This window comes from Gordonia sp. w5E2 (genome assembly GCF_036540975.1).
Classification (GTDB): Bacteria; Actinomycetota; Actinomycetes; order Mycobacteriales; family Mycobacteriaceae; genus Gordonia; species Gordonia jacobaea.
The window spans coordinates 5,012,683-5,070,353 of record NZ_CP144213.1; the positions used below are offsets into that span (position 1 = coordinate 5,012,683).

Genomic DNA, 57,671 nt, shown 5'->3' on the forward strand with positions numbered 1-57,671 from the left:
TGCAGCCCATGGGCCGCTCGCACGTACCGGTACGTGCGGAGGCCCCGAGGGGTGCGGTTTTCTGCGGCCCGTCGGTGCAGGCCGCGCTGCGTTGCTGCGGGCGCCCCGGTGACTGCGCGCCACGCTTCTGCGGGCCGGTTGCCCGCAGTCCGCAGAAAGTTGCAGCCCATGGGCCGCTCGCATGTACCGGTACGTGCGGATGACCTGAGGGGTGCGGTTTTCTGCGAGCGCTCGGATACGGCGCCCGGTTACTGCGCGCCCCTACGCCGACTTCCGCCCGAAGCCCAGGTACGCGATCGGGCCGATGTAGTTGATGAAACTCGCTGCGGCCCAGGCCTTCTTGGGGCCGCGGACCTGCTCGGCGGGGCGCTTCTTGAGGTCGCGTAGGGCGTAGCCCTGCAGGGCGAACTGTGCGACGGCGGCGACGCTGATCAGTGCGCGCTTCGCAGGGGTGAGCTTCTTCTTCGTGTCACGAGTCACAGCGACACACTACCGTTTGGCCTTTTATTTCATAAGCCTAAGTATTAGAGTTACTAAACGTGACCGAGAACAGTGCAGACATCGCCCGAGCGCTTCGCCCCTCCGTGACGCGGCTCTACCTGGCGTTGCGTCGGCACACCCCGATTCCCGAGTACACAGCTGCTCAGGCGTCGGCGCTGGCCACGATCGTCGACCACGAGCCGATGCGGATGGGCGAACTCGCCGAGCGCGAGTCCATCCGGATGCCAACGGCAACAGCCTTGGTCGACGGCCTGTGCAAGAGCGGACTGGTGGTTCGCTCGCCCGATCCCGATGACCGACGCGCCGTGCTGGTGCGACTCACCGACCACGGGCACGAGGTTCTCGAGCGGGTTCGCGGGCAACGCGAGGACGCGCTTGCCGCGGCACTCGAACGACTTTCCGACGACGACCGAGCGCGGCTCGCCGCTGCGGCACCCGCATTTCGAGCACTGCACGCAGAGCTCGAGGGGACGCCGTCCCCGACACCGGCGAAGTAAAAGCAGCGGCGAAGTAGCAGTCCCCAAAGGCTGCCGCCCCAAAGACTTTAGTAAGCAACAACTTTCGACAATGAACACGAGGTAGATGTGACAACCACGACGGAGAAGCCGACGCAGTCGGCGCCAGAGGAGCACTCCCATTCACTGATCGAGACCTTCAAGGGTCAGCCCCGAGCCGTGTGGGTGACCGCGTTCGCTGCGGTCATCGCCTTCATGGGCATCGGCCTCGTCGACCCGATCCTGAATACGATCCGCGAGGAGTTGAACGCGCCGCCGTCGAAGCTGACGCTGCTCTTCGCCGTCTACCTCGGTGTGCAGGTGATCGCCATGCTGATCACCGGTTGGGCCGCGTTCCGCTACGGACCCAAGCGCACGCTGACGGTCGGCCTCGCGCTGATCGTCATCGCAGCGGGCGTCTCGACGTTCGCGGGCAACATCGACCACCTCATCGCGATGCGCGTGCTCTGGGGTCTCGGCAACGCGCTGTTCATGGCGACGGCGCTGGCGTTCATCGTCGGCGCGGCCAAGGGCGGTCAGCACGGCGCGATCCTGCTGTACGAGGCCGCGCTCGGCGTCGGCCTGGCCGTTGGTCCGCTGCTCGGAGCACTGCTCGGAGCGTGGACGTGGCGTGCACCGTTCGCGGGTACCGCCGTCCTCATGCTGATCGGTGCTGTGCTGTGTGCGTTCATGCTGCCGGCCGACGGTCCGCGCTCCGAACGTGTCGCGGTCAGCATTGTCGACCCCCTCAAGGCGCTGCGTAACCGCACCCTGCTGCTGACGTCGATCGGCTCTGCGTTCTACACCGGTGCACTGTTCACCGTCATCGCGTATGCCCCACTTGCCATGGGACTCAAGCCGATTCCGGCAGGCATGGTGTTCTTCGGTTGGGGTCTGTTGACCGCACTCTCGGGTGTCTTCGTCGGGCCGCGGCTCGCCGAGTGGATCGGACAGCGCGGCGGCGTGATGACCGCGATCGTCGGCTACGGCGTCGTCATGGCGCTCGCAGCGGTCGGTGTCGCCACCGACCAGGTGTGGCTGACCGGACTCGCGATCGTGCTCTCGGGTCTCCCGTCGGGCATCCTCAACACGCTGTTCACCGGCGTCGCTATGTCGTCGGCTGATCCCAACAAGCCGCGCTCGGTTGCCAGTGCGGGCTACAGCTTCCTGCGTTGGATGGGCGGCGCGGCGTCGGCCGTGTTGGTCGCCTACCTCGCGGAGTGGTTCGCACCGGCGGCCCCGTTCTGGTTCGCAGTCGGCTACTGTGCCGTCGCCGTGATCGCGGTCGGGTTCGTGCAGTCGAAGAAGGCGGAGTCGCACCACGTCGACGAGGACGCCGCGCTGGTCGGTGCGGAAGAGTTCTAAGTCTCGCCTGATACGAAAGTTGTTGCCCCGCGGTCCACTCCGGACCGCGGGGCAACCTTTTGACCTATGGCACGTCGACTCATGCGGAGCGTCGACCTGTACGGAGCCGCCGTCAGTCGAGCCAGTCGAGCACCGACGCCGCGGTCCAGCTCTGCTGCATGCTGCCGAGCGCCTCGCCGGTGAAGGGCTCGTAGTACTCGGCGAACGCGCCGTCGGTTGCCTGCCGTAGGCCCTCTTCACGGAGTCGGGCGGAGCGTTCGGTCCACCCGCGGCGTGCAAATGCCCAGCTGAACAGCCACGTCATCACGGGCCAGACCGGGCCGCGCCAATACTCGCGTGGGCGGAAGTCGGCCGAGATCGGCGACGTCGACGGCGGGACGCTGAACCTCAGGTCGGGGTGTCCGCAGAAGCGCGGGCCGTCGAAGAGTCGTAGGAGTGCTCGTTCCCGATCACGGGACAGCCCCCCGCACAGCAGTGGCGCGAACACCGCGATGGTCTCGGAGTTGATCCACTGCCCCGCGCGCAGATCGAAATCACGCGCGGCACCGTTGCGGTCGTTCGCGGCGGCCACCACGCCGGCCTTGAACCGATCCGACCACGCCCGCAGGTCTCGCACGTCAGCGCGCGGCTTGGAGTAGTCCTCTCCGATCGTCGCGAGAACATCGCACGCGACGGCGAAGATCGCACTGACGAAGACGTCCTCGACCATGAAACTCATGACCTTGGGCAGGACCTCATCGTCGTAGTGCGCTCGCTTCATCTCTTCGACGAGCCAGATGTAGCGGTCGTATTCGAGATCGGTCGGGCGCATCGAGAGGTCGGTGACGTGCTCGAGGTCGGCGCGGGTGTAGGGCGGCAGATCCTCGCCGGGGACGACACGCGAGTACGGACCGTCCCAGCGCGGGGAGTTGTCCATTCCCGATTCCCAGCCGTGGTAGATCGTGACGCGACCGCGCCCGAGCGGATCGCGCGCGTGGGCGAGCCAACGATGCCAGCGCATCAGCGCGCCCCACCGGCGGTCGATGAATTCGTTCGCGACGGCCCGCGTCGAACGGCCGTGTCGTCGTGAGTGATCAAGGATGCGCTGCACCGCGATCGCGTGCACCGGCGGCTGCGTGATGCCAGACGTCTCCGGATAATCGGGGGCGGCGTCGGCCAGGCGCGAGCACTCCCATCGACCAGGGCCGGGGAAATACCCGTCACGCCCGTTGGCGAAAACGATGTGCGGAATCATGCCGTTCGACCACTGCGCCGAGAGCAATGTGTCCATCTCGATGACGGCACGCTCGACGCTCAGCGGTGCGAGACCGACCGTCACGAACGCCGCGTCCCAGCTCCACATGTGCGGGTAGAGGCGGGGTGCCGCGCTGGTCATCGTGCCCAGATCGTTTCCGCGGAGCAGATACGCGGCTCGTGCCGACAACTGCGTTGGGGTGAATCCATACCTGGCCACGCGTTGATTCTGCACTGCCTCGACTGTCCTCGCCGCTCGAGGTCGTCGGTCGTGACCGCCGGTACGGTTGGACGCGTGCCAACCGCATTGATCACCGGAGCAAGCCGCGGACTCGGCGAGCAGATCGCCCGACAACTCGCACCGACCCACACGTTGATTCTCGGCGGCAGACCGTCGACAGCACTCGACGCGCTCGCCGCGGAGCTGGGTGCCACGACATTCGCCGTCGAACTCACCGACCACGATTCGGTTGCCGCAGCCGCGGAGTCGATACCGTCGCTCGACGTACTGGTCCATAGCGCGGGAGTCGGTTCGACGCTGCGCACCGTCGCCGAGACACCCGCCGACGAATGGCGGCACGTGCTCGAGGTGAATCTCGTTGCCGCGGCCGAGGTGACGCGTGTGCTGCTCCCCGCGCTGCGGGCGGCGCGGGGTCACGTCGTGTTCATCAACTCGGGCGCGGGGATTCGCGCCAACCCCGGTTGGGGCGCGTACGCCGCGAGCAAGTTCGGGCTGCGCGCGCTGGCCGACGCCCTGCGCGGCGAGGAGACCGCGCTGCGCGTGACGTCGGTGTTCCCCGGGCGAATCGACACCGACATGCAGCGCGAGCTGGTCGCGATCGAGGGCGACGACTACGACGCGTCGAAGTTCCTGAAGCCCTCGACGGTCGCGGGCGCGGTGGTCGCCGCGATCCACACCCCCGCCGACGCGCACCCCACGGAGATCGTGCTGCGGCCAACGGGGCGTGGGTGATCTCGACAAGCTCCTTCCCGCTGGTCGAGCGGGCGCGAGCGCAGCGAGCACCCTGGTCGAGACCACTCCCCCGGGCGGGTGATCTCGACAAGCTCGATCAGCGGGAACAGCGTTCGATCAGCGGGGAGAACGCTCGATCGGCGGGGTCCCCACCGCTGGTCGAGCGGGCGCGAGCGCAGCGAGCACCCTGGTCGAGACCACTCTCCGCCGCGAGTGATCTCGACAAGCTCGATCAGCGGAGAGGCCCCCTATAGCTGCTTGAGGTCGCTCGGCTCCCAGACGGCGCGCATCGAGGAGATCTTGCCGTCGGCGTCGAAGACCATGATGTCGATCGGAGTGATCTCGAACCGCATGTCGGACGTGCCGGTGACGAGCGTGAACTCGAAGACCGCGGTGTCGCCCGCGATCTTCTTCCAGTTCAGGGTGGCGACGTGCTCGTCCATGCCGGTGATGATCGAGTAGAACTCGACGAGCTGCTCGCGGGTGTTGCGGATGTCGGCGCCGATCGGGTCCTCGACGGTCGCGTCTGCGGCGAAGAGATCCGCGATCTGCTCGGCGGTGCCGTTGGTGAGCAGATCGATGTACGCACCTACAGCGGCGTCGATCTTGCTCGACAGCTCGGTCTGTTCTTGTTCGACGGTCATACTTTGTCTCCAAATCTAGAACGTGTTCTACTTTGGAGACAAAGTATCAGTCGAGGCGCTCGTAGATGGTGGCGTTCGCGATTCCGCCCGCCTCGCACATGGTCTGCAGCACGAAGCGCCCGCCTCGCTGTTCGAGCGCGTTGATGGCGGTCGCGGCGATACGTGCACCGCTCGCGCCGAGCGGATGCCCGATCGCGATCGCGCCACCGTTGACGTTCACGCGGTCCAGGTCGACGTCGAGTTCCTTTGCCCAGGCGAGCACCACGGACGCGAACGCTTCGTTGACCTCGAACAGGTCGATGTCGTCGAGGCTCAGTCCCGCGCGGGCCAGCACCTTGCGGGTCGCGGGGATGATCGCGGTGAGCATGAGTAGCGGGTCGTCGCCGACCACGGCGAACGAGTGCACGCGCGCCCGAGGTCGCAGTCCGAGCTGACGCGCCCGCTCCTCGTTCATCACCAGGACCGCTGCCGACCCGTCGTTGATCTGGCTCGCGTTGGCCGCTGTCACGTTCCAGCCGATCTGCGGGAATCGTTGCGCGATCGCCTCGTCGTAGTAGGCGGGACGAAGGCCTGCGAGTGTGTCGAGCGTCGAGCCGACGCGGATCCCCTCGTCTGTGGTCAGCCCCGCAAGCGGGACGATCTCGTTGTCGAAGAGTCCGTTCTTGGTCGCTGCTGCAGCCAATTCGTGTGAGCGCAGGGCGAACTCGTCCATCTCGGTGCGCGAGATACCCCACTTGGCCGCGATCAGCTCCGCCGAGATACCCTGCCCGACAAGTCCTTCGGGGTAGCGTTCGTCGAATGCCACGCCGTTGAGGTCGTTGGTGCCGAAGGCCGCCGACCCCATCGGTACCCTCGACATCGATTCGACGCCTGCACCGACCACGACGTCGTAGGCGCCCGCGATGACTCCCTGCGCCGCGAACGCGATCGCCTGTTGCCCACTGCCGCACTGTCTGTCGAGCGAGACGCCGGGCACCGATTCCGGGTAGCCGGCCGCCAATAGCCCGCGACGCGCGATGTTGAGGCTCTGTTCACCGACCTGCGTGACAACGCCGGTGATCACATCGTCGATGTCGGCAGGATCGATTGCATTGCGTGACAGTAGTTCCCGCAGCGGGTGAGCCAGGAGATCAACCGGGTGTACGTCGTGCAGAGCGCCCGTCGACTTGCCCTTGCCGACCGGAGTACGCACCGCGTCGACGATGACTGCTGTGTTCATGACCTTCATACCTTTCGTGGGGGTGAATCATGCTGTGCCCGAATATGTTCGAGCAGAGTGTTCCTGCGATCGCAAGACCGGATCAACCGATGTTCGACGCCGCGACCGCACGAGCCTGACCGGACGTACGGCGCACAAGCGGGCCGAGCGCGAGAATCGTTGCGCCTGCGGCGAATGCCGCGCAGACCCACCAGGTTCCCGTCGTCACTCCCGCTCCGAGCATGGCGACGAGCGCACTGGTGCCGATCGTCGTACCCAGTTGTCGCGACATCGTGATCACCGCGCTGCCGCGGCCGGCGATTGCGGCGTCGAGTCCGCTTGTGGCGGTGGCGATCAACGCCGGAATGACCAGCCCGACGCCGAATCCGCCGAGGAGCCAGCCGGGCAGGAAACCGGCGGCGTAGTTGGGATCGGACGCGTCGGTGCTGATTCCGATCAGCACCATTCCGATGGCCCACAGGCCCGCTCCCGCGGCGGCGAGCAACCACGGTGAGACCGTGCGCGCCATTCGGGAGACCAGCACCGCCGCCACAGGCACCATCAGCGGGCCGGGCGCGACTGCCAGGCCGCTGCGGATCACCGAATAGCCCCAGCCCTTCTGCAGCAACAGGATTCCGTCGAGCAGGCCGGCGGCGAAAGCGATGCTGAACAGGAGCATCGCTGCCGTTCCGAACGAGAACTCAGGGCGCGAGAACAACCTTGTGGGGATCAGCGGGTCGTCGGATCGCCGATCGATGAAGACGAAAGCCACACCCAGGATCACGGCAGCGACGAGCACGGCGATCGCGCGCGCTGAACCCCAACCCCACTCGTCGCCCTGCACCAGGTAGAGGACGCCGAGCGCGCTCGAGGCCGCGAGTAGCACGGCGCCGGTGAGCATTCCGACCGAGACAGCAGCGCCGAGGCGTTGTTGCTTCTGCACACCGGAGTCTCGTCCGAAGACCCGGACCGCCGCGATCACGAACGCGATGCCGATCGGCACGTTGATCAGAAATGCTGCACGCCAGGAGATTTCGACGAGAATACCGCCGACGACCGGTCCGAGCGCCGCCGCCATCCCCGACGTCGCGGCCCAGATGCGCACCGCACCCGCCCGACGCTCCGGTGGCACCGACGTCACCAGCAGCGCCCGGCTCGCGGGTGTGAGTGCTGCCGCGCCGACGGCCTGCAGCACTCGCGCGGCGATGAGAACACCGAGTGTCGGTGCGCATGCCGCGAGGGCGCTTGCCGCTGTGAACACGACGACTCCACCGATGAAGCCGCGGCGGTTGCCCAGCCTGTCGCTCGCGGCTCCCAGCGGGATGAGAAGTGCGGCGTAGACGATCGCGTAGGCCGAGAGCGTCCAACTGACCGCGGTGAGCTGTGCGCCACCGAAGTCCTTGGCGATGTCGTCGAATGCCACGTTGACGACGAAGAGGTCGAGTGCGACCAGGAACGGCGCGCCGCACGCGACCGCGAGAAGAGCGCCGGCGCTGTGCCGCCGTTCGCTCTGGCTTTTGTTTTCCATAGTCAGACTGTTTACCCTCTGACTATGACATCGTCAAGTCAGCTAGACTGTGGGTATGGAGTTACGTGGACCTCTGGCCGAAAGGGACAACTGGACGGCGAATCGATGCTCGATCGACAAGGCCATGGGCGTGATCGGCACCCGATCCGCGATGCTCATCCTGCGTGAAGCGTTCTACGGGGCAACACGATTCGACGAGTTCGCGCGCCGCGTCGGGATCACCGACGCCGTCGCGTCGGCTCGACTGCGGGAGCTCACCGAGGCAGGGCTGTTCGAGAAGGTCCCCTACCGCGAGCCCGGCCAGCGCGTCCGCAACGAGTACCGCCTCACCGAGCAGGGCCGCGGGCTACTGCCGGTGATCGTCGCGCTCATGCAGTGGGGCGACCGGTATCTGCAGCCCAGCGGGGCCCCGCTCGACCTGACCGACACCGATGGCGAGCCCATTCATGCCGCTGTCGTCGGACCCGACGGCACCGAACTCGGACCCGACGACATCGCACTCGCACTCCATCGCAAGTAGCGATCACCCACGACCTCGCCCTTCATCTGAGAAACCGACAATCTGGGCCGTGCCGTCGGCGGTTTGATAAGTTCGCCCTCGCAACGGACGGCTACGGATGGCCGCTGTTGAGAGCTCAGCGCGGGAACCGGCCGGGGGCCACGAACAGCACGGGATGAGGGGGTCGCGATGGACGCACGCTCCCTGAAACCGCCCGTGCGGGGATTCGCGCCGTGAGCGTGCTGCTGCTGGCCGACGGCCTGCATCCCGACAACGACACTGCCCGACGCTGGGCCGACGACGAACTGTCGAAGCCGGAGTATCACGAGCAGGCCACCACGCCCACGCAGCCGCCTGAGCACAGCCGAAACTTCTTCTCCAGCATCTACGACTTCTTGACCGGCGGACCAGCTCCGGACACGACGCTCATCGTGACCATCGTCGTCGTGGTGTTGGTGCTCATAGCACTCGTGGCTTTCGCGATCTTCTTCGTGCGACGCACCCCGCGGGCGCGGCGCACCGAAACGTCGGCTCCCCTCGACGACCTGACACTCAAGTCCGGCGAATACCGTTCGGCCGCAGAGGAACTCCTCGATAGGGGCGATCCTGACGGTTGCGTGCGCGAAGCGATGCGCGCACTCGCCCGACGGGGCATCGAACGCGGGTTCATCGTCGCGGCACCGTCGTTGACCGCTCGCGAGGCGTCGCGTCGACTCGGCATCGCCTTCGACGACAAGCGCGGCCAACTCCGTTGGGCCGCTGATCTTTTCGACGCCGTCGAGTACGGCTACCGACACGCCGACCACGCGCAGGCGCAGGCCATGCTCGAGCTGGAACGCGCGCTCCGCAGGGGCCGCGCGCGGTCTGACACGGACCACGATTACGTGGCTGGCGAGAACATGACCAGCGGTGGCATGACGAACGACGATGTGGCGGCCGGCCGGTGAGCGCACCCATGAGCGCGCCGCCCACGGCTCCCGAGGGTCGGTCCGGCCCAGCTCCGTCGCTTCCGCGAAATCGACGTCGAACGTGGTTGATTGTCCTCGGAGTCGTGGTTGCTGTACTGATCGTCGTGCTCGTCGCCGCCCTCGCGCTGGGCGGCGCGCCGTCGTCGAAGCCGAAGCCGCAGACACCGAGCAACTCGGTGGCGGGCGATCCCGACAACCTCGGGCCGACGGGTGCTCGTGCCGTCACGAAGGTGATCAGCGATCACGGTGTCGACGTCACCGTGGCGCGGGGGCTCGACGAACTCCGCGATCGCACGACGCCGGGCGCCGACGATACCGTCGTCTTGAGCGGCTCCGGCGCTCTCACCGCGGCCAACGCGTCGTACCTCCTCGACAAGTTCCGCGACGTCAAGCGCGTGGTGTTGGTCTCCCCGACCGACAACGCGCTGGCGGCGCTGGGGCTGCCGGTGACCGTTGCACTGGTCGCGCAAAACCGATCAACGGCAGCGTGCTCGCTCATCGGGATCGCCCCCGACGACGTCATCTCGTCACAGGGCATCGGCGTTGGTTCGTACTCGTCGGCCGCCAGGTACACGCCGACGCAGCCGGCGGCATCCTGCTTTCCCGACGACACCGACACCGGTTCAGATGTGGTCGATCGGCCGGGACAGATGGTCGTGGTACCCGCGACGACCTCGCACCCCGAGATCGTCGTGACGGACGGCGACTTCTGGCACAACGCAAACCTCGGCGAGGACGACAATGCGGGCGTTGCCCTCCGCGTGCTCGCCTCCTCCGGTCGCCTCATCTGGTTCATTCCGAGCTTTGGCGATCGACCACCTGAACCGGGTGAGCCCGACTCCGACCCGCGTTCTCAGATTCCGCGTTGGATCGGCCCCGGTTTCCTGCTGGCAGCGTTCGCTGTCTTCGCGCTGATGCTGTGGCGTGGACGACGATTCGGACCCATGGTCACCGAGCCGCTACCCGCCGTCGTCAAGGCGATCGAGACCACGCAGGCCCGTGGACGGCTCTACCATCGCGCCGGAGCCGATAGTCGTGCCGCGGCGATCCTGCGCATCCGCACCATCTCGCGCATCGCGGGGTACCTCGGACTCCACTACGACCCAGTGCACGCCCTCGACGCGCTCGACGCCTCCGACGAACGCGATGACTCGGGCGTGTGGGCACCGGACGGTTCCGACTCGTCTGTCGCCGCGATCATCAGCGTGGCGGCAGCGACGACGCACCGAGACGCCCGCGACGTCGCACGACTCCTGACCGGCCGGTTGCCCGAGGGCGACGATGCGCTGGTCGTCTTCACCACTGAATTGACCGCTCTAGAGAAGGAAGTCCGGGGCACACCATGACCGCACCCTCAACTCCACCACACTCGGCACCGTCCGCACCGCCGCGGCCCGCATCGTATCCGCCTGTGGCGGGCGGCAACACGGCTTCGCCAGGCGCAGATGAATTCTCGACGTCGGCGCGTGCCCGCCTGAATGCGGTACGTGCCGAGGTCGGCAAAGCCGTTGTGGGACAGGATACTGCGGTCTCCGGGATGCTGATCGCGCTGCTGTGTCGCGGTCACATCCTGCTCGAAGGCGTTCCGGGAGTGGCCAAGACGCTGTTGGTGCGGTCTGTCGCTGCTGCCCTCGACGTCGACACCACGCGCGTGCAGTTCACCCCCGACCTGATGCCAGGCGACGTTACCGGATCACTGATCTTCGACGCCGCGGCGTCGGAGTTCAGTTTCCGGGAGGGTCCGGTGTTCACCAATCTGCTTCTCGCGGACGAGATCAACCGAACGCCACCCAAGACGCAGGCGTCGCTGCTCGAAGCGATGGAAGAAGCGCAGGTATCCGTCGACGGGGTGCCGCGCGCCCTGCCCGAGCCGTTCCTCGTCGCGGCGACACAGAACCCCATCGAATATGAGGGCACCTATCCGCTTCCGGAGGCGCAGCTCGACCGATTCCTGCTGAAGGTCACCCTGCCGATCCCACCGCGCGACGATGAGATCACGGTGTTGGCAAGGCACGCAGCGGGATTCGATCCACACGATCTGGCTGCTGCCGGTCTGCGACCGGTCGCCTCGGGCTCCGATGTGATCGCGGGCGCCGCGGCGGTGCGACGGGTGGCTGTGGCACCGCAGATCGCCGCCTACATCGTAGATATCGCCCGCGCGACCAGGATGTCGCCGTCGCTCTCGCTCGGGGTCAGCCCGCGCGGTGCCACCGCACTCCTCGGCACGAGTCGCGCGTGGGCGTGGCTGAGCGGACGTGACTTCGTCACACCCGACGACGTGCAGATGATGGCGCAAGCGACTCTTGCGCACCGCCTTTCGCTGCGTCCGGAGGCCGAGCTCGAGGGAGTCTCGGTCGGCGCGGTGCTGGCTGCGGCGATCGGTTCCGTTCCCGTCCCACGCTGATGGTCATCACCGGCCGCTTCTTCGCGCTCGTCCTCGCGGGGGCCATTCCGACGGTGTTGTTCCCGCACTACTGGGTGGTGTTGGCCTGGGTCGCGGTATGCGTCGCGCTACTGCTGATCGACCTCGCCGTCGTCGGAAACCCCACGCGCACTCTCGAATTGCGTCGAGTGCCGTGCGGTCCGGTTCAGCTCGGCCAATCCACCCAGACGACGCTGCTGGTGCGCAACTTGTCCGGTAGTCGTTTCCGTGGTGTGATCCGCGACGCATGGCAGCCGTCCGCAGGTGCGGACCCGACGACACCACGGCCGGTATATCTTGGCCCACAGCAATCAGAGTCGATGACGACGACTCTCACCCCCACCCGCCGCGGTGACCGACTGGCCGTCGGCGTGACAGTTCGACGACTCAGTCCGCTCGGACTCTGCGCCCGGCAGCGCACCGTGGTCGTTCCGGGCTTCGTACGTGCGCTGCCCGTCTTCACCGCGCGCAAGCATTTGCCCTCGCGGCTGGCGTACCTGCGGCAGCTAGACGGCCGGTCAGCTGTGCGCACCCGGGGACAGGGCACCGAATTCGACTCCCTGCGTGACTATGTCGAAGGCGACGACGTACGCAGCATCGACTGGCGTGCCACCGCTCGACGTCGCTCCGTCGTCGTCCGCACCTGGCAACCGGAGAAGGACCGGCACATCGTGATCGTGCTCGACACGTCGCGGACGTCGGCCGGTCGTGTCGGTGACGCGCCGCGACTCGACGCCGCGATGGATGCCGCGCTGCTGCTGGCGTCGCTGGCTTCGCACGCGGGCGATCGGGTCGACTTCATCGCGGGCGATCGCATCGTGCACCGCCGGGTCATCGGAGCGCCACGCACAACGTTGCTGAGCGACCTCGTGACCGCGATGGCGCCGCTCGAACCCGCTCTGGTGGAGGCAGATTGGCCGATGCTGTGCACCGAGGTGAGCAAGGTGTCGCGTCAGCGAGCACTCGTGGTGTTGCTGACGCCGCTCGAACCAGCCGCGGTCGAGGAGTCGCTGCTGCCGCCGCTCGCCGCACTCGCACAGCACTACCAGGTCGTCATCGGATCGGTATCCGACCCGATGCTCGACGAGATGGCCGAACGTCGCGACGACGTCCGCGAGATCTACGACGCCGCTGCGGCGGTGCGCACGCTGACGTTGCGGGGCCGCACGGCGTCGGGGTTGCGCCGCCTCGGCGTTGACGTCATGGATGCAGCGCCCGACAAGCTTCCCGCAGCGCTCGCCGACCACTACCTACTGCTGAAGTCGCGCGGAATGCTTTGAGCAGCTTGACTCCCCGAGCATCTGTCAGGCGACGGGGAGGCTGTACCCGCGGTCGATCTCGTCGAGATCGCCTGTGGCACCGCGATCGTGGGCGCGACGTCCGAGCACCAGCGCGTACAAGAGGAACCCGACCCACACGGTGACGCCGATACCGATGCGCGCCCACGTCGGGAGACCCGATGGGGTCACGAACGCTTCGATGGCTCCGCAGATGAGCAGCAGCACAACCAATCCGATACCGATGGCGATGGCGGTACGTCCGGCCTCGGCAAGCGAATCCGAGCGCTTGCGGTCGCCGGGCGCGACCCAGGACCAGAAGATGCGCAGCCCGACCCCCGCCGCCACGAACAGACACGTGAGTTCGAGTAGCCCGTGCGGGGTGATGAGACCGAAGAAGAGGTCGGCCCGACCGTGGTTGATCATGATCGAACCCGTCACCGCGAGGTTGAGAATATTCTGGTAAAGCATCCAGATCACCGGGAATCCGAAGACCCCGAAGGCGATGCACAGCAACGCAAGTCGGAAGTTGTTTGTCCAGACCTCGAACGCGAACGACGACGCGGCGTTCTCGGAGTAGTAGTTCTCGAAGTCGTCGTTGACGAGGTGCTCGATCTGCTCCCGCGACCCGAACGTGTGCTCCATGGTCGGGTGGTCGAGGAGCCACCAGCCGATGCCGACGGCGAACGCGATCGAGACGACCAACACCGTCAGCCACCACCGCCGAGTGCTGTAGAGCGCAGCGGGCAGAGTCGTCGTGACGTACCGCACCAGTTGGTCCCACGTGGTCACGGTCGACCCGAGTGCGTGCCCACGCGCGCGTGCCAGCAGCGTCGACAAGTAAGCGATTACCGCACGGTCTGGCGCCGACGATCGGATCACCGAAAGGTGCGTGGCCGTGCGTTGATAGGCGTCGAGGATCTCGTCGGATTCGGCGCCGGTGAGGCGTCGTTTGCGTGAGAGTTCGTCGAGTCTCTGCCACGTCGGTGACTTCGCTCGTACGTAGGCGTCGAGATCCACATCGGTAGCCTAGCCAGACCACGGGCACGGCTGTACCCCTGTCGGGAGGGATCATTCGCGTAGCCCACGAGACGCTACGTTCGCGCCACCGCAGCCGCTACGGTAGTGCGTATGTACCCGGGGCCGAACATGCATGTAGGGCCGACCATGTACGCGGGACCAATCACGTACACGGGCGGGACGGTCGGGCTCGGCCGCAACGACCTCGTCTCGGGTGAGGCAGTCGCACTGGACCTTCCGCCGGCGTCGCTCGGTCGGCGGATCGTGTCGGGAGTGATCGACGTCGCGATCGCTCTCGTCGTACTCATCGCGTTGATCTGGGTGTCGGCGAAGGTCGGCGTGAGCCTGCGCGACGGCGCTGTGCTGGCGGGTGCGTTTGCACTCTCGTCGGTGCTGGCGTTGATCGTCCTGCCGACGGCGGTGGAGACGCTCAGTCGTGGAAAGTCGTTGGGGCATTGGGCGCTCGGCTTGCGCACGGTGCGCGACGACGCCGGGCCGATCGGTTTCCGACACGCGTTCACGCGGTCTCTCGTCGGCGTCGTCGAGATCTTCGTATTCTTCGGTGTGCCCGCGATTGTGTGTGCTGCCATCAGCCGCAAGGACAAGCGCGTCGGCGATCTCGTCGCAGGCACCTACGTGATCCGCGACCGGCGTTCGCTGGAGGTCGCAGGCACCGCGGTCATGCCGCCATACCTCGCAGAGTGGGCGCGCACCGCCGACATCGGGGTTCTGACCGACCACCAGGCCATGCTGATCCGCGGCTTCCTCCATCAAGCGCCGTCGATACGCGACGACGTCCTACGTGCCGCTCTCGCAAGGCAGTTGGTGCAGACGCTCGCGCCGTACATCTCACCAGCGCCACCTGCCGGGGCCGACGACGTGGACGTGCTCAATGCCGTTGCGGCCCAACGCCGACACCGCGAGTGGCTCCGCCTACAGCGCGACGAGGAACTTCGACGCCGCGTGCTCCGCTGAGCACCCGGCGTCGACTGGGTGCTGTATCCGGCCGACTGTGCGCCTTATCCCGTCGACTGTGCGCCTTATCCCGTCGAGTGGGTATCGCGACCGCTACTTCAGCTCGCTGCTCGACTTGCCGAGCACGCGTCGCGCGATGATCAGTTGCTGGATCTGCTGTGTGCCCTCGAAGATGTCGAGGATCTTCGAGTCGCGAGCCCACTTCTCGAGCAGCCCGACCTCGGAATAGCCTGCGGTGCCACCGATCTCGACTGCCTTGTTGGTCAGTTCGGTGACCATGCGGCCCGCCTTGGCCTTCGACATCGACGCCTCGGTCGAGTTCGGCTGCTTGTTATCGGCCATCCACGCGGCGCGGATCGCAAGCAACCACGAAGCTTCCCAATCGGATTCGAGGCGAATGAAGTCGTGGACAGCTGCTGCCTGATTGGCGGCGGGCTTGTCGTAGTCGATGACGTGTCCGGCGCCCTCGAGGGTTGCGCGCAGTTCCTCGAGTGCCGCACGACCGAGGCCGACGGCCATCGCCGCGACGAGCGGACGCGTGTTGTCGAAGGTCTGCATGACACCCGCGAACGCTTTCTTGGTGTCGACTTCCGTTGAGCCGAGCAGGTTTTCGGCGGGCACACGGGCGTTCTCGAAGCGCAGCACCGCGGTGTCGGACGCCTTGATGCCGAGCTTGTGCTCGAGGCGGACGACCGACACACCCTCGGTGTCCATCGGTACGACGAAGCTCTTGATCGCGGCACGGCCGGCACTCTTGTCGACGGTCGCCCACACGACGACGTGATCGGCGCGCGACCCCGCGGTCACAAAGATCTTCTCGCCGTTGATGACGTACTCGTCGCCGTCGAGTGTCGCGGTGGTGCTGACGGCGGCCGAGTCGGAGCCGAAGCTCGGCTCGGTGATCGCCATCGACGCCCAGACGTCCTTGAACTTCTCGAGCTGCTCAGGGTTGGCCACCGCGGCGATCGCGGCGTTACCCAGACCCTGATACGGAATCGACAGCATGAGCGCGACGTCGCCCCAACCCATTTCGACGCCGTGCAGCACCGCACGCATGTTGCCGCCGTTGACGACGTCCGACTTCTTCGCCGACGACTTGTCCGCGGCGTCGGACTCGCGTCCCTTGCGGGCGGCTTCGCGAGCGAGTTTGCCGAGCTCGTCGAGCTCCTGGGGGTAGGTGTGCTCGGCCTTGTCGTACGTGCGCGAGATGGGCCGGAAGATGTGCTCGGCGGCGAGATGCGCCTGCTCGGTCACCGGGGCGAGCTTCTGCGGGAGCTCGAGGTTGATTGCCATGCCGGTATCTTACTGCGCGGTAAGATAGATTTCCAGCCCTCCCCCCAGGTGCTTTCCGCTCCTGCGGGGCGTCGTCCGTCAGCCGTAACCGACCCGTGCAGCTCGGAGCCCGTTTACGCTGGCCACATGGCCTACGACGACGATCTCGCCTACCGCATCCGCGAGCTGCTGTCGGGTGAGAGTGGCGTCGCCGAGAAGTCGATGTTCGGCGGCCTCGCGTTCTTGGTCGACGGCAACATGGCCGTTGCGGCGAGCGGGCAAGGTGGACTGCTGGTGCGCGTGCCGCCCGACGAGACCGACGCCTACCTGGCCAAAGCGCACACCGCCCCGATGGTCATGTCGGGTCGGGAGACGCGTGGCTGGTTACGGGTCTCGACTGACGGCATCCGCACCAAGCGTCAGCTCGAGAAATGGGTCGGCGTGGGCGTCGGCTATGCGCGATCGTTGCCGCCGAAGTGAGTGACTCGACGTAGCTCGCGAAAGGCATGGCTCCCGAAATCCTGTCTCCCGAAATTCTGTTGGCTGTAGCGTCGTCGAATGCCATTGTGAAACCCCATGACTGTCCGACGATTCGACGACGCCTCGGTGGCCGACTGGCTGATGGCCGACGGGCGAGACTGGCCCCGAGCGGTGACCCGCGGGCCCCGCGGCTTTGATGCGTATGCACGTCTGTTGCACATACCCGACCCCGCATTTCCGGGGCAACGTGAGACCGACGTCGAATCAGTCTCGGGACCAGGCGATTTGTGGCAGATCGCCGTCGCAGTCGAGGATCTGCGTCCGCATACCACCACACCCGATGAGATCTATTACCTGATCTGGGCCGGGTGTGGTTATCCAGAACTGCTGAGTGATGGCGTGCCCATCGTCGAAATCCGCGACGAGCTGGGAGCATCCATGCGTGACTACCATCTGTTCGTCGGCGACACCGACATGCTGGGTTGGCTGCCGCCCGAACCCGAGCCAACGCCGCGACACGGACACTCGATTCTGCCCGCGCCCGCATTCGTCTGGCCTGCCGATAGAGCGTGGTGCTTCACCGAAGACATCGATCCGCACTTCGCGACGATCGGTGCATCGGCAGCGGCCATCGCGGATCTTCTCCGGGATACACGTATCGACACGGTCGCCGACGACCCGGACGTCTCGCCGCCGTTCTATCGCTGACGGCCTACTCACTCATCGAGAAGCGGCACGACAGCGAATACTTCGAGGTCGCGCGGTGTGCCCTTCGCCTTGAAACGTCTCTTGCGGCTGAGCAATTGGAGCCCGTCCGCGGACTGCAGCGCATCGCTGGTGGCCAGTACCTCGCCGGTTCCGGCGGCATCGGCGACGCGGGCCGCGATGTTCACGTCGACACCGAGGTAGTCGCCACCGACCTGCCGCGGAGTTCCGGTGTGCACTCCGGCGCGCAGCTGCGCGCGGTAGTCGTCGTGCGTGATCGCGCTGACGGCTCCGCACAGTTCGAACGCGGCGAGGATCGCGTCGGCCGCGTCGGGGAACACCGCCATCACGCCATCGCCGAGCGACTTCACGATTCGGCCGCGATGAGCGCCGACGATGTCGCTGCTCACCCGATTGACCTCACCGATCAGCGACAGCACGCTGTCGTCACCTGCGCGTAGGGCCCACGACGAGAATCCGACGAGGTCGGTGAACAGGACCGTCACGTCGCCGTTCGCGGTGGCGGTCGACGACCTGCGATCGACGAGCGCCTGCCACACCTTCACGACGCTGAGTGCGAGCTCGCGCGACGCGCTGGGCGACCGATCGCTCCCGGTCAGCAGCTTCTCCATGCGATCGGAGAGGCGCGTCGGACGTGAGAGGTCGAGTTCGGGGACCGTCTCGGGCGTCAGCTTTCGCGGAAGCTGCGCAGCACGGATCAGCGAGGGCGTCCGGTCGGCGCGCGTGAGGAACTCGCCAACACGCGCCGGACCCGACGGCACGGGCTTGTCGTCAGGCGGCGTCGAGCCGGGAGTGGTGTCATCGTCGGACGTCACGAGTCAGATCGTAGCGACAAGCTCGACCAGCGGAAACGGGCACGAGGGCGCGGCGGGTGGTCTCGACAAGCTCGACCAGCGGGGGCAGCGCTCGACCAGCGGGGGCAGCTCGACCAGCGCGGGGTGGCGCCCGACCAGCGCGGGGTGGTCTCGACAAGCTCGACCAGCGAGTGGGTAGCTCGACCAGCGGGCGGGGGTCTCGACCATTCGGCGGGTGGTCTCGACAGGCTCGACCAGCGAGTGGGCGCTCGACCAGCGGGCGTAGCGCTCGACGAGCGAACCCCGCGGCCCGCTACGGGACGATGTTCACCATTCGGCCGGGCACGACGATCACCTTGCGCGGCGGCTGGCCGTCGAGGATCGCGAGGATCTTCTCGTCGTCGAGTGCTGCGGCGCGGATCGTCTCCTCGTCGGCGTCGGCGGGCACCGTGATGCGGCTGCGGACCTTGCCCTTGACCTGGATCGGGATCTCGACGGTGTCGTCGACAAGGTAGCGCTCGTCGGCGACCGGGAACGGTCCGCGCACCAGCAGTTCGTCGTGGCCCAGCCGCGACCACAGCTCCTCGGAGATGTGCGGCGCGAGTGGCGCGAGCATCAGGACGAGCTGTTCGACGGTGCTGCGCGGCGCGCCGTCGGGGAACTGCTTGGTCAGATGACTGGTCAGTTTGATCAGCGCGGCGACGGCGATGTTGTCGCGCAGGCCGTTGTAATCCTCACGGACCTCCGCGATTGTCTTGTGCAGCAGGCGAAGTGTCTCGTCGTCGGGTTCGATGTCGGCGACGCGGACGGCACCGGACTCCTCGTCGACGACCAGGCGCCATGCGCGCTGCAGGAATCGCTGCAGTCCCACAACGTCTTTCGTTGCCCACGGACGCGACTGATCGAGTGGGCCCATGTACATCTCGTAGAGCCGCAACGTATCTGCGCCGTACTCGGCGGCGATGTCGTCGGGAGTCACCGAGTTCTTCAGCGACTTGCCCATCTTGCCGTACTCCTGCGTGACCTTCTCACCGTTGTAGACGAACTCGCCGTCGACCTCGGTGACCTCTTCGGCAGGCACGTAGATGCCGCGTGAATCGGTGTAGGCGTACGCCTGGATCATGCCCTGGTTGAACAACTTTCGATACGGCTCACTGCTGGTGACGTAGCCGAGGTCGAAGAGCACCTTGTGCCAGAAGCGCGAATACAGCAGGTGCAGAACGGCGTGCTCAACGCCGCCGATGTAGAGGTCGAGTCCGCCCGGATCACTGAGACCGTGCAGCTCCGGCCGCGGACCCATCCAGTACGCCTCGTTCTCCCTGGCGCAGAACTCTTCTTCGTTGGTCGGGTCGATGTAGCGCAGTTGATACCAGGAGCTTCCGGCCCACTGCGGCATGACATTTGCGTCACGCCGATACTTCTTCGGACCGTCGCCGAGATCGAGTTCGACGTGGATCCAGTCCGATGCCTTCTCCAGCGGCGGACTCGGCTCACTGTCGGCGTCGTCGGGGTCGAAGGCGACGGGCGCGTAGTCCTCGACCTCCGGAAGCTCAACGGGCAGCATCGATTCGGGCAGTGCGTGCGCGCGGCCCTCCTCGTCGTAGACGATCGGGAACGGCTCGCCCCAGTAGCGCTGACGGGCGAAGAGCCAATCGCGCAGTTTGTACTGCACGGTGCCCTGTCCGGTGCCCTGCTCTTCGAGCCATTCGATGATCGCGGTCTTCGCGTCATCGACGTTCTTGCCGTCGAGGAAGCCCGAGTTCACCAGCGGACCGTCGCCGACGTATGCCTCCTCAGAGATGCCTGCCTCGGAGCCGATGACCTCGACGATGGGCAGTCCGAAGACCGTCGCGAACTCGTAGTCGCGTGAGTCGTGTGCGGGGACCGCCATGATCGCGCCGGTGCCGTAGCCCATCAGCACGTAGTCGGCGACGAAGACCGGAACCTGTTGTCCGTTAACCGGATTCGTCGCGAACGACCCGGTGAAGACGCCGGTCTTCTCCTTGTTCTCCTGCCGCTCGAGATCAGACTTCGCCGCGATCGACGCGCGATAGTTCTTGATCGCCTCGGCGGGCGTCGACGCGCCGTTGGTCCACCGCTCATCGATCGCCGCGCCCTCGGCAACCGATGGCCATGCGGCGGCAGTGAGCGGGTCGACCAGCGGATGTTCGGGGGCAAGCACCACGTAGGTGGCGCCGAAGAGGGTGTCGGGTCGCGTGGTGAAGACGTCGACGGTCACCTCGCCATCGGCCTGTGCCGGCACACCCGGTACGGGGAACTGCACCTGGGCACCGCGCGAACGCCCAATCCAATTGCGCTGCATGGTCTTGACCTTCTCGGGCCAATCCAGCACCTCGAGGTCGTCGAGCAGGCGGTCGGAGTACGCAGTGATGCGCATCATCCACTGCCGCAGGTGCTTGCGGAACACCGGGAAGTTCCCGCGGTCGCTTCGGCCATCGGCGGTGACCTCTTCGTTTGCCAGCACGGTACCGAGGCCCGGTGCCCAGTTGACGAGTGAATCACTCAGGTAGACAAGACGATACGAGTCGACGACGTCGGACTTCTCGGAGGCCGACAGATCTGCCCACACCCGACCGTCGTCGAGAGTGCGTGCACCGCTGTCGAATTCGGCGATCAGCTCGTCGATGCGACGCGCCTTGCCGGCCTCGTCGTCGTACCAGGCGTTGTAGATCTGCAGGAAGATCCACTGTGTCCAGCGGTAGAACGAGACGTCGGTGGTGGCGACTCGACGTCGCTCGTCGTGCCCGAGGCCGAGGCGTCGGATCTGGCCGAGGTAGCGCTCGATGTTGGCCTCGGTCGTCGTGCGGGGGTGCGTACCGGTCTGCACGGCGTACTGCTCTGCCGGTAGACCGAAGGAGTCGAAGCCCATGGTGTGCAGCACGTTGGCGCCCGACATGCGCTGGAACCGCGCGAACACGTCGCTGGCGATGAAGCCGAGCGGATGTCCGACATGCAGGCCCGCGCCGGACGGGTACGGGAACATGTCCTGGACGAAGAGCTTGTCGGAGGCGTCGGGGCCGCTGCCGTCGAAGGCACTCATGTCGCCGGCCAGCGGTCCGACCGGGTTGGGTGCCTCAAAAGCGTGGCGCTGAGTCCACTCGCGCTGCCAGCGCTCCTCGATCTCGCCCGCGAGTCGGGCGGTGTAACGGTGCCCCGGAGTCGCGGAAGCTGGGTCGGTGCTCGCCTGATCGGCGGCGCCCTCAGAGGTGGAGATGTCGGCGGTGCTCACCTCACCAGGGTAAATCGTGGCTTCACCTGCCCTGAAATCGACGTCGGATGGGCGGGAAAAGTATGGTGGTCGGGTGAGTGTGGTGTCGATCGTCGTCTCGGTATGCGTCTTTGTGCTGGCCCTGGTGTGGCTGGTGGTCGGAGTGGCGGGCCTGATCGGCCGACTCCCGCGCAACCGATACTTCGGAGTCCGCACCGATTCGACGATGGCCTCGGCCGAGGTGTTCACGCTGGCCAACCGCATCGCGGCCCCCGGAACACTGGGCGCGGCGCTCATCTTGTTCGCCGGTGGCGCGCTGACGCTCGCCGTCGACAGCGGCTGGTCGGTGGTGTTCGGACTAGTCGCGCTTGTTGCTGGTGTTCTGATCGTCGGCGCTGTGAGCGGTTACGCGGTGCGCGCGGCCGACGCCGTCGCCCCGGCTGATGATGCGGGCTGCAGTTGCTGCTCGTCGGATCACGGCAGCGTCGACGACGCACATGCCGCGGAACCTGAGCAGACCAGCGCGGCCGCCGACTGCGGCACCGATAGTTGCGCGTCGTGCACGCTGCGCGGCATGTGCAGCACTGACGATTCGTCGAGCGGTACGGCACCGGCACAGCCCGACCGCGCACCCATTCAATAGGACGTGCGCCGACTCCTCGCCCGGTCTCCGATCGACGGCTTCGTTCTGGCGATTCTCGCTGCGGTCGTCGTGGCCGCGTTCTTCCCGGCGCGCGGGACCTTTGCCGAGGTTCTCGACTGGGCGGTCACGATCGCCATCGGATTCCTGTTCTTCCTCTACGGCGCGCGCCTGCATCCGCGTGAAGCGCTCAACGGGCTGGCACATTGGCGGCTGCACCTGACGATTCTGGCGTTCACGTTCCTGGTGTTCCCACTCGTCGGCCTGGCTATACGGCCCCTCGTCGAACCGCTGATCGGTCACGACCTCTACACCGGCCTGCTGTACCTGACGCTGGTGCCGTCGACGGTGCAGTCGTCGATCGCGTTCACCTCGATCGCCCGCGGCAACGTCCCAGGGGCGATCGTGAGCGCCTCGGCGTCGAACCTCATCGGTGTTGTGTTGACTCCACTGCTGGTGGTGGCCCTGATGAGCGGTACGAATGGGGTGCACATCTCGGCGTCGTCGGTCATCCAGATCCTGCTGCAGATCTTGGTTCCGTTCATCGTTGGCCAGCTCTGCAGACCACTGGTCGCGCCGTTCCTCAAGCGATACGCCGAGCCGACCAAGTTCGTCGACCGAGCGTCGATCGTGCTCGTCGTCTACGCGGCATTCAGCGAGGGCGTCCGCAACGGGATCTGGTCGATCGTGAGTGCGTGGCAGGTGGTGGCGGTCGCGGTGATCGCTGCGGTGTTGGTCATCGTGATGCTCGCACTCACCTGGTGGAGCGCGCGGCGACTGGGATTCAGCCGCGCCGACGCCATCGCGATTCAGTTCTGCGGTACCAAGAAGAGCCTCGCCACCGGCTTACCGATGGCCACGGTGCTGTTCGGCGGCTCAGTCGTCGGGCTGATCGTGTTGCCGCTCATGATCTTTCACCAGATCCAGCTCATTCTCTGCTCCTGGTTGGCCACCCGCTACAGCCGCAGTCACGACGCCGTCGACGCCCGCTGACGCCCGCGCGGCGAGTCGACGCCGGATGAACACGACGAGCACATAGACAGCCGCGCAGCACACCAACCCGATCACGACGTAGAGCAGGATCGTCGCACCTAGGACTGCGCCTGCGAAGTACCCGGCGAGCAGCACGGCGGTCACCCAACTGACGGCCCCGACGATGTCGGCGAGGCCGAACCGCACGAACTGCATCCCGGTCATCCCCGCGACCCTCGGCATGAGCGTGCGGACGTAACCGACCCAGCGACTCGCGGCGACCATCAACATTCCGGATTGATTGAGCCGCGCGCGCGTCCGTTCCCATCGCTGTTCGCCGAACCGTCGCCCGAGGGGCGATTCCATCAGGCGCGGGCCGCCCACTCTTCCGAACCAGAATCCGACCGCATCGCCCGCGATCGCGCACACACAGGCCACCGTGATCAGAACGCCGAGGTTGGTATTGCCCACGCCTGCAGCCACGCCCGCCGCAAGGAGGAGTGCCTCGCTGGGCATGATCAGACCCGCGAAGATGACCGCGGTTTCCAGAAACACGACGCCGCCGGCGATCAGGTAGACCGCCCACACCGGAACCGACCTGATCAGGTCGATCAGCCAGTCGGCGAGTGAGTGCACCTGCCCGACGTTAGCCGCAGCTCCGACTCGACGACGCGGCGGCTTGGAGAACTCGGGGGCTGACTCCACGGTCGTCGAGGGTGCTGCGCGACGGCGATCCCGGCGGCCTGGCTCTGAAAGGGTTCAGCTTGTCGTGAATACAGAAATGGATGTACCGTCTGTATTCATGGAGACTGTGGCGGCGAGTCAACGCGATGCGCTGACGAGGTTCGGATACGCGTTGTCGGACTCGACGCGTACGCAGGTGCTGCTGCGACTGCGGAATGGTGGCGCGTATCCCGCGGAGTTGGCCGAGGCGATCGGGGTGTCACGCCAGGTCTTGTCGAACCATCTTGCTTGCCTGCGGGGATGCGGGCTTGTTGTTGCGGTACCCGAAGGTCGCCGCACTCGGTACGAGCTGACCGACGGCCGGATTGCCCACGCCTTGGACGACTTGCTCGGATTGGTTCTCGCGGTCGATCCGACGTGTTGTCCAACCTCCGACGAGCATGGTTGCTGCTGATGGCCGAAGAGCTGGGTCTCCCGTCGGTGGGTCGGCCGTCGGTGGGTCTCCCCGATGCGAGTCGGCCGGCGCTGAGTGTTGCCCGTCGGGAGTTGCTACAGCGTCGGATTCGGTGGTTCGTCGCGGCGACCATCGCCTACAACGTCGTCGAAGCTGTGATCGCGATCGGCGAGGGCACGCGTGTGTCCTCGACGGCCTTGATCGGCTTCGGCCTGGATTCGGTCATCGAAGTGTCGTCGGCAGCCGCGGTTGCCTGGCAGTTTGCGGGTTCGGATCCGGAACGGCGCGAGAAGGTCGCGTTACGGATCATCGCGTTCTCGTTCTTCGCCCTGGCGGCCTACGTGAGCGTGGACTCGCTCCGTTCCCTCCTCGGTACTGGTGGCGAGGCGCGTCACTCGTCGATAGGGATTGTCTTGGCGGCAGTCAGTTTGCTGATCATGCCGCTTTTGTCGTGGGCGGAACGTCGCGCCGGCCGTGAACTCGGCTCGCTGAGCGCGGTGGCCGACTCCAAACAGACTTTGCTGTGCACGTACCTCTCGGCAGTACTGTTGCTCGGGTTACTTCTCAACAGCCTGCTCGGATGGTCGTGGGCTGACCCGATCGCCGCTCTTGTCATCGCCGCGATCGCGGTCCGCGAGGGCATCAACGCATGGAAGGGCGACACGTGCTGTGCACCCAGCATCGGCCAGCGCGCCGGCGAGCCCGCTGGGTGCGACTGCTGCAGCACGGAGGTGACGGGCCAGGGCGCTACCCCGAGGGCCACACCCGACGCGTCGCAGTCGGCCTGATCAGACCGATGCCACTCCCCTACGACATCGCCTCGGAGTTGAACGCGTGAGCAAACCGATCAAGATCGCCTGGGCGGTACTCGCTGCCATCTTCGTCGGCATCGGTGTTGCCGTTTTTGCCATCGACGACGCCACGTCCCCGACTCCGGCTGATACTGCCGAAGTGTCTGATCTCGTTGTACGCCCCGACAGTCACCGCCTGTCCTCGCCCGAGCAGAGCCGGGCGCAGTTCGTGGAATTCCTCGACTTCGAGTGCGAAGCCTGCGGCGCCGTCTACCCGATCATCGAGGACCTGCGGCGAGCCTATGGCGACCGCGTCACCTTCGTCGTCCGCTACTTCCCGATGCCTGGACATTTCAACGCCGAACGCGCTGCTCGTGCAGTCGAAGCCGCAGCCCAGCAGGGTCGGTTCGAGCAGATGTACCAGCGCATGTTCGCCACCCAATCCCAGTGGGGTGAACAGCAAGTCCCCGCCGACGACCTGTTCCGTACCTTCGCCGTTGACCTCGGCCTCGACATGGCAGCCTTCGACACCGCCTACAACAGCCCCGCCACGCTCGAACGAATCCGCGCCGACGTCGCCGACGGCCTGTCCCTGGGCGTACAAGGCACTCCCACGTTCTTCCTCGACGGGAAGCGGCTCCAACCGTCCACAATCGACGAACTCACCGCCGCCGTGAATGAGGCAGCGTCTGCGTGATCGACGTCGACCGGGACTCCGCGAAACGCTTGTCCACAAGGTCGAAAAATTGTTCGAGAATTCCTCGACGCTGTCGGTATTGTCGGGTAATGTAGAACACATATTCGATATGATGTGGGGCGGGGGTGGCGGCACGTGAACAGCAACAGCAATCGCAACAACAGCGAGAATGGCCGTGCGCCTTCGGCTTTGGGATCATCTGTCTTGGCCTCTGCTGCGGTGGGTTCTGCGGATGCGGTGGTGGCGGAAAAACTGTCACGTCTTGCAGCGGTGTTGGATGAGTTGGCTGCCGTCGATGTGTCGCTGGTATCCGACGCGGCGCTGGTGGAAGCCACTGTTGAGGCCGAACGGCTAGCACTGCGGACCGCGGGCGCGGTCACCGATCGCTTGATTGTGGAGGCTTCCGACCGCGATCTGCCCCGCGCCCTGGGTTTCCGCGATGTTCGCAACTTTATGGGGCATGGTCTGCATATTGGTGATCCCGCGGCGCGGCATCGGGTGATCGCCGCGACCGGCTCGTTCACCACGATCTGCGGCGACCGACTACCACCCTCGTGTCCCACGTTGGCTGGGTATGTGGTCGAGGGTCGGGTCGCGGGCGCGCACGTCCGGGCTGTGCTCGAGGTGCTCGAAGCGATCCCCGGTGAAGTGTCGGCCGAGACGAAGGCTGCCGCCGAAGCGCAGATGGCCGGCTACGCGGTCCAGTTCACCCCTGCCGAAATCACCAATTTGGGTTCGCGGCTACTTGCCCATCTGGATCCGGATGGGACGCTGACCACCTCGAAGGATCGTAAACGTCGACGCCGCCTGTGGGTGAACCGGCAGAACGCGCAGTTGATGTCGCGGTTGACCGCTGATTTGGATCCGATCGCCCGCGCCCGACTCGACACGGTGTTGGACGCGTGGGCCAAACCCGGCATGAATAACCCGGACGACCCGGAGTCGCCGGTCGGGCCGATCACCATGGCGAATGCCGAACAGGTCGCGGCAGCTGCGCTGCGTGATGAACGCTCACCCGCACAACGCAACCACGACGCCTTCTCCGCACTACTCGGCCAGGTGTTGGAATCCGGCATGCTCGGCAACACCCACCGTGGGTTGCCGATTCAGGTGATCGTCACCACCAGCCTGCAGGAACTCGAAGAGCAGGCAGGGATCGCACAAACCACGTCCGGAACACTCCTCCCGATCGGCGACGTGATCGAGATGGCCGCCTCCACCGGGGCCAGCCAGTATTTGGCGGTGTTCGGTGAGCACACCAGCGTGCCGCTGTATTTGGGTCGGTCGAAGCGGATCGCGTCGCTGGGACAACGGTTGGCCTCATTCGCCTCACCCGGCGGGAAGATGTGTTCGGCACCGGGTTGTAATCAGCCCGCGAGCAGGGTGCAGATGCATCACGCCGCGAAAGACTGGGCCGACGGCGGCTTGACTGACATCGACCAGTTGGTGCCTGCGTGTGATGTGCACAACCGGCGGGTCGGCACGAAGCCCGGCCAGTTCACGACCCGCATGATCACCGAAGGACCTGATACCGGACGTGTTGCGTGGCGGCTCAACGCCAAGCCGGGTATGCCGGAGAATCCCGAACACATCAACCGCATCGCCGACGTCACAGCTGATTTCCGCGACTACCTCACCGCCGAACACACCAGCAACCAAGCCGCAGCACGCACAACAGGCATAGGCACAGACGCGACAGTCACCGAGATCGGCGTGCGAGGCTCGGGTACACCGGACGCCGAGATCGTCGCGGACGCAGTGGGTGCCTGGATGGTGTCGCCGTCCTCGGTGCCGGACTTGCCGAGCAGGCAGGTGACATGTCAGACGCTTACCGGAGTCGAACTCGCGCTGTTGGATGGGATGCCTTCCGCAGATACTCGGCGCCTCGGCAGGCGGGTCGACATCCGATGGAACCTCCCCAGGCCACTCGAACTCGACCCCGACCCGCCCACAGACCCCAACCCATCAACGGGCCCTGCCCCACCAGCCAGCCCCATCGCACCCCACGGCGTCGACCCGCCAGACAGCCTCGGCCCACCGTTGGCCGACGCAGCCTGACCGTCGCGCCAACCAGTACGACGCGCGGACCCGGGCGCAACGTCGAATCTCGTTGTGCCGCAACCCGTCTACACCCCGCCACCACTACGGTGGCGGGGCAGACGTGGTTGGGCAGATGTGATTGGGCGCTGCTCAGAACGGTCGGCCGACATTGGATCTCGGCGGGGGATCTCGGCGGGGCGGCGGGATCGTCAGTTCTGGTCGACGTCGATCGGAAAGGTCGCGAGCAGCGGCATGGGCCAGGGCTGGCGTCGCAAGACATCTGCCCACACGTCGACGGTCGGCGGTGCGAGTAGGTCGCGTGGAAGCGCCGAGGCGAGCAGCCAACTGTCCTGGGCGAGCTCCGCGTCGAGCTGGCCTATCCCCCAACCCGCGTATCCAGCAAAGATGCGCACGCCCTCGAGGACCTCGGCGAGAAGTTCTTGGTCGGCGTCGAGGTCGACGAGTACCACCCGGCCGTCGACCGGACGAAGCCCTTCGATTCCCTCGATGTCGACGCCGTGTTTCGTGACTCCCAGGCACAACGCTGCATCCTGCTTCACCGGACCTCCGATGAACAGCGCCTGCGGCGACGCGGCGAGATCAGTCCACTGCGGAAGGATGTTGTGGACCGCGGTCTGGCTCATCCGGTTGAGGATCACGCCGAGGCTGCCGCCGTCGTTGTGTTCGATGATGTAGATGACCGAGCGCGCGAATGTGGGTTCGGTCAGGTCTGTCGAAGCGAGAAGCAAGGTACCCGCCCGCACGCTGTTGGCCGACTCCATGTCGCGGGCATCAGGCATACCGCCACCCTCGGCTCCGTCGGAGTTCTCGGGTGAGAAATCGTCCGCGTTGTCACCACCCACAGTGATTATCATCGCATGCCTTATGCGTGCAGGTCGGTACTCTTGATTGGTGAGCTCCACTGCGCGCGACGGCCGATCTGTGCGTGGCGCGTGGCGCGATTTTCTCGAGTCGTTACGCAGTTCTCCTGGTCTCGGACGGCTGCTCTCCGTGCGCCTCGCCAGCCAACTGACCGACGGCGTGTTTCAAGCAGCGCTGGTCGGTGGAGTGTTGTTCAATCCCGAACGCCACGCCGATCCGCTCGCCGTCGCAGGTGGCATGGCAGTGCTGCTGCTCCCGTACTCGGTCATCGGTCCTTTCGCCGGAGCGCTCCTCGACCATTGGGACCGTCGAGCTGTCTTGTTGTACGCCAACCTGATTCGCGGTCTGATGATCGCTTTCGTCGCAATCGCCATCGCCACGGGAACCCCCGACACGGTTGTGCTTGTCGGTGCACTCGCAGTGACCGGCGCCAGCCGCTTCGTGGCATCCGGTCTGTCCGCCGGACTCCCCCATGTCGCGTCGCAAGATGTCATCGTCGCGACCAACGCGCTGTTCACGACGCTCGGCGGGTTCATGCTCTCGGTGGGTGCTGTCCTCGCGATGGGGGTGCGCCTGCTCGCCGGATCGGACAACACGGGCAGCGCGATCACGATGATCGCGGCCGTGGTGATGTCCATCCTCGCGGCGTACCTCGCACGTGGATTTCCGCGACTGCAACTCGGTCCCGATCACCCCGACGATCCCGGCCGCTCGGCGGTGCACGCCGTTGCCGTTGGTCTGCAGCACGGCGCGATCGCCGTCGCAGGTTGCAAACCGGTGGCCGCCGCACTCTCGGCGATCGGGGCGCATCGCGTGGTGTTCGGTATCAATACGCTGATGCTGCTGGTTCTCGCGCGCCATTCGGGATCCGGGGATGGCCTCGACCGTGTCGGCGCCGTCGTCGGCTGCACCGCAGCGGGCGCATTGGCTGCGGCATTCATCACGCCGGTCGCTGTGGATCGATTCGGTCGCAAGGCGACGCTGATCACCGCACTGGCAGTCGGAGCCGTCGCGGAACTGTCGCTGCTCTCCTTCTCGTTCGTCGTCTTCTGCATCTCCGCGGTGGTGTTGGGCCTCATCGGCCAGGTTGCCAAGCTGTGCGGCGACGTGTCGATGCAGGTCGACATCGACGACGCCGTGCGTGGCCAGGTGTTCTCGGTCCAGGACGCGGTGTTCAACATCGCCTACGTCGCTGCGATCGCAATCGCCGCCACCACGATTGCGCCCGACGGCCGGACGCCGGCACTCGTCGTGGTTGCCGTGGTGATCTACCTGGTCGGAATCGCCGCCGTGCGGTTCGTGCACCCGGGACGCGACGAGCTGGTCGGCGCGAGCCACCACGCAGCCGAGCACGCCCGCCACGAGCGTGAGCAGGAGAAGCACTCGGACTCTTATCTGCCGAACTCGGGCGCATCGGCACCGAAGGCCGCGTCGGCGATCCCGTCGCCGTCGGAGTCGACGAGCACGGTGTCGAAATCGCCGTCACCGTCGGAATCCACATAGAGCCGACGCTCGGCTCCCGAGCCTCCCGCCCCGGGATCAGCGACCCCGGCATCGACGACCTCGGCGTCGACTCTGCCGTCTCCGTCGAGGTCGAGCCGCTGTGTCGAGGGTTGACGCCCGGCGCGCGGCGTCGGCTCGGGCGCCTCGCCCTGACCTGCGGTGACGCCCTGCCCCACCGCGACATCCCACAGGCCGCGTCCCGAGTCGCGGTACTGGCGCTCGGGTCGGCCGTCGTCGTCGATGTCGAGTGCTGCGACGTCGGCGTGGCCGTCGCCGTCGACATCCCACATGGCGTCGTCGGCACGTCCGTCACCGTCGAAGTCGATGCTGACCGCGTCGAGGGTGCCGTCGGCGTCGAGGTCGAGGTCGGCAGCGCTCGACCAACGGCTCAACGTGCCATCGCCGGGGCCGAACACGTACTCGATCAAGGGATCCACGCGTCATCAGACGTTCAGCGGGGCTGGTTGGTTCCGTTATGGACTCCCCAAGATTCCCCAGGACGCAGCACGGTGCGTTTTGTGAGCACGGTACGTTTTGTTCATGTATGTGAGCGAGCTGGGAGAGCAATTCCACCGCGCTCGTCTCGAGCCGGCGATCACACACCTGGATGCCGCGTCGGCGGGACGTTCGTCGAACGCTGTCATCGGGACAGTGTCGGCGCATCTGTGGCGTGAGGCCGAACGCGGTTCGTACGTCGCAGCAGACGACCGCGCGGAAGAGATCGCCAGGGACAAGCGCGACATCGCCCAACTCCTCGGTCACACCCCTGACGAGCTCACCTACCGCGAGAGTGCCCGTGCCGCACTACGCACGCTGCTGACCTCTTGGAGTCTGCCCATGGCGTCGACGGTCTGGGTTGCCAAGAACGAGTTCGGGCCCAACCTCGTCGAGTTCGAGCGCCGCGGTTACGCCGTCCGGCCGCTTCCCGACGGCGACGTCTACGGCCACGTCGACACCGACGCGCTGGAGAACATGCTGCAATTCGAGCAGCCCGACTTCATCCACATCTGCCACGTCGGCTCGATGTCGGGTGCCGTGCAGCCTGTGGCGCGGATCGTCGAGGTCGCACATCAGGTGGGCGTGCCCGTCGTCGCCGACATGGCGCAGGCCGTCGGACACGTACCGACAGTCACCGGCGCCGACGTCGTCTATGGCACCAGCCGCAAATGGCTGACCGGTCCGCGCGGCGTCGGATTCCTCGCTGTGCGCCGTGATTCGCTGCGACCTGTCGAGGTCGACCCGTCGCAGTCGTTCATCGCGGGCATGCTCGGCCTCGGCGTCGCAGTGTCCGAGGTGCTCCAGACCGGTCAGCAGCGGGTCTTCCGCGAACTCGCAACGATCGGCCGCACCACCCGCGAGCGGCTCGACGGGATCGGCAGTTGGCAGGTGCTCGAACCGGTCGACGAACCGTCGGCCATCGTCACCCTTGCCCCACCTCCCGGATTCCAGAACGCCGACGTCCACCAAGCGCGCGACAAACTCTTCGAACTCGGCCTGCTGGTGACCGCCGCCGACTCCTGGCGTGCCCCCCTCGCGGGCGACACGTCGGTCCTCCGGATCAGCCCACACCTCGACGTCACACGCGAGCAGCTCGACCGCCTCGCCGACGCCCTGCGCACGATGGGCTACTAGCGCGCTCCGCGCGGGGGCTACTAAAGCGCCAATTAGACCCGCTCACGCCGCCAGGCGCTTGCCTAAAACGTTCAACTTGGTCTGGCGACCCACCAGTGTGACCTGCCCCTTTGCCGAGAGCCAATGTGACAGACTGATCCTCGATGTCTGCGAGCCCAGAGAGTAAGAGCGCGGTCGGTCACCTCGCGATCGTCGCCAACCCGACGTCGGGTCACGGCGCCGGACAACGCGTCCTCGGTGCCGCAACAGCCGTGCTGCGCGGCCGGGGCGTCAGCCACGAAGTTCTGACCGCCGACACACGCGAACAGAGCGCACAGCTCGCCGCCAAGGCGGCCGAACGAGGAGCCGACGCCATCGTCGTCGTCGGTGGCGACGGAACCGTTCAGACAGTGCTCCGCGCAGTTCACAGCAATCGGTTGCCGCTCGGAATCATCCCCGCAGGCAGCGGAAACGACGCCGCGCGCATGCTCGACATTCCGCTCGACGACGTCGCACGTGCTGTCGCGATCGTCCTCGACGGCAACACGCGGCGCATCGACCTCGGTCGCGCTTCCTTCTCCGACGGCACCGTCGACCTGTTCTGCACCATCGCCGCGACGGGATTCGACGCGGCCGTCGCCGAACGCGCCCGGGATCTGTCCTGGCCGAGCGGGCGCGCGCTCTTCGCCCTGGCCGCGCTGCGACAACTTCCCAAGCTAAATCGACACCACTATCAAGTGCGTGTCGACGACGTCGAGGTCGAGACCGACGCCGCATTCACCGCCATCGCCAACGGTCCGACGTACGGCGCCGGGATGCGGATCGCACCCCACGCCAGCGCCGACGACGGTGTCTTCGACATCGTGATGGGTTCCCACCCCCGGCACCTGCCGCGACTGTCGCTGCTGCGCGGTCTCGCCCAGGTGCTCTACAGCCGCGTCGAAAAGAATCCGCTGTTCAAAGACATGCAGGGTCGCGAGGTGGACCTATACTGCGACCCACCTGCCGACGTGTCACTCGACGGCGACATCGTCGGCTCACTGCCGACCGTCTTCGACATCATCCCGGGCGCCATCGACGTGTACGCACCGCACTGAGTGGCAGGCCAGTCGGCTAACCCTCGCCGCGCTCGGCCCACCACTCGCGAAGCGCCGCGACGGCCTCCTCGTGCGACAGCGGGCCGCGGTCGAGGCGCAATTCCTTCAGATACCGCCACGCCTGTCCGACGACCGGTCCGGCAGGGATCTGCAGGATCTCCATGATCGCGTTGCCGTCGAGGTCGGGGCGCACCCGTTCGAGGTCCTCTGCGGCTGCCAGCGCGGTGATCCGCTCCTCGAGGCTGTCGTAGTTCTCCTGCAGCCGCCGAGCCCGACGCTTGTTACGGGTGGTGCAGTCGGCGCGCACAAGCTTGTTGAGTCGATCGAGCAGCGGACCGGCGTCGGTGACGTAGCGTCGGACAGCCGAATCGGTCCACCGACCCTCTCCGTAGCCGTGAAACCGCAGGTGCAAGAACACCAGGGTCGCCACGTCTTCGACGACGGCCTTCGGATACTTCAAGGCGCGCATACGCTTTCGCACCATCTTCGCGCCGACCACCTCGTGGTGGTGGAAGCTCACGCCGCCGTCGGGCTCGTGTCGTCGGGTGGCGGGTTTGCCGATGTCGTGCAGCAGCGCGGCCCAGCGCAGGATGAGGTCGGGGTCGCCCTGCTCGAGGTCGATCGCCTGCTTCAGGACGGTCAACGAGTGCTGATAGACGTCCTTGTGCTGGTGATGTTCGTCGATGGTGAGCTGCATGCCCGGTATCTCGGGGAGCACGCGGTCGGCGAGTCCGGTCTCGACCAGAACGTCGATCGCCTCGATCGGGTGCTCGCCGAGGATGAGTTTGTCGAGTTCGGCCCGCACCCGCTCAGCGGTGATGCGGTTGATCTCGTCGGCCATCGCGGTGATCGCGTCGAACACGCGCGGCGCGAGCCGGAACCCGAGCTGCGAGACGAACCGCACCGCGCGAAGCATGCGCAGCGGATCGTCGTTGAACGACTCCTGAGGCGTCGCAGGGGTATCGATGATTCCGGCGAGTAGGGCTGTCATTCCGTCGAGCGGGTCGTGGAACTCCGCTGGCCCGGTCGGGCCGATCGCGACGGCCATGGCGTTCATCGTGAAATCGCGGCGCACGAGGTCGGCTTCGAGTGAATCGCCGAAGGTGACCTCTGGATTTCGCCCGACGCGGTCGTACTGATCGGCGCGGAACGTCGTGATCTCGATCATCACGTCGCCCTTGCGTGCCGAGATCGTGCCGAACTCGATGCCGGTGTCCCAGATCGCGTCGACCCATCCGGTCAGCAGGCGGGTGATCTCGTCGGGGCGGGCGTCGGTGGTGAAATCGAGGTCGTTGCCGAGGCGCCCGAGCACCGCGTCTCGCACCGAACCGCCTACCAGGTACAACTCGTGATCGGCTGTCGCGAAGCGCTCACCGAGCGGCGCCAGAACGTCGGAAAGCCCCTGGAGGGTGACCGCGGCGGCCGCGAGAAGCCTGGTGCGGCGCTCGATGCGTGCGTTCGATGCGGTCGGGTCGGTCACGGCACGCCAGCCTACCGTCGTGGGCACCGCAGAAACATCCCGGCACCCGCGCCGAACCCCCTTCTGAGCGGTTCCGTTCGCGGCGCACCCACGGCACTGGGCAAACGGCAGGTGACCAGCGGCTAGCATCGAGTCTGTGTCCACCGAGTCCCCGACCAACCGCGCAGACGTCTCAGGCGACGTCTCGTCGGCTGGTCACGGCGGTATTTCGGGTGGAAATTCAGGAGCGACGACGGGCAACGCCGCGGGTACATCGACTGGTTCCGGCGGGAAACCGGTGGGCAACTCGGGCGTTGGTTCGGCTGGCAAACCAGGTCCGTCGCGCCGCTCGCGCAGGGGTCGTCGACGACGACGCGCACAGGACAACCGACGCGCCGATACCGCTGGGACCGACCATCGCCCCGGTGCCGACCCTGCCCTGAACAGCAAGAACAACCTGAATAGCAAGAACAACGACAAGCAGCGAGACAGACAGCGCAAACGCGCGCCGTCGCCGGCGGATGTCGCACGCGCGACTTCCCGCTCGCACCGCGTCGAAGCAGGCATGGCCGACGCCGAACCCGCCGACCGTGACGCCGAAACGTCGATCGAGGGCGCGCATGCGAAGGTGACGCCGCCCAAGCCGTCGGACATCGCGGTCGTCAGCGCGAAGATCACCAAGACCGGCCTGACCCACGCGTCGAACGGCCCCAAACCCGGCCAGAACCGCAATCGACGCCGCGCCACCCGCACGGGCGATCGCAGCGCCAACAGCCCCGACCGACTGCAGACCGTGCGCGAGACCTCTGCGGGTGGGCTGGTCATCTCCGACCTCGAGCTCCCCGTCGACGAACTGTCAGCGGCGCTCATCGGCCGCGTCGACAGGCGCGGCAGGTTGATGTGGTCGCTCCCGAAGGGGCACATCGAGACCGGCGAGACCGCGGAACAGACCGCGATCCGCGAGGTCGCGGAGGAGACCGGTATTCAGGGCACGGTGGTCGCACCCCTCGGCAAGATCGACTACTGGTTTGTCAGCGAGGGCAAACGCATCCACAAAACGGTGCATCACTATCTGCTGCGCAGCGTCGGTGGAGAGCTTTCCGACGCCGATTACGAGGTCAGCGAGGTCGCATGGGTGCCGTTGCACGAGTTGCCGCGCAAGCTCACGTACTCTGACGAGCGGCGATTGGCCCGGATGGCGCGCGGCGTGATCGCCGATCTGGCCGCCGACCCCGCACGGTTGGCCCAATCCGAGGCCGAGAGCAGCCGCACCGAACCGAACGCATATGAGAAAGCCGCAGCCGCACGTAATCAGCGACGCAACGACGTCGGGCATCGCTCGGAGGTCAAGCGCCGCACGGACAGTCAGCCCCAGGCGCGGCCGCGTCGACGGCGCAGGCGTCCTCGGCGACCTGCGTCCGGGGATGCGTGACGTCCTGCGCATCGGTAGTTCTCGGCGCCTGAGCGCCTCTTTCGTCACGCGTGCGCGCGTTCTTCTCGCTGTTGTCGGCGTGGTGATCGTCGCGGCATTGTGTGCTGCTCCGGCCGCAGCGGTACCCACCACCGGCACCTCGGGCGCAACGACGTCACCGTCCGACGACCAGCGGTTTGCCTCCGTGGTCATCGACACACTCACGCCGTCGATGGTGACCACGACGTCGGGACCGGACGTCACCGTCGAGGGCCACGTGCGGAACACCAGTTCGCGCACGATCAAAGATCTGAGCATCCGCCTCGAACGCGGCGACGCCGTCCGCGACGCAGCGGGTCTGCGCAGCAGTCTTGCCGTCGCGCATCCTCCGATCGCCGTCGCCGGAGCGTTCCGCAATCTCACCGACGAACTCGCTCCCGGCGCCGAGGTCTCGTTCCGAATCAACATGTCGCTCTCGGGTGAATCGGGCATGCAGATATCGCGGCCGGGCGTGTACCCGCTGCAGGTCAACGTCAACGGCGTCCCCGACTACGGGTCGATGGCCCAGGTCGCAGGCTCTCGGACGCTGCTCCCCGTTCTCTCGCTGCCGCCGGACAAAGGTCGGGCCGCACAATTCGACTCGTCGGAATTCGATTCGACGCCTGGCAGCACCGACAGCACGTCCACCAGCGGAAACGACGGCCTAGGCGCCGACGGCGCGGTGTCGGCCGACATCTCCGACCCCGCACGCATCACGATGCTCTGGCCGCTCGCGGCTCCCCCGCAGCTCGCGCCGGGGGGTCTCGGTGGCGGCACCCAACCGGTCCGCCTGATCAGCGACGACATGGCCCGCTCACTGCGAGACGGCGGTCGCCTGCACGAACTCCTCGAGTCCGCACGCAACGTCGTCGGCACCGCCGCGAACGATTCGGGCGCAGGGGCAGGCACCCCCGGCGACTCCGGCAGCGCCTCCAATCCACCAGCGAGTGGTTCCGGTTCGGCGACCTCCGGGTCTGACACGTCATCCGGTTCCGCGACGTCTGATTCCGGAACGTCGGGTTCTGGGACACCCGGTCCGGGCAATCCCGCCTCGGGAACATCGACGGCTCCGGCCCAGCAGACCGCCTCCGACCTGCAACGAAGCATGTGCCTGGCCGTCGACCCAGACCTTTTGGTGACCGTTCGCGCGATGTCGCTGGGCTATGAGGTGTCCAGCAACCCCGCCGACCCGACGTCGCGCACCACACCCGGCACCGGTAGCGACGCCGCCACGCAGTGGCTGGCAGACCTTCGTGGTGTGGCGGCACGGACGTGTGTGGTCGCGCTGCCGTTCAGCCAGACCGATCTGACCTCGCTGGCGCGTATCGAGCGCTCGGGGCTGACCGCCGCCGCGCTTGACGCACCCGCAGACGTCGTCGACGCAATTCTCGGGGTGCGCAGTGTGCGGGGCCTGACTATTCCCGCGCTCGGCGCGGTCGATCAGGCGGGCAGCAAGCTGCTGCGCGATACGGACCACGCGAAGGTGCTCGCTTCGGCGTCGTCGGTGGATCCGACCGGGAATCCGAACGCCGCGGGCCTCTACAACGTCGGCGGACTGCTCACCCAGACCTACGACTCGTCGGTCAGCGCCGCGATGGGTGCAGTGGGCACGGCCCCACTGGTGTCCGCACTCACTCCGCCGAGCCAACAGTTCGACCTCGCCGCCGAGTCTCCGGTCAGCAGACGCCAAGCCGCCGTGGCGGCACTGGCATTCCGCTCGATCGCGACTCCGGGCTCCAGCACGAGCGGGGAACCGGACACCAGCACTCCCGTCACGAATACCGCCGGACGCGCGGACGTCGTGATGCCCCCGACCTACTGGTCGGCCACCTCCGACGACGCGAACGCACTGTTCTCGACCGCCACCGTTCTCTTCGGCTCGCGCGCAGCTACGCCTGCCCCGCTCGACGACCTGGTCAACAGGATCGGCGGAGCAGCAGCACCCGCACGGCTCGTCGAACCCCCGGGCATCGGCCCTGTCTCACAGATCGGACCAGTGCTCACCGACCGCACCGTCGACTCGATCCGGTCGGCAGCCGACGAATCGTGGCGCCTGCAGGGTGCGCTGGTCGATTCGGCCGACGTCGACGCCAGTCCCGAGCGTTACGTCTCCCAGTTGCGTGAGGATCTGCTCCGCTCGATCCGATCGCCCGACGAGAACAACACCGCAACACGGACCCGCCTTGCGCGAGAACGTCAGCAGCGTGTCGATGCGGTGCACTCGACGCTCCGCCGAATGCACGGATCGGTCACCATCCTTGACCCCGGCGGCCGATACACCCTCGCCTCGGAGCGAAGTCCGTTGTTACTCGTCGTACGTAACGACCTCGCGCTTCCCATCAGGGTCCGCATCACCACGACCGCGCCGAAGGATCTCGAGATCGGCGACGTCGGGGTCGTCGAGATCCCGGCACGCGGCACCCGACAGATCCAGTTGCCGACGCACGCGCAGTCATCCGAGGCGATGACGGTGACCATCGGAATGTCGACGGTAACCGGTGTCACACTCGGCACCCCGATCAAACTGTCGGTGTACTCGAACGCGTACGGAAAACCGCTGTTCATCGTCACGATTTGCGCAGCGGTCGCGTTGATCTTGCTCACGGCACGCCGCCTGTGGCGCCGGTTCCGCGGCAGGCCCGACCCCGCCGACCAGGACCGTCCCGAGCCCGACGAGCTTGAACGGATGCTCGCGGCAAGCACGTACCAGCAGCGGCGCCGTACCCTCCAACAGGAGGAAGCACTCGTCGAGACCGATCAGTTCGACGGGATCGCGCGCGACGACGCCGAGCCACCTAAGGCGCAGGACAGCGGCACAGCGGTCGACGGCAGCACAGCGGTCGACGGCGGTAGAGCGGTCGACAGTGGCAGAGCGGTCGACAGCAGTAGAGCAAAGGACAGTGGCACGGACAGGACAGGCGCATGAGCGATCGAGGACAACGCGGCGATCAGCCACGACGATCCGCGCCAGAGTCACCGCGGCGAGCCGCGTCGGAGCCACAGAGGCGAGGCGAATCAGAGGCACAGCAGCCAGGTGCACAAGATTCACAGCGGCCTGCCCCGTCAGAACAACAGCGCCGTGCCGCGCCGCGTCGCGTACCGCCGACTGATGCGACGACGCAGCGCGGGCCGAGTGCAAATGCATCGGGCCCCCGCGACCCCGGTATGCGCGACCCCGGTGTCGGACCAGCACCGCTGAACGGGCCGGTCGGTGCTCGTCCCCCGCTGTCGGGGCGAGCAGCTCCCCGTGTGATCCCTCCGGCGCGCCCGGACGCCCCACGTTCGACGACTCGCGATCCGCGCCCGTCCCGTGATCTGCCTCCTCACCGCGACGGCCAGCACGAACGCCCCCGCACCGACCGTGCCCAGCAGCCGCCGAGTGCACGGCGGCCACCGCCCGATCAACCACCGACTGACCAACCACCGACTGACCGACCGCCGCGCGGTAACCAACCTCGACGCGGCGCTCAGCCCCCGCGTGCCGCCCAGCCTCCCCGCGCGGGACGTCCGCTGCGCGAGACCCGACCTTCGGCGAGCGCGGCACGGGCCGCTGCGCCGGCGTCCACCGCGACCCAGGCGCGCGAGGCCGATACGTCTAAACCCAGCACCCCAGACACCGACACCCCTAATACCGACGACTCGTCGTCGACCGGTCTTGCGCGCGACTCCGACGCGAGCATCGTCAAGACGTCCGGGTCGATCGCGCTCGCCACGCTGACCAGCCGCATCACCGGGTTCATCCGAACCGTGCTGGTGCTTGCCATGCTCGGTCCCGCGATCGCGTCCGCGTTCCAGGCGGCGTACGTGCTGCCGAACATGATCGCCGAGGTTGTCCTCGGTGCCGTGCTGACCGCGATCGTGATCCCGACGCTCGTCCGCGCAGAAGCCGAGGACCCCGACGGTGGTCGGGGCTTCATCAACCGCATCTTCACCCTTGCGCTGTGCATGCTCGGCGCTGCGACGGTCATCGCTCTCGTCGCTGCTCCCCTGCTCACCTACCTCAACGTCGGCGACGGCGACGTCAACAGGCCGCTGACCACAGCGCTCGCCTATCTGCTGCTGCCGGAGATCCTGTTCTACGGGTTGTCGGCGCTGTTCATCGCCATCCTGAACATGAAGGGCCTGTTCAAACCGGGTGCGTGGGCTCCGGTGCTGAACAACGTCGTCCAGATCGCGACGCTCGTCCTGTACGCACTGATGCCCGGCGAGATCACACTCAATCCGGTCAAGATGTCCGAGCCCAAGCTGCTGGTCCTGGGTATCGGCACCACGCTCGGCGTCGTTCTGCAGGCGTGCATTCTGATCCCGTGGCTGCGTCGCGCGGGGGTGCAGCTGAAGCTGCAGTGGGGCATCGACGCGCGGTTGCGTGCCTTCGGTCGCCAGGCGGTCGCGATCGTCGGCTACGTAGCGATCCTGCAGGTCGGACTCGTCATCACCTACCGCATCGCCTCGCATGCCGACTCGTCGGGCATCTCGGTGTATGCGACGCACTGGCAGCTTCTGCAGCTCCCGTACGGTGTGCTCGGCGTGACGATCCTGACCGCGATCATGCCGCGCCTGTCGCGCAACGCCGCCGCCGATAACCGCGACGCCGTCGTCGACGATCTCTCCCTCGCCTCCCGCCTGACGATGGTCGCTCTGGTTCCGACGGTCGCGTTCATGACGTTCTTCGGTCCGGCAATCGGTATCGCGATCTTCAACTTCGGCAAGTTCGACGCCTCGATCTCCTCGCAGCTTGGCTCCGTGCTCGCCTGGGGCGCATTCACGCTCATCCCCTACGCCATCACGCTCGTCCAGCTCCGCGTGTTCTACGCCGCGCAGGATGCGTGGACTCCGACCTGGATCGCGCTGGGCATCACCGTCGTCAAGATCGCGTCGTCGTATCTGGGTCCGGTGCTCTTCTCCGATCCGCACATGGTGATCCGTTGGCTGTCGCTGTCGAATGGTCTCGGCTATCTCGCGGGCGCGATCGTCGGACACTTCCTCCTTCGTAAGCGCCTCGCCTACCGACGCCTCGAAGGCGTTGCGCGCACGACGATCGTGACGCTGATCGTGTCGCTCGGCGTCGCCGCGATCGTGTGGGTCGTCGCCGAGTTGTCGGGTCTCCACTATCTGGGCACGGCAGAGGGCAAGCTCGGTTCGCTGGCATATCTGCTGATCACCGCGGTCGTGGTGCTCGGTGTGACCTACGCGGGGCTGTCGGCGGCAGGACTGCCCGACGTCGTGGCGATCGGTAATTCGGTGCGCCGCTTGCTCGGTCGGTTCATCCCCGCTCTCGCGCCGCCCGCCGGTCAGGTCACGGAATCGTCGCCGACCATCACGGTTCAGTTTCCGCGGGTCACTGCCGATGAATCGCTCCCGTACTCTGGTCAGGTACAAGTGGTCCGGCGATTCGACCGTGGTACCGCGACCTGGCAGTCGTATGCGGTGCTCAGCGGTGGTGCCGCCGGTGGTCGGGGTCTCGAAGTCGGCTCACCAACGCGTGAACCACGAGATATTCGGTATCGCAGGAAAGGAGTCCGACGCGTGACTGACAGCGGCTTGACTGATAGCGGCTTGAGTGGCAGCGAGGTCGAGACCACCCCCCAGTCCGAGACGTCCTCCGATACGACGAGTGAGCAGGCCAAGCCCAACGAGCCGCGCTCATCCTCAAAGACCGGCGGACCCACCCCCGATCCCGACCGTCCCGAGGCCATCGGCACGCCCGTGCGCCGCGGACCGCGTCTCATCCCCGGCGCGGCTGTCGCCGGCGGTCGTTACCGCCTCCTCGACACCCACGGCGGCACCCGTGGCCTCCAATTCTGGCGCGCACAGGACATCAACCTCGACCGCGAGGTCGGCCTGACCTTCGTCGACGCCGAGCAGCTCGCACCGCCGCCCGAGCGCGGAGATCAGCCGAGCGCAAGCGATTCCGGCCCCCAGGGTGTTCTCACCCGCACTCTGCGACTGGGCCAGATCAGTTCCGCTGGCGTCGCGCGTGTTCTCGACGTCGTGCGTGGATCGTCGGGTGGCATCGTCGTCACCGAATGGGTCCCCGGATCGTCGTTGGCCGACGTCGCACGCTCGGGTCCCTCCCCCATCGGCGCCGCCCGTGCCGTCCGCGCGCTTGCGGCCGCCGCCGAAGCCGCACACCGTTCCGGCGGTGCGCTCTCCATCGACCATCCCGACCGGATTCGGATCAGCACCGACGGCAATGCCGTACTCGCTTTCCCGGGAACCCTAGCGGGCGACGACAAGTCGTCGGATGTCCGCGGACTCGGCGCCGTGCTGTACGCGCTACTGCTCGCACGGTGGCCTCTCGACGGCGAGACCGGACACCACCTCGTCACCACCGCCGACACGACGACGCCCGTCGGCGGACTGCCCATCGCCTCCCCCGGACCCGACGGTGAACCAATCGATCCGCGAGAGGTCAAGTCCGACATACCTTTCGAGATCTCAGCGGTCGCCTCGCGCGCACTCGACGGCGCACGCGGTATCCGCACTGCGGGCACCGTCCAGCATGTCCTCGACCAGGCAACCGTCCTCGACCTCCCGACCGACATGCTGCCCGCCATCAACGACGACGAGGCGCCGGTACGGATCGGCACCCACGAACCGTCGGCGGCCGCGGCCGCTCGTAAGCGCAACGTCGGGTTGCTCGCGGGCGCGGCGCTCCTCGCGCTGTTTGTTGTCATCGCGCTGATCGTTTGGGCCACAGGCATTTTCGGTGGCGACGAGGGCGACACCAACATCAACTCGATCCTCCCGACGACCTCGGCACCTGCCACACCCGGCAACCCGGCGCCCCCGCCCGCTGCGGGCACGGCGATCCCGCTCAATGCCGTCTCGATCGTCGACTTCTCCGCTCAGCCGCCGGACAATTCCGTCAATCTGCAGAACGTGATCAGCGGTGTCGCTCCGCCGTGGCGCAGCGACAGTTACCGCGGCTCAGCGGCTTTCGGTGGACTCAAGAACGGCATGGGCCTCATGTTCGACCTCGGCAGTGAGCAGAACGTCAAGGCCGTGACCATCAAGACGCCGACGCCCGGCTTCAACGTCGAGATCCGCACCGCACCGTCGGCAACGCCGACCGCCGCGCAGACCTCGACGCTGGCAACCGGCACGGTCGATCAGCCGAGCACGACGCTGACGGTCGAGAATCCGCAGGGCAGTCGCTACGTGATGGTCTGGCTCACCTCGCTGCCGAGCACAGGCAACGGCAGCTACCAGGTACAGATCGGCCAGGTCACGATGGCGCGCTGACGCGCCCGTCACCGCTTTCGACTGCTTCGGTCCCAGTGGCGCCGGCTCCGGCGACGCTTGCGGGTGCCCACCCGGGTGGACCGAACACGTAACCCAGGCGGGCACGCCAGCTTGCCGCTCCGCGGACGTCGCGCGCGATGCTCGCGTACTCGTGTGTTTGAAGCTTCACGATGTTGTACGTGCCGACCGACTTGGTGAGTCCGTATGTGGGACGGTGTGTTTCGGGCGAGAACGAGCCAAACAGCCTGTCCCAGATGATCAGCGTGCCTGCGTAGTTGCGGTCGAGATACTCCGGATCACTCCCGTGATGCACCCGGTGATGCGACGGCGTGTTGAAGACGAATTCGAAAGGGCGCCACATCTTGTCGATGCGCTCGGTGTGAATCCAGAACTGGTACACCAGGTTCAGCGAGTACGCGGCGAACACCAACGCGGGCGGCACACCGAGGAGGGGGAGTGGCAGCCACATCACTAGCGCCGCACTGATATTCCACTTTTGCCGCAGCGCCGTCGCGAAGTTGAAATACTCGCTCGAATGGTGCGCTTGGTGCGTCGCCCACACGAGCCGCACCCGATGCGACACCCGGTGCGACCAGTAGAACAAGAAGTCGACGCCGAGGAACGCGATAAGCCACGTGTACCAGGCGGTGGCCGGAAGATGCCACGGCGCGAGGTAGGTGAAGATCGCCGTGTACACGAGCAGCCCAAGCAGTTTCCACGCCGCGCTCGTGGCAATCGACACCACACCCATCGACAGACTCGCACGGGCATCGCGCTTCTCGTAGGCACCCTTCGGCGCGCGGCCCTCGTCGTCGGATTCCTCGAGCTTGTAGGCCGCGAACCACTCGATGGCCAGCATCGTCACGAAGAACGGGATCGCGAGGACCGTCGGCTCCCGCATCGGGTCGGGGAGTAGTTCGAGCATCGTGAGCGTCACCTCCGGTCCGCTATCTGACACGGCTATGTGTCAGATTTATGTTGACACAGTATCGTCTCAGATGGGGCGTGTCCATGCCGCCAGGCCAACGAGACAGACAGGCCGACCAGACAGGAAAGGATTCCGTGACACTCGAGACCTCCCAGCCCGGACCTTCGGGGCGGTTGTACGCCGGAACGGGGCCCGAGCAACGTCAGGCGCGGCGTCGAGCAGCTTTTGTCGACGCCGGACTGAACCTGTTCGGCCGCGAAGGCTTTCGTCACGTGTCGGTCAAGCGGCTCTGCGACGAGGCCGGCCTCACCCAGCGCTATTTCTACGAGTCCTTCTCCGACCGAAATGCGTTGCTGGCAGCCGTGTACGAACACTGCGTCGACATCTGCCGCGCGGCCGTAGGGGAGAGCCTCCTGCAGGTCCCGGACGTCACCAGCGGCCCCGCGACCAGCGACGACGCACCGGCTGAGCAGCGCCTCGCACAACTCACCCGCGTCGCCCTCGACGCCCTGCTCGAACGCCTCACCGGCGACCGACGGATGGCGCGCGTGATCCTCGTCGAGGTGGTCGGAGTCGACGCCTCTCTCGAGCGACTGCGGATGGACGCGATTCACGGGTGGGCCGAACTGGCCATGCACATCGCATTCGACGACGAGCAGCCGCCGGAGCGGTTCCGGCTCGCCGCGGTCGGGTTGATCGGTGCTCTCACGCAGCTCCTCGTCGACTGGTACATCGCGACCGACGCCGGAACACCGGCCGCCGACGTCTCCGACATCCGGGACGTCTGTGTTGAGATGTTCATCGCGACGTATCAGCGCCTGGCCTGACACACGACCTACCCTGGAAATCGGTCTACCGCCGCACAACCGACATCACCGGACGAAAGGTACCCGAACCATGTCCACAGCCGAGCTGACCGACCAGGTCGTCGAATTCCTCTCCACCGGAACACGAACCGGCAAGATCGCCTGGGTGTCGAAGGACGGCCGAGCGTTGGTCACGCCGATCTGGTTCATCGTCGAAGATGGCGCGCTGGTGTTCAACACCGGTCTGGATACGTCGAAAGGTCGCGCGCTGCAACGTGATTCGAGGGCAACCATCGTCGTCGACGACGAGAAGCCGCCGTTCTCGTTCGTGCAGGTCCAGGGCACCGTCGCCTTCGACGACGACCCCACCGACCTACTGCGCACAGCCTCGGCAATCGCCGAACGGTACATGGGTCCCGACCTCGCCGAGCAGTACGGCAAACGCAATGCCGTACCCGGCGAAGCGCTCGTGCGACTGACGCCGACGAAGGTCATCGCCGCATTCGACATCGCCGACTGAGCTGCTCACCGAGTACTCCGCCGAAATGTCGCGACCCCGCACGCACTACCCGTCGCGGTGCAGTCGCGGCTCGAGTTGCTGCGTCTTCTCGTCCGTCCAGCCGGGCGGCTGCAGGATGCGTGCCCAGGCATAGGGGATAGCCGACTGATAGTTGTGGCCGTGGCCGTCGGGAACATTGACCGACACCGCCATGTCGGCCGAGACCTGGAGGAAGGTGACGAACGGAATCCAGTGCGTCGCGCTGATGACGTCCCTGCCGCGCTGTTCCTTGAGCCAATCCGGTTCGCGCAGAATGAGTTGCGGCGACCACCAGGCGATGGGGTCGGACGCGTGCTGCAGATAGACCATGCGCGAGTAGTCCCACGGTGCGTCGGGCCGGTCGAGATCTTTCTCGTCGGCGATGAAGCGCACCTGCCTGCCGTTGTTGTAGATCGGCAGCCACTGCGGTGATCCCTTGTCGCGGCCCGCGGTGGCATCGTTCCAGAGCGTGTTGCTGAACGTCGGCCCGGAGAGCAGCGCGCCGTCGGTCCGCGCGGTGACGGTCGGGACCGTACCGAAAGCCGCTTCGGCGCCGAAGGATCCGAGACTTTCGCCGAAGACGACGAGCTTCGGACGCTCCGCTTCGGGAAGCTCGCGCACCTTGGCGTCGACCGCCTCGAACAGTGACGCACCCGCCTGGCGGGCTCGCTCCTTGTCGACGATGAACGAAATCCAGCTCGGCAGATACGAATACTGCATCGCCACGGTGGCGACGTCGCCGTTGTACATGTATTCGAGCGAGTCGATGGTCGCCTTGTTGAGCCAACCGGATCCGGTCGTCGACCCGATCGCGATCACCTTGCGCTTCAAGCCACCCGCGCGCACGAGTTCGTCGGCAGCCAACTGCGCGTTGGCGCGCAGATTGTCGCCGGAACCCAGTCCGACGAACGCTCGGATCGGTTCCATCGCCGGTTGCTGGTTGAACTCCGACAGCTTCGCGATGTCCGGTCCGTTGGAGACGATCACACGACCCTCACGCCCGAGCGACTCCCACGTCACCAGCGACCCGGGGCCGCCCGATCGGAGCCCGGACGTCGGGGGAGCGGTGTTCGGCCGGACCTCGTCGTTGGCGGAGGCGAATGTGCTGTTGAGCGCCTTCATCGAGTACTTCGCGACAACACCGTTGAGGATGAATACGGTCACCAGCGCGACCACGAGGAGTCCCGCGACCGCGGCAACGCGTGGCGGAGCGATCTTTCTGAGCTGTCGCACAAGCCATGTCACGAGACTCGCCCATGCTTGCCCGATCACCATCAACAGCACGAAGACGAGCACGGCGAAGATCGCGATGATCGGATACGCCGTCCAGGTGAGGTTCTCGACACCCATCAGATTGCGAATCTCGGTCTGCCACCGCGAATACCAGTACAGCATCACGACCGTGCCGATGATCGCGATCAAACCCAACGCAATCCAATAGTTTCGCTTCGGCGACGGCCAGCGCTCCGAGCGAGACAGCATGTACCGCACCAGCCAGGCGATGAACACACCGACGCAATAGCCGACTGCCGCAGCGCCACCCGACACGACGCCCTGGAACAACGGGCCGCGCGGCAGCAATGAGGGCGTCGTCGACAACCAGAGGAAGACCGTCCCGAACATGAGCCCGGCGAAACTGATGCGATGCGCATAGGCCAGCGCCGCGTGCCGCAGCTTCGACGACCAGCTCGACGACGACCTGCCGTGCTCGTCTTCGGCGTCGGGCTTGCTGTCTTGGTCCGCCTTGCTGTCTTGGCCCGCCTTGTTCTCGACGGCGGGCTTGGTGTCGGCTGCCGCTTTGCTGTCGACAGTGCTGGGCTCGGCGAGTTGGCCGTCACCGTCGGGTGTAGGACCCGAGGTACTGGTCTTCGACGACGCATCGTGCTCGGAGCCGGTCGCTGGCTTGTCTGGCACCTGGGCACCCTTCGTGGTCATCGGACATCGATGTGACTCGTGAATCCTAAACCTGTGCGACGCTACCGTGGTGAGCCGCAACGACAATGTCTCATCCGCGAGCTCACGCTTGCCCGATTCTCGAAAGCGTCGTCGACTGTGGTTGGTGCCAATTGTTGGTGCCGCGTTAATGCTGACCGCGCAGATGTGCGCTCATTTTCTGCACTTTCCGGGCGTCGAATGGTTGGTGACGGTCGCCGCGGTGGTTGCAGTGTCCATCGCGCTCGCCGCGGGGCTCACTCACGAGGACCTGGGCCTCGGCGGTGCGGGCCTGCGCAGCGGCGGACGATACGCGTTGGTCATCGTCCTTGCGGTCGTTGTTGTGGTCGTTGTCGGCGTCGCCATTCCGCCGACACGCGAGCTGTTTCAGAACGACGCCTATCGCGACCTCGGACACGCGCTACTGGCTGCGTTCGTCGTGATTCCGTTCCAGACGGTGCTGCCCGAGGAGTTGTTCTTCCGTGGTGTGCTGTTCGGCTCGCTGCGTCGACTCACGACGCCCACCCGCGCCCTGCTGATCCAAGCCGTGCTCTTCGGCTGTTGGCATGTGGTCACGTCACTCGGACTCACCGCGGGCAACGCGGGCCTGTCAGACCTCTTCGGACAGACCGTGTTCGCACAGTTCATCGGTGTCGTGGTGGCTGTCGCCGTCACGGCAGCAGCAGGTGTGCTTCTCGGATGGCTCCGCGTGCGCAGCGACAGTCTGCTCGCTCCCATAGCCTTGCACTGGGCCGCCAATGGCATCGGTGCCGTCGGCGCCGCGCTGGCTTGGCGGTTCGGGGGATAGGCGGTCCGAATAGGCGCTCGAACCGGACAGTACACGCGACGATCCGACAACCCCGGTTCGCGCGGCACAGACGAGGTCCGGCCGAATTCGGCGCGATGGCTGGGGCCCGTGTCCGCCGGCGCGGAAAGCAGGGGAAGGGTCCGCGCGGCATCCAGCCGTGCAGAAACTAGGGGAAGTATTCTTTTCCCGGCTTGTGTACGTTTCCGTGAGTTGTTTCTTGGGGAACGGTCAGGGACTCGAGGAAGAGTTCGACAAGGCACCTTAGAGCCGCGTCGCTCGGCCGGGAAAGCAGTAATGAAAGCCACGATTGCGATCCCGATCTTCGATATCTAGGCCGACGCCGGAACTCCCAAGCGGTATAGAGCACATGCCGCCCGCACTCTCCCTTTACGCGACCTGTCGGTGAAACGAGGGTCAATCACGGTGCGCCAATTTCCACGACTTCGCCCATAACTCGAGTGGCCCCAGGCTGACCAGAAGCGCTGCGCCGTGCGTCGTCAACCGGTAGCCCGAGCGCCCTTTGGTGACGATCTTCGCGTCGACCAGCTCGTCGAGCCGCTGAGACATCGTTGTCGGAGACGCCTCGGGAATTCGGCGACGAAGGTCGGAGAATCGCACCGCTCCGAAGCGGAGTTCCCAGAGTATCCGCAACATCCATCGACGGCCCAAGAGGTCGAATGCGGCCATGATCGGCCGACCAGTCTCCGAGCCGCGGACAGCGTTCCCAGGGATGGGAGCTGACTCGTCGTCGGACATGGTTTCGAGAATACCGGGCGACTTCAGCCCCTGAGCGCTGCCACACCCTTGCATCTTTGGTCCAATTAGTGGACTATCGATCGGTATGTCAGTCGGCATAGTTTTATGGCTAGCCCGCGCGGGGAACGGCCCCGAAACCCGTCTGTACTGGCAAACTGTCGTTGACAGCAGTCGCCCGGCGGAGCGACAGCTAGATGATCGATGCATCCGAGCAACCCGAAGTGGTTCATAGATTGGATTACACCGTGTATCAACAGAGACTTCGCGAACCAGATCGTCGACCAGGGCAGCCCGCGTGAACGACCGCATATCGACCGCCGCGGCCGCAGCCATCGTGCAGGTCGCACTCCCATTGGCCGACCGGCGAATCGACGCATCGCAGAAGCCCTATGCGGGCAGCCCGGAACTGATCCCGCACGAGGCATCGCGGCGGTGGGGCTTCACGCATTTCGGAGTCTTCGTGCCACGGTTGCCGGACCCGCATCGATACCTGAATACGATGACCCTGATCGGTGCGACCGGAACCGAGTTGTTCGACAATGACGGGTTCGTCGTCGAGCCCGATGCCCGACGCACGACGACAGTCTTGTCGTCGACAGCACACGGAGATCAGTACCACTACCAGCGCTACGACGCGCGCCGCGATTGTGACTTGGCCGCAGACGGCTCGAAGCTGGCGTGGGGTCAGGACCTCGAGATCGAGGTCGCACTGCCGAAAGTGGCGGTGCGAGGGCGGTATTCGACGTTTTCTGTCGATCTGAATCTGGAGGTCACCGACAATGTCGCCTACTTCACCAAGTCCCCGGTCTATGACCATCTGAGTCTGCTGGCACCGTACACGGGCACGATCACAGACGATGCCGGCGCGACCTCCGTGGAGGGGCTGGGGACCTTTGAATACTGCCGCGCGATGACGCCGCAGAACTTCTCCGCGTCCCCGTTGCCACCACGACTCAAACTGCCGTCGGACTATTTCACCTACCAGATTCTCCAACTCGATGACGTCACCCAGGTGCTTCTCACTGAGGTGCAGGCACGCGGCCAATCGGCGTGCCTGATGGCGCATCTACGGACCGCCTACGGTGATCGACAGGTCTTCGACGACATCGAATTCGAGGTGATCGAGTGGGGTCGCGACCAGGTCGATCCGTGGGGACGCGGTATGCCTGTGCCGCAAAGACTTCGGTGGCTGGTTCGCGACAGCCAAGGTCACGAGGTCCTCGTAATCGACGGCGAGGTCGATGCGCCGTGGCGGTTCGGCCACGGCCGTGGCTACGTCGGCGCTTATCACTACACGGGCACCTTTCGCGCAGCGTCCATCGCCGACACCGGATACATCGAATGGATTGATCTGCGCCGCAAGCAGAGTCGGTCGTAAGCAGACCGGCGGACTGCACTCAGCACAGACGACACCCAGCACTGATCGACTATCAACCAAAGGAGCGCCCATGGCCATCTGGACCACCCTTGACCCCGTCGACCTCAGCTACTTCGACACCGCACAGCACAGCTTCAGCTACGACGTCGACGTTCCGGGCGCTGATCCCGACACCGTCTGGGCAGATATCGTTGCGCCGCAGCCGTTACCGTGGGTGCGCGCGCTGCGCGGGCACTACCTGAGTCCCGAGCCCCTCGGCGTCGGCAGTCGCCGCGAAGTAGCCGTGCTTCGGGGCGTGATGACCTTGCGTGAGCATTTCTTTCTGTGGGACAACACCATTCACCGGCACAGTTTCTATGCCACCGAGGCGAGTGTTCCGCTGTTCCGATCCTTCGCGGAGGACTACCACGTCACAGCGTTGGGATCGGGGAGTAGGTTCACATGGCGTTTCGCGTTCGACGCCCACCGCGGCTTCGGCCCCATCGTCGCCGCAGGTGTCCCTCTCAATCGCCGCCTGTTCGCATCGATCATCGGGGATACCCAGCGCCACTTCGATACCCAGTACCCGGCCCGAGGAGGAGTGCTATGAGTTCCGCGCAGTGTGCAAGGCCATCCGCACGTCCGGTTCACTACACCAGCACCGATCGGTCCGGCGGCCTCAAGCGTCTCGGGATCTCAGCGGTCGCTCGAGTGATGCGTACCTCGAACCACAACTCTGCCGTCCGTGACGACCTCCCCAAAGATCTGACGTTCCCCCCGAGTTCGACGCGCGTGCTGACCAAAGGTGCCGCGCACTACGGCATCATGATCCCCGACCTACCGGAGCCGCATCGATTCCTTGCCCACATGATCGTGATCGGCGGCACCGGATTCCGCGCCTGGGACGACAACGGCGCCATCCCCGGTCGGCCGCGCGGGGTCACGCAACTTGGCTGGGGCACAGCGCAATCCGATCCGACCCGCTCCTTCCACGTCTTCGGCGTCGACGGAACGGAACTGGCCGACGACGGGAGTGTTCTCCGCTTCGGACAGAATCACACTTTGAGCGTCGACTACCCCTCGGTGCACCTACGCAGCACCCTCGACGACCTGAATGTCGCACTCGATCTGCACTGCACAGACGACATCAGCTGGGTCGCCGATAGCGAAATCTACCGCCACTACAGTCTCCTGTGTCAGTACGAGGGCACGATCGCATCCAAAGACTCTGCCGCGCAACAGGTCAGCGGAACCTGCACCTTCGAGTACGGCATCGGCTACGCGCCGTTCATGGACCTGCCGCGGATGCTTCCCACGCCGCTGAAGATCCCCGCCGATTTCTTCACCTACCACGTCCTCGATCTCGGGCCCGGAGAGCAGATCGTTGCGTGCGCGCTTGGCGCCTTCGGCCGCCATACCGCCCTCATGGGCGCAGATATCAGGCAGGTGGGCACGGGCGTACGACGGATCGGAGTCGAGGCAGAGTTCACCGTGACCGAGTTCGCCTCCGTACCAACCAGTTACGACGGCCGCGCCGAGATGGTACTGCCGACCGCGTTCACCTGGCGTTTCACCCATGACGACGGCACGACCTCCTACATCGACGGAACTGTCGATACTCATTGGCTCTACGCGGGCATGGGCTATATCGCCGGATACCAGTGGCATGGCGAGATCGAAGGACGAACGCGTACGGGGCAGGGATACCTCGAATACTCGGACCGACGGGCAGGAGCACTGCGATGACCGCGACGAGAGCATTGACGGCTACGAGCCTGCTCCAGCGGATGGGCACCAACAAGGCTGTGTCGCAGGTCATGCGGCGCTCGGTTCCGCTTGATCGTTCGATCGCCCGACTCACCGGCGGACGGCTCCATCTCGTACCCCGCGCACTTCTGCCCCAGCTGATCCTCACCACGACGGGACGTCGAAGCGGCCAGCCACGAACGACGCCTCTCATCTACATAGAGGACGGCAACGACTACGTCGTCGTCGCATCAAATTTCGGCCAAAACCGCCGGCCCGCATGGTCATACAACCTCGAAGCAACACCAAGCGCCACCATCACCATAGGTCGCCAGACAAAGTCGGTACACGTCCAGCGCCTGACGGAATCGGAGCGAACCGCCATCTGGCCCAAGGCAATTGCGACGTGACCCGCCCACCGATCATCGACGTCGAGGGCCAAGCAGTGATCGTCACCTGCGCGGACGATACTTGTGCGTGTCTTCGAAGACCACTTCGAAGGTTCCCGCCTCCGCGGACTCGATGAAGTCGTCGATGCTATCGGCCTGAACGATGGTGTCCTCCCAATCACGATGGCCCGGGAACATCATGACGACAGGGCTTGCGTCGCCGACACGAGTGTCCAACTGCAGTCGGCTCGATCCACCGTCGTTGCCGATCATCGCAGCGCCGATGCGCGGTGACCACTCATAGAACGCGTTCGTCACGTCGGCAATATCGGCGGGTGTGAAGAGTTCGAAATACTCTGGGCCCTCGGCCTTATCGAGGACACTCGCGCCGGTGAGATATTCGACCCAACGCTGCGGAAGCCGAACACCAAGCGCTTCCTCGGCTGAGCGCACCTCGTCAAGCGAACTGCCCGGGCGGTAGGTGAACCGGCGAACCGCGTACACCGATGCCGCACCCACGCCTGTATCGCCGAGTGCGTCGGGCGCGACGAGCTCGTTCGGCGGTAGATGGTAGATGTCGCAACAGATTCCCGGCTCGACGCCTGCCCGTCCTCGTGTGACGACGTCGGTGAAATCATCCCCACTGACCGTCGACGTCGCGTGCGCCATCGCCTCTGCCAGCGTTCCGCGCTCGGGCATGTCCGCCGGTCGTAGCGCCGCCAGCCAGATCACGGCGGACCCTGCTGCAGGATGCGGTCCTCGCGCATCGCTGGCGTCGTGATCTCGTAGATCAGCCATTCGCCGTCGACCTTTTTCAGCGTGAACTCGATGTCGCTACCGAAGCTTGGTGAGGGCGTGCCCGTCGATGTCCCGTCGGTGCGCGTTTCGGCGTAGTCAGTGGTCAGCGTGGCAGTATCACCGGTGATCGTGAGATCCCGTCTGTTGGTGTACTGCGCATTGAAGTGCACTGCGTCGAGTTGCTTGCGCCGTCCGGCGAACGCCTCGTCCGATCCGCCGTAGTAGAAGCGCTCGGGGGCGTCCAGAGTAAGCGTCGCCAAGATGTCGCGACGCGAACCGTGAGACTTCGCGTGCTCGTAGCGATCCACCGCCGCGTATATCTGTGACTCTTGCGATGACATCGAGTTTCAAGAACCCTCTCTCTGTGATTCATTGGGCCGGTTGGGTTTTCACCCACAGTCGCGCGACAGACCGTGCGACACCCTGGTCGGGAAATCGACCTGAGACTCGCACTCGGTACGGCCCGGTGCGACTCCATACAACGATTTCGTGGATCTCATTGGTGTCGTCGAATCGAGTGACCAATTCGTACCCTTCGTCGCCGAGATTGTCGACCGGCCGAACCGTCGACGACGTCGTCCTGCCGTCGAACCGGGTACTGGGCGTTTGTGACTGCTCCTCGAGGATAGGGAGAACACTATCGCGGAGCTGACCGTTGTTCTTGAACGACAAGAGCGAGAATGCGTAGCTATGGGGAAACTCGACCAGGCACGACACCTCCGTGGCCCCTTGTTGACGTATGACGAGGGGCCACGACTCGGCGCCCACAAGGCTGCGTAGTTCGTCAGGTGAGGGACACTGGATGTCCTCGACGTCGTAGGCCATGTGTGCCTCCGTGATGGTTTCGGTGTGACCTTCTGGTTCATTACGTGAGACTCCGGGATCGGATCCAGACCGGTGTTCAATACAGGGATCCACGACGTTTGTGTCACCTATTGAGTTGGCTGCGTCCGCACCCAGAGCCGCGCGATTCTCAGCGCAGTGTCCTGGTCGGGGAAAGCGCCCGAAACCCGCACCCTGTATGGACCCGTGCGACTCCACACGGCGACTTCGAAGACCTCGTTGGTGTCGTCGAAGCGCGTGGTCATCTCGTACGCTTCATCCCCGAGATCGTTGATCGGCCGAATGGTCGACGACGTTGTCCTGCCGTCGGTCCGATCGCTAGGCTTCTGTGCCTGCTCCTCGAGCACCGGGAGGACGCTGTCACTCAATCGACCCTTGTTCTTCAACGACAGCATCGAAAACATGTAGCCGTGCGGAATCACAACCAGGCACGAGACCTGCGTCGCTCCTTGTTGGCGGGTGACGAGAGGTGGCGAGGTTATGTTGAGGGACTTACTCAGATCGTCGGGCGACGGGCACTGGATTTTTTCGATGGCGTAGGCCACGTGCGTCTCCGTGATCGAAGTGGTGTGCTCTTCTTCTGGTCTTCTGGTTCGGTGGTCGAACACGCTGAAACACCGCTGGCGACCGCGAACAGCGTCGCTACGAGTATCGCGCGCCGAACCCAACATTCTTTCATCTCCAGCGAGAGCTGCTAGATCGGCGACCGCTGATTGGAGAGACACCTCGATGCCTTGCTTCAACGTGATCTCGGGAATCGGATCGAGACCTGTATTCAATGCCGACCGCGCACGGCCGTCGTTCGACTCGCTGGGAAAGACATAGATGGTCTCCGGTGAGTACGGCACGACAATGATCGGAATGAGGACCTGGGGATCCACGACGCTGTCAGGCCACGAGTCTGGCGGGCACGACGCAAAGAAGATGTCGCGCAATTCGATCAGCTCGGCCCAGTCGGGACCGCCGATGTCCTCACACGACAACAGCGTGAAACGTCCGGCGAGCCCCACCCAACCGTTGGCCCTGCTGAGCAGCGCACGAGCGTCGGAATCCAGACGTGCCCCAATTCGAGCTTCAGCCGCGTCGATTTGCGCGGGCGTGGCCGGCGGTCGTGGCCCGGACGGCTCGGCGCCCGGCAACGGGACCTCAAGACCCTGCTCGACGAGTTGATGAGACACCTCGGCACACCGAATCACCAAGCTGTCCCAGCTATCTGAATCCGCCGCGTCGCCGATCGTCGTTTCTCCCACGGGTTGAGCATAGATACGGTGCCACCGCGCCTCGGCCGCTGCGAAGAACTCGCTGGGGTATCGAGTGGACTGTCTGCCAGAACCAGAGGAGCGTGAGTGGCCGTCCAGTGCCTACGTTTTGGCGGTCATGAGTTCGCAGAGCATGTCCTCGATCGCAAGCGCGAGGTCGCTGATCGGCTCCAGCGTGTCCGCACCGTCACCCCAACCAGTGTTATCGGCCTGGCGCTGATCCACTGCCCACGCCCGGTTCGATGTGCCTTCGGCGATCACCCGCAGCTGCGAAAAGTCGGGCCACTGATCCCGCGGCACAGCGGCTTGGTAGTCACCCTCGCGGTGCACGTAGATCATTTCCGCATCTGGGTCGACGTAGTCGATCCACAGCTCAGACATCGTGGGCATGTCCCGAACCGCCAGAAGTCCCTGGTCCCAGGAATCAAGCATCAAGCCATCGTGCAGCGTAGTCGCCAGGTCGCCCAGCACGGACCGAACCGACCCCCACCACGGAGGCAACTCCTGTCGGAACGGCTGTCGCCCGATCCAGGCGTTAAAGGGTGCGACGTGGTCGAGATCCCGCGTGATGTAGACCAGTGCGATCTCAGTGGTGTCATCATCGGCATGGTTTTCGCGTCGAAGATCGCGAACTGCGTGGTGCGGAGTCGTCATTCGTGACAGACCTACCTGAATCACGTTGTCCTCCAGGTAGTCCGCCACCCGGGGTAGTCGCGGGCATGCCTCGCGCCACAGCGCCGCAACACTTTCCGCAGCACACTCGCCCGCGGCGAGGAGGTCACGCCAGACTTGAGGCAGGCCACGCGACTCCTCCGGCGTCAAACCGTCCGCTTCCAGATATGTTGCGTGCCACGTGCCATAGAAGGACGCTCGAATCTCATCGGCGTTCACACGAACCCTCCCTCACCTGAGCATTTATGACGGTACTAGTTGCGCGATCGCACTTAACTTCTCTACCTCTTACCGTGGCAAAACGCAGTTAGCTAGATTGGCGATGAGTTCACCTGCCCATGAAAGGAAACACTGAGGGCACGGCCATTAACAAGCAGCCGGATGGATTCCGGTTCGTCGCAGACAAGCACCGGAATCTCGGTCAGATCAATTCGTGGACTCTGCCAGCGCGCGTCCGTCAGACGCTCATCGGAAATGATGACAAGCCCGGCTGCCCCCTCTCGTCGAGCAACGTCGTACTTCTGCTCAAAGCTACAGCCACCGCGGTAACCCACGACGAACTTGCCGCCAGTGTTTGCCCGGCCTGCCTGGCATCCGTCACCGGACACTGTTAGCGGCACTGAAACGCTATCGGTTCCGGTCGAGAACGGAAATGGCTTCAGGCTCACCGGCGTACCGTCAACGGACGCATCGACGGCAGACGCCACGTACGAAAACCTCGTCTTCAGCCCCGCTTCGGGCAGCGGAGAAAATGAGCCGTGCTCGGTCGAGTTCCGGCCGGGTTGAGCATCAGATCCAGTGAAGGAAGGTCCACTGAGAACGGTGGTACCGGCGATGCAGGCTGCGGCTAATCGTCTCAAGTGCTCTTCTGTGGATCCCTCAGTTGCCGCCTTAGTCAGCAGGCGCTCAAAGCGGGCCGGCATTTCAGAAGACCCGACGACACGCCAATGAATCGCGTCGTGCTCGGTTGAGAACGCGGTTGTATAGAGGTGAGGTTCCACCATCTCGTATTCATATATTTCGAAAGCGAGTTCTTCGACGTCGATAGGTTTTGCCAGACTGGCCGGATCGTAAACAATTCCTAATGCTCGGCGGGCATCCCACATCAGATTCGATCGGAAGACAATAAAGATCAGCCCTTGCTCGACCCAGCAAGCCAGCAACGAGATGTCGTCGGAGAACGCGGACCCGGCGACGGACGCTATACGCGTCAGATGTCCTGCCAGCCCATGGGTTTCGACTGTCACCACAACGTCCTTCTGTCTACATTCCCGTACCCAGCTTGGCCGCCAGCCTGATCACGGCGGACCCTGCTGCAGGATGCGGTTATTGCGCAATGCCGGCGTCGTGGTCTCGTAGATCAGCCATTCGCCGTAGACCCTATTCAGAGTGAACTCGATGTCTTGGCCGGTGAGTGTCCTCGGCGTGTCCGTCGGCGACCCGTCGCTGCGTGTTTCGACGTAGTCGGTGGTCAGCGTGGCGGAATCACCGGTGATCGTGAGATCCCTTCTGTTGGTGTACTTCTCGCTGTACTGGGCGGCGTCTAGTTGCTTTCGCCGTTCGGCGAACGCCTCGTCCGATCCGCTCAGGAATTCGCGCTCGGGGGAGTCCGCGGTGAGCGTCGCCAGGATGTCGCGCCGCGACCCGTGAGAGTTCGCGTGCTCGTAGCGATCCACTGCGGCGTGTACCTGCGACTCTTGCGCGGACGTAGGCATC

Annotated in this window: 52 protein-coding genes (1 of these 52 running past the window's edge); 30 read left to right on the forward strand and 22 right to left on the reverse strand. The window is 65.6% G+C overall.

Annotated elements, in window-relative coordinates; all coding sequences use genetic code 11:
* Nucleotides 1-261 precede the first annotated feature (261 nt).
* Nucleotides 262-480 (reverse strand): membrane protein, encoded by a 219-nt coding sequence (locus RND64_RS22755; RefSeq protein WP_049699233.1) that lies wholly within the window; start codon nucleotides 478-480, stop codon nucleotides 262-264.
* 59 nt (nucleotides 481-539) lie between these two features.
* Here RND64_RS22755 and RND64_RS22760 point away from each other — a divergent pair, with 59 nt between their 5' ends.
* Both RND64_RS22760 and RND64_RS22765 read left to right on the forward strand, forming a co-directional pair.
* Nucleotides 540-998 (forward strand): MarR family winged helix-turn-helix transcriptional regulator, encoded by a 459-nt coding sequence (locus tag RND64_RS22760; protein WP_331436316.1) that lies wholly within the window; start codon nucleotides 540-542, stop codon nucleotides 996-998.
* 87 nt (nucleotides 999-1,085) lie between these two features.
* Complete coding sequence (locus RND64_RS22765) at nucleotides 1,086-2,360, forward strand: MFS transporter (protein ID WP_331436317.1); 1,275 nt, start codon at nucleotides 1,086-1,088, stop codon at nucleotides 2,358-2,360.
* Nucleotides 2,361-2,472: 112 nt separating this feature from the next.
* Here the strand turns inward: RND64_RS22765 and ggh are convergent, their stop codons facing one another.
* The gene (ggh, locus tag RND64_RS22770; protein ID WP_049699465.1) at nucleotides 2,473-3,813 is read right to left on the reverse strand and encodes a glucosylglycerate hydrolase; all 1,341 of its coding nucleotides are present in this window, start codon (nucleotides 3,811-3,813) and stop codon (nucleotides 2,473-2,475) included.
* Nucleotides 3,814-3,888: 75 nt separating this feature from the next.
* Between ggh and RND64_RS22775 the strand changes: the two genes are divergently transcribed.
* Nucleotides 3,889-4,566, forward strand: coding sequence for an SDR family oxidoreductase (locus tag RND64_RS22775; protein WP_331436318.1), 678 nt, complete (start codon nucleotides 3,889-3,891; stop codon nucleotides 4,564-4,566).
* Between the two features lie 248 nt (nucleotides 4,567-4,814).
* Here RND64_RS22775 and RND64_RS22780 read toward each other — a convergent pair whose 3' ends face one another.
* From RND64_RS22780 to RND64_RS22790, 3 genes are all read right to left on the reverse strand, one after another.
* Complete coding sequence (locus tag RND64_RS22780; RefSeq protein ID WP_049699230.1) at nucleotides 4,815-5,210, reverse strand: nuclear transport factor 2 family protein; 396 nt, start codon at nucleotides 5,208-5,210, stop codon at nucleotides 4,815-4,817.
* A gap of 46 nt (nucleotides 5,211-5,256) precedes the next feature.
* Complete coding sequence (locus RND64_RS22785) at nucleotides 5,257-6,429, reverse strand: thiolase family protein (protein ID WP_049699463.1); 1,173 nt, start codon at nucleotides 6,427-6,429, stop codon at nucleotides 5,257-5,259.
* Nucleotides 6,430-6,511: 82 nt separating this feature from the next.
* Nucleotides 6,512-7,936: an MFS transporter gene (locus RND64_RS22790; RefSeq protein ID WP_049699229.1), complete on the reverse strand. Its 1,425-nt coding sequence runs from the start codon at nucleotides 7,934-7,936 to the stop codon at nucleotides 6,512-6,514.
* 55 nt (nucleotides 7,937-7,991) lie between these two features.
* Between RND64_RS22790 and RND64_RS22795 the strand changes: the two genes are divergently transcribed.
* The 5 genes from RND64_RS22795 to RND64_RS22815 all read left to right on the forward strand — a co-directional run bounded on the left by RND64_RS22795 (nucleotide 7,992) and on the right by RND64_RS22815 (nucleotide 13,105).
* Nucleotides 7,992-8,456, forward strand: a complete 465-nt coding sequence (locus RND64_RS22795) for a winged helix-turn-helix transcriptional regulator (RefSeq protein WP_049699228.1) — start codon at nucleotides 7,992-7,994, stop codon at nucleotides 8,454-8,456.
* 212 nt (nucleotides 8,457-8,668) lie between these two features.
* Nucleotides 8,669-9,382 carry a DUF4129 domain-containing protein gene (locus RND64_RS22800; protein WP_049699227.1) on the forward strand — a complete coding sequence of 238 codons (714 nt, stop codon included), beginning with the start codon at nucleotides 8,669-8,671 and terminating at the stop codon, nucleotides 9,380-9,382.
* An 8-nt stretch (nucleotides 9,383-9,390) separates the two neighbouring features.
* Nucleotides 9,391-10,749: a DUF4350 domain-containing protein gene (locus tag RND64_RS22805; protein ID WP_235434363.1), complete on the forward strand. Its 1,359-nt coding sequence runs from the start codon at nucleotides 9,391-9,393 to the stop codon at nucleotides 10,747-10,749.
* On the forward strand, nucleotides 10,746-11,807 hold the full coding sequence (locus RND64_RS22810) for an AAA family ATPase (protein ID WP_270486463.1): 1,062 nt from the start codon (nucleotides 10,746-10,748) through the stop codon (nucleotides 11,805-11,807). The genes RND64_RS22805 and RND64_RS22810 overlap by 4 nt, the downstream gene beginning before the upstream one ends.
* Nucleotides 11,807-13,105 carry a DUF58 domain-containing protein gene (locus tag RND64_RS22815; RefSeq protein WP_049699225.1) on the forward strand — a complete coding sequence of 433 codons (1,299 nt, stop codon included), beginning with the start codon at nucleotides 11,807-11,809 and terminating at the stop codon, nucleotides 13,103-13,105. Before RND64_RS22810 ends, RND64_RS22815 begins: the two co-directional genes overlap by 1 nt.
* Nucleotides 13,106-13,129: 24 nt before the next feature.
* Here the strand turns inward: RND64_RS22815 and RND64_RS22820 are convergent, their stop codons facing one another.
* Nucleotides 13,130-14,122 (reverse strand): stage II sporulation protein M, encoded by a 993-nt coding sequence (locus RND64_RS22820; protein ID WP_049699224.1) that lies wholly within the window; start codon nucleotides 14,120-14,122, stop codon nucleotides 13,130-13,132.
* A 147-nt stretch (nucleotides 14,123-14,269) separates the two neighbouring features.
* On the opposite strand from RND64_RS22820, the gene RND64_RS22825 reads away from it, so the two are divergent.
* Complete coding sequence (locus RND64_RS22825; protein ID WP_231894302.1) at nucleotides 14,270-15,097, forward strand: RDD family protein; 828 nt, start codon at nucleotides 14,270-14,272, stop codon at nucleotides 15,095-15,097.
* 93 nt (nucleotides 15,098-15,190) lie between these two features.
* On the opposite strand, the gene RND64_RS22830 is transcribed toward RND64_RS22825, so the two are convergent.
* Nucleotides 15,191-16,390 carry an acyl-CoA dehydrogenase family protein gene (locus RND64_RS22830; protein WP_049699223.1) on the reverse strand — a complete coding sequence of 400 codons (1,200 nt, stop codon included), beginning with the start codon at nucleotides 16,388-16,390 and terminating at the stop codon, nucleotides 15,191-15,193.
* Between the two features lie 126 nt (nucleotides 16,391-16,516).
* On the opposite strand from RND64_RS22830, the gene RND64_RS22835 reads away from it, so the two are divergent.
* A complete protein-coding gene (locus tag RND64_RS22835) occupies nucleotides 16,517-16,849 on the forward strand; it encodes a TfoX/Sxy family protein (protein ID WP_049699222.1) in 333 nt (110 codons plus the stop codon).
* A 96-nt stretch (nucleotides 16,850-16,945) separates the two neighbouring features.
* Nucleotides 16,946-17,557 (forward strand): hypothetical protein, encoded by a 612-nt coding sequence (locus RND64_RS22840; RefSeq protein ID WP_049699221.1) that lies wholly within the window; start codon nucleotides 16,946-16,948, stop codon nucleotides 17,555-17,557.
* A gap of 8 nt (nucleotides 17,558-17,565) precedes the next feature.
* Here RND64_RS22840 and RND64_RS22845 read toward each other — a convergent pair whose 3' ends face one another.
* Complete coding sequence (locus RND64_RS22845; protein ID WP_049699220.1) at nucleotides 17,566-18,390, reverse strand: adenylate/guanylate cyclase domain-containing protein; 825 nt, start codon at nucleotides 18,388-18,390, stop codon at nucleotides 17,566-17,568.
* Nucleotides 18,391-18,682: 292 nt separating this feature from the next.
* A complete protein-coding gene (gene leuS, locus RND64_RS22850) occupies nucleotides 18,683-21,604 on the reverse strand; it encodes a leucine--tRNA ligase (RefSeq protein ID WP_414651991.1) in 2,922 nt (973 codons plus the stop codon).
* Nucleotides 21,605-21,692: 88 nt separating this feature from the next.
* Between leuS and RND64_RS22855 the strand changes: the two genes are divergently transcribed.
* Nucleotides 21,693-22,241 (forward strand): SdpI family protein, encoded by a 549-nt coding sequence (locus tag RND64_RS22855; RefSeq protein WP_049699218.1) that lies wholly within the window; start codon nucleotides 21,693-21,695, stop codon nucleotides 22,239-22,241.
* 3 nt (nucleotides 22,242-22,244) lie between these two features.
* Nucleotides 22,245-23,231 (forward strand): bile acid:sodium symporter family protein, encoded by a 987-nt coding sequence (locus RND64_RS22860; RefSeq protein WP_064865747.1) that lies wholly within the window; start codon nucleotides 22,245-22,247, stop codon nucleotides 23,229-23,231.
* Here RND64_RS22860 and RND64_RS22865 read toward each other — a convergent pair.
* Nucleotides 23,115-23,915 (reverse strand): DedA family protein, encoded by an 801-nt coding sequence (locus RND64_RS22865; protein WP_331436319.1) that lies wholly within the window; start codon nucleotides 23,913-23,915, stop codon nucleotides 23,115-23,117. The genes RND64_RS22860 and RND64_RS22865 overlap by 117 nt on opposite strands.
* Nucleotides 23,916-24,012: 97 nt before the next feature.
* Here RND64_RS22865 and RND64_RS22870 point away from each other — a divergent pair, with 97 nt between their 5' ends.
* The 4 genes from RND64_RS22870 (at nucleotide 24,013) to RND64_RS22885 (ending at nucleotide 27,894) form a co-directional block, all read left to right on the forward strand.
* Nucleotides 24,013-24,348, forward strand: coding sequence for an ArsR/SmtB family transcription factor (locus RND64_RS22870; RefSeq protein ID WP_082938083.1), 336 nt, complete (start codon nucleotides 24,013-24,015; stop codon nucleotides 24,346-24,348).
* Nucleotides 24,348-25,136: a cation transporter gene (locus RND64_RS22875; protein ID WP_082938084.1), complete on the forward strand. Its 789-nt coding sequence runs from the start codon at nucleotides 24,348-24,350 to the stop codon at nucleotides 25,134-25,136. The genes RND64_RS22870 and RND64_RS22875 overlap by 1 nt, the downstream gene beginning before the upstream one ends.
* A 46-nt stretch (nucleotides 25,137-25,182) precedes the next feature.
* A complete protein-coding gene (locus tag RND64_RS22880; RefSeq protein ID WP_049699215.1) occupies nucleotides 25,183-25,836 on the forward strand; it encodes a DsbA family protein in 654 nt (217 codons plus the stop codon).
* A 135-nt stretch (nucleotides 25,837-25,971) separates the two neighbouring features.
* Nucleotides 25,972-27,894, forward strand: coding sequence for an HNH endonuclease signature motif containing protein (locus RND64_RS22885; protein ID WP_331436320.1), 1,923 nt, complete (start codon nucleotides 25,972-25,974; stop codon nucleotides 27,892-27,894).
* Between the two features lie 191 nt (nucleotides 27,895-28,085).
* On the opposite strand, the gene RND64_RS22890 is transcribed toward RND64_RS22885, so the two are convergent.
* Nucleotides 28,086-28,751 (reverse strand): YqgE/AlgH family protein, encoded by a 666-nt coding sequence (locus RND64_RS22890; RefSeq protein ID WP_064868024.1) that lies wholly within the window; start codon nucleotides 28,749-28,751, stop codon nucleotides 28,086-28,088.
* Nucleotides 28,752-28,788: 37 nt separating this feature from the next.
* Between RND64_RS22890 and RND64_RS22895 the strand changes: the two genes are divergently transcribed.
* Entirely contained in the window at nucleotides 28,789-30,261 is a 1,473-nt protein-coding gene (locus tag RND64_RS22895) for an MFS transporter (protein WP_442902863.1), read from the forward strand.
* Here RND64_RS22895 and RND64_RS22900 read toward each other — a convergent pair.
* Nucleotides 30,150-30,698: a hypothetical protein gene (locus tag RND64_RS22900; protein WP_331436321.1), complete on the reverse strand. Its 549-nt coding sequence runs from the start codon at nucleotides 30,696-30,698 to the stop codon at nucleotides 30,150-30,152. The genes RND64_RS22895 and RND64_RS22900 overlap by 112 nt on opposite strands.
* 103 nt (nucleotides 30,699-30,801) lie before the next feature.
* Here RND64_RS22900 and RND64_RS22905 point away from each other — a divergent pair, with 103 nt between their 5' ends.
* Nucleotides 30,802-31,893 carry an aminotransferase class V-fold PLP-dependent enzyme gene (locus RND64_RS22905; RefSeq protein WP_049699212.1) on the forward strand — a complete coding sequence of 364 codons (1,092 nt, stop codon included), beginning with the start codon at nucleotides 30,802-30,804 and terminating at the stop codon, nucleotides 31,891-31,893.
* 143 nt (nucleotides 31,894-32,036) lie between these two features.
* Nucleotides 32,037-32,969 carry a diacylglycerol/lipid kinase family protein gene (locus RND64_RS22910; protein ID WP_049699211.1) on the forward strand — a complete coding sequence of 311 codons (933 nt, stop codon included), beginning with the start codon at nucleotides 32,037-32,039 and terminating at the stop codon, nucleotides 32,967-32,969.
* A gap of 16 nt (nucleotides 32,970-32,985) precedes the next feature.
* Here RND64_RS22910 and RND64_RS22915 read toward each other — a convergent pair whose 3' ends face one another.
* Nucleotides 32,986-34,449, reverse strand: coding sequence for a CCA tRNA nucleotidyltransferase (locus RND64_RS22915; RefSeq protein ID WP_049699210.1), 1,464 nt, complete (start codon nucleotides 34,447-34,449; stop codon nucleotides 32,986-32,988).
* Nucleotides 34,450-34,585: 136 nt separating this feature from the next.
* Between RND64_RS22915 and RND64_RS22920 the strand changes: the two genes are divergently transcribed.
* The 3 genes from RND64_RS22920 to RND64_RS22930 all read left to right on the forward strand — a co-directional run bounded on the left by RND64_RS22920 (nucleotide 34,586) and on the right by RND64_RS22930 (nucleotide 43,123).
* A complete protein-coding gene (locus RND64_RS22920) occupies nucleotides 34,586-35,860 on the forward strand; it encodes an NUDIX hydrolase (RefSeq protein ID WP_083444385.1) in 1,275 nt (424 codons plus the stop codon).
* Entirely contained in the window at nucleotides 35,853-38,804 is a 2,952-nt protein-coding gene (locus tag RND64_RS22925; protein WP_049699209.1) for a DUF6049 family protein, read from the forward strand. The genes RND64_RS22920 and RND64_RS22925 overlap by 8 nt, the downstream gene beginning before the upstream one ends.
* Nucleotides 38,805-39,043: 239 nt before the next feature.
* Entirely contained in the window at nucleotides 39,044-43,123 is a 4,080-nt protein-coding gene (locus tag RND64_RS22930; protein ID WP_331436322.1) for a murein biosynthesis integral membrane protein MurJ, read from the forward strand.
* Here the strand turns inward: RND64_RS22930 and RND64_RS22935 are convergent.
* Nucleotides 43,107-44,048, reverse strand: a complete 942-nt coding sequence (locus tag RND64_RS22935) for a sterol desaturase family protein (protein WP_049699457.1) — start codon at nucleotides 44,046-44,048, stop codon at nucleotides 43,107-43,109. The two genes, RND64_RS22930 and RND64_RS22935, sit on opposite strands and share 17 nt — an antisense overlap.
* A 137-nt stretch (nucleotides 44,049-44,185) precedes the next feature.
* Here RND64_RS22935 and RND64_RS22940 point away from each other — a divergent pair, with 137 nt between their 5' ends.
* Together RND64_RS22940 and RND64_RS22945 are read left to right on the forward strand one after the other, a co-directional pair.
* Nucleotides 44,186-44,878, forward strand: coding sequence for a TetR/AcrR family transcriptional regulator (locus tag RND64_RS22940; RefSeq protein ID WP_049699456.1), 693 nt, complete (start codon nucleotides 44,186-44,188; stop codon nucleotides 44,876-44,878).
* Nucleotides 44,879-44,948: 70 nt separating this feature from the next.
* Complete coding sequence (locus RND64_RS22945; RefSeq protein ID WP_049699206.1) at nucleotides 44,949-45,377, forward strand: PPOX class F420-dependent oxidoreductase; 429 nt, start codon at nucleotides 44,949-44,951, stop codon at nucleotides 45,375-45,377.
* A 45-nt stretch (nucleotides 45,378-45,422) separates the two neighbouring features.
* Here RND64_RS22945 and RND64_RS22950 read toward each other — a convergent pair whose 3' ends face one another.
* A complete protein-coding gene (locus RND64_RS22950) occupies nucleotides 45,423-47,309 on the reverse strand; it encodes an alpha/beta hydrolase (RefSeq protein WP_049699455.1) in 1,887 nt (628 codons plus the stop codon).
* A gap of 169 nt (nucleotides 47,310-47,478) precedes the next feature.
* On the opposite strand from RND64_RS22950, the gene RND64_RS22955 reads away from it, so the two are divergent.
* A complete protein-coding gene (locus tag RND64_RS22955; RefSeq protein WP_049699205.1) occupies nucleotides 47,479-48,135 on the forward strand; it encodes a CPBP family intramembrane glutamic endopeptidase in 657 nt (218 codons plus the stop codon).
* Nucleotides 48,136-48,549: 414 nt separating this feature from the next.
* Here the strand turns inward: RND64_RS22955 and RND64_RS22960 are convergent, their stop codons facing one another.
* Nucleotides 48,550-48,891 (reverse strand): winged helix-turn-helix transcriptional regulator, encoded by a 342-nt coding sequence (locus RND64_RS22960; protein WP_049699454.1) that lies wholly within the window; start codon nucleotides 48,889-48,891, stop codon nucleotides 48,550-48,552.
* Between the two features lie 295 nt (nucleotides 48,892-49,186).
* Between RND64_RS22960 and RND64_RS22965 the strand changes: the two genes are divergently transcribed.
* The 4 genes from RND64_RS22965 to RND64_RS22980 all read left to right on the forward strand — a co-directional run bounded on the left by RND64_RS22965 (nucleotide 49,187) and on the right by RND64_RS22980 (nucleotide 52,404).
* Nucleotides 49,187-50,269, forward strand: coding sequence for a DUF6670 family protein (locus RND64_RS22965; RefSeq protein ID WP_049699204.1), 1,083 nt, complete (start codon nucleotides 49,187-49,189; stop codon nucleotides 50,267-50,269).
* A 70-nt stretch (nucleotides 50,270-50,339) separates the two neighbouring features.
* A complete protein-coding gene (locus RND64_RS22970) occupies nucleotides 50,340-50,858 on the forward strand; it encodes an SRPBCC family protein (RefSeq protein WP_049699203.1) in 519 nt (172 codons plus the stop codon).
* On the forward strand, nucleotides 50,855-51,994 hold the full coding sequence (locus tag RND64_RS22975) for a DUF6670 family protein (protein WP_049699202.1): 1,140 nt from the start codon (nucleotides 50,855-50,857) through the stop codon (nucleotides 51,992-51,994). The genes RND64_RS22970 and RND64_RS22975 overlap by 4 nt, the downstream gene beginning before the upstream one ends.
* Nucleotides 51,991-52,404: a nitroreductase/quinone reductase family protein gene (locus tag RND64_RS22980; RefSeq protein WP_082946598.1), complete on the forward strand. Its 414-nt coding sequence runs from the start codon at nucleotides 51,991-51,993 to the stop codon at nucleotides 52,402-52,404. The genes RND64_RS22975 and RND64_RS22980 overlap by 4 nt, the downstream gene beginning before the upstream one ends.
* Before the next feature lie 42 nt (nucleotides 52,405-52,446).
* Here the strand turns inward: RND64_RS22980 and RND64_RS22985 are convergent, their stop codons facing one another.
* The 6 genes from RND64_RS22985 to RND64_RS23010 form a co-directional block, all read right to left on the reverse strand.
* Complete coding sequence (locus RND64_RS22985; protein WP_231894049.1) at nucleotides 52,447-53,181, reverse strand: SMI1/KNR4 family protein; 735 nt, start codon at nucleotides 53,179-53,181, stop codon at nucleotides 52,447-52,449.
* Nucleotides 53,112-53,522, reverse strand: coding sequence for a hypothetical protein (locus RND64_RS22990; protein ID WP_082937805.1), 411 nt, complete (start codon nucleotides 53,520-53,522; stop codon nucleotides 53,112-53,114). Before RND64_RS22990 ends, RND64_RS22985 begins: the two co-directional genes overlap by 70 nt.
* A 591-nt stretch (nucleotides 53,523-54,113) precedes the next feature.
* Nucleotides 54,114-55,163 carry an SMI1/KNR4 family protein gene (locus RND64_RS22995; protein ID WP_235434361.1) on the reverse strand — a complete coding sequence of 350 codons (1,050 nt, stop codon included), beginning with the start codon at nucleotides 55,161-55,163 and terminating at the stop codon, nucleotides 54,114-54,116.
* A gap of 222 nt (nucleotides 55,164-55,385) precedes the next feature.
* Entirely contained in the window at nucleotides 55,386-56,174 is a 789-nt protein-coding gene (locus RND64_RS23000) for a hypothetical protein (RefSeq protein WP_049699200.1), read from the reverse strand.
* A gap of 92 nt (nucleotides 56,175-56,266) precedes the next feature.
* Complete coding sequence (locus RND64_RS23005; protein WP_049699199.1) at nucleotides 56,267-57,202, reverse strand: PA domain-containing protein; 936 nt, start codon at nucleotides 57,200-57,202, stop codon at nucleotides 56,267-56,269.
* Nucleotides 57,203-57,253: 51 nt separating this feature from the next.
* Nucleotides 57,254-57,671, reverse strand: the 3' portion of a protein-coding gene (locus RND64_RS23010) for a hypothetical protein (protein ID WP_082937806.1). 5 nt of this gene lie beyond the right edge of the window; only the last 418 of its 423 coding nucleotides appear in the window; its start codon lies beyond the right edge, outside the window; its stop codon occupies nucleotides 57,254-57,256.

Excerpts from the sequence above, each read along its gene's own strand:
- RND64_RS22795 (WP_049699228.1), top strand. The coding sequence starts at position 7,992 with ATGGAGTTACGTGGACCTCTGGCCGAAAGGGACAACTGGACGGCGAAT.
- RND64_RS22805 (WP_235434363.1), top strand. The coding sequence starts at position 9,391 with ATGAGCGCGCCGCCCACGGCTCCCGAGGGTCGGTCCGGCCCAGCTCCG.
- RND64_RS22960 (WP_049699454.1), bottom strand. The coding sequence starts at position 48,891 with ATGTCCGACGACGAGTCAGCTCCCATCCCTGGGAACGCTGTCCGCGGC.
- RND64_RS22905 (WP_049699212.1), top strand. The coding sequence starts at position 30,802 with ATGTATGTGAGCGAGCTGGGAGAGCAATTCCACCGCGCTCGTCTCGAG.
- RND64_RS22785 (WP_049699463.1), bottom strand. The coding sequence starts at position 6,429 with ATGAACACAGCAGTCATCGTCGACGCGGTGCGTACTCCGGTCGGCAAG.
- RND64_RS22990 (WP_082937805.1), bottom strand. The coding sequence starts at position 53,522 with ATGTCATCGCAAGAGTCACAGATATACGCGGCGGTGGATCGCTACGAG.
- RND64_RS22925 (WP_049699209.1), top strand. The coding sequence starts at position 35,853 with ATGCGTGACGTCCTGCGCATCGGTAGTTCTCGGCGCCTGAGCGCCTCT.
- RND64_RS22840 (WP_049699221.1), top strand. The coding sequence starts at position 16,946 with ATGACTGTCCGACGATTCGACGACGCCTCGGTGGCCGACTGGCTGATG.
- RND64_RS22935 (WP_049699457.1), bottom strand. The coding sequence starts at position 44,048 with ATGCTCGAACTACTCCCCGACCCGATGCGGGAGCCGACGGTCCTCGCG.
- RND64_RS22875 (WP_082938084.1), top strand. The coding sequence starts at position 24,348 with ATGGCCGAAGAGCTGGGTCTCCCGTCGGTGGGTCGGCCGTCGGTGGGT.
- RND64_RS22810 (WP_270486463.1), top strand. The coding sequence starts at position 10,746 with ATGACCGCACCCTCAACTCCACCACACTCGGCACCGTCCGCACCGCCG.
- RND64_RS22815 (WP_049699225.1), top strand. The coding sequence starts at position 11,807 with ATGGTCATCACCGGCCGCTTCTTCGCGCTCGTCCTCGCGGGGGCCATT.
- RND64_RS22780 (WP_049699230.1), bottom strand. The coding sequence starts at position 5,210 with ATGACCGTCGAACAAGAACAGACCGAGCTGTCGAGCAAGATCGACGCC.
- RND64_RS22980 (WP_082946598.1), top strand. The coding sequence starts at position 51,991 with ATGACCGCGACGAGAGCATTGACGGCTACGAGCCTGCTCCAGCGGATG.
- RND64_RS22825 (WP_231894302.1), top strand. The coding sequence starts at position 14,270 with ATGTACGCGGGACCAATCACGTACACGGGCGGGACGGTCGGGCTCGGC.
- RND64_RS22910 (WP_049699211.1), top strand. The coding sequence starts at position 32,037 with ATGTCTGCGAGCCCAGAGAGTAAGAGCGCGGTCGGTCACCTCGCGATC.
- RND64_RS22835 (WP_049699222.1), top strand. The coding sequence starts at position 16,517 with ATGGCCTACGACGACGATCTCGCCTACCGCATCCGCGAGCTGCTGTCG.
- RND64_RS22985 (WP_231894049.1), bottom strand. The coding sequence starts at position 53,181 with ATGGCTGATCTACGAGATCACGACGCCAGCGATGCGCGAGGACCGCAT.
- RND64_RS22945 (WP_049699206.1), top strand. The coding sequence starts at position 44,949 with ATGTCCACAGCCGAGCTGACCGACCAGGTCGTCGAATTCCTCTCCACC.
- RND64_RS22930 (WP_331436322.1), top strand. The coding sequence starts at position 39,044 with ATGCGCGACCCCGGTGTCGGACCAGCACCGCTGAACGGGCCGGTCGGT.
- RND64_RS22955 (WP_049699205.1), top strand. The coding sequence starts at position 47,479 with ATGCTGACCGCGCAGATGTGCGCTCATTTTCTGCACTTTCCGGGCGTC.
- RND64_RS22830 (WP_049699223.1), bottom strand. The coding sequence starts at position 16,390 with ATGGCAATCAACCTCGAGCTCCCGCAGAAGCTCGCCCCGGTGACCGAG.
- RND64_RS22790 (WP_049699229.1), bottom strand. The coding sequence starts at position 7,936 with ATGGAAAACAAAAGCCAGAGCGAACGGCGGCACAGCGCCGGCGCTCTT.
- RND64_RS22870 (WP_082938083.1), top strand. The coding sequence starts at position 24,013 with ATGGAGACTGTGGCGGCGAGTCAACGCGATGCGCTGACGAGGTTCGGA.
- RND64_RS22970 (WP_049699203.1), top strand. The coding sequence starts at position 50,340 with ATGGCCATCTGGACCACCCTTGACCCCGTCGACCTCAGCTACTTCGAC.
- RND64_RS22975 (WP_049699202.1), top strand. The coding sequence starts at position 50,855 with ATGAGTTCCGCGCAGTGTGCAAGGCCATCCGCACGTCCGGTTCACTAC.
- RND64_RS22890 (WP_064868024.1), bottom strand. The coding sequence starts at position 28,751 with ATGATAATCACTGTGGGTGGTGACAACGCGGACGATTTCTCACCCGAG.